The 43,850-nt window shown below is 65.1% G+C and carries 39 protein-coding genes and 3 tRNA genes (1 of these 42 running past the window's edge); 22 read left to right on the top strand and 20 right to left on the bottom strand.

Translation table 11 applies throughout. From position 1 onward, the window contains the following. Positions 1 to 191 precede the first annotated feature (191 nt). Positions 192 to 1,031 (bottom strand): Sir2 family NAD-dependent protein deacetylase, encoded by an 840-nt coding sequence (locus ACF07D_RS14270; RefSeq protein WP_391505344.1) that lies wholly within the window; start codon positions 1,029 to 1,031, stop codon positions 192 to 194. An 83-nt stretch (positions 1,032 to 1,114) separates the two neighbouring features. Here ACF07D_RS14270 and pyrE point away from each other — a divergent pair, with 83 nt between their 5' ends. Further along, positions 1,115 to 1,669, top strand: a complete 555-nt coding sequence (gene pyrE / locus ACF07D_RS14265; protein ID WP_391505343.1) for an orotate phosphoribosyltransferase — start codon at positions 1,115 to 1,117, stop codon at positions 1,667 to 1,669. A gap of 147 nt (positions 1,670 to 1,816) precedes the next feature. Then, positions 1,817 to 2,599 carry a sulfite exporter TauE/SafE family protein gene (locus ACF07D_RS14260; RefSeq protein ID WP_119281808.1) on the top strand — a complete coding sequence of 261 codons (783 nt, stop codon included), beginning with the start codon at positions 1,817 to 1,819 and terminating at the stop codon, positions 2,597 to 2,599. Positions 2,600 to 2,614: 15 nt separating this feature from the next. On the opposite strand, the gene ACF07D_RS14255 is transcribed toward ACF07D_RS14260, so the two are convergent. Continuing rightward, a complete protein-coding gene (locus ACF07D_RS14255; RefSeq protein ID WP_391505342.1) occupies positions 2,615 to 3,400 on the bottom strand; it encodes an HAD-IIA family hydrolase in 786 nt (261 codons plus the stop codon). 64 nt (positions 3,401 to 3,464) lie between these two features. On the opposite strand from ACF07D_RS14255, the gene ACF07D_RS14250 reads away from it, so the two are divergent. Beyond that, entirely contained in the window at positions 3,465 to 5,111 is a 1,647-nt protein-coding gene (locus ACF07D_RS14250) for a phosphoglucomutase, alpha-D-glucose phosphate-specific (RefSeq protein ID WP_391505341.1), read from the top strand. Between the two features lie 137 nt (positions 5,112 to 5,248). Then, a complete protein-coding gene (pheA, locus tag ACF07D_RS14245) occupies positions 5,249 to 6,211 on the top strand; it encodes a prephenate dehydratase (protein WP_119281810.1) in 963 nt (320 codons plus the stop codon). 232 nt (positions 6,212 to 6,443) lie between these two features. On the opposite strand, the gene ACF07D_RS14240 is transcribed toward pheA, so the two are convergent. Next, on the bottom strand, positions 6,444 to 6,713 hold the full coding sequence (locus tag ACF07D_RS14240; RefSeq protein WP_391505340.1) for a hypothetical protein: 270 nt from the start codon (positions 6,711 to 6,713) through the stop codon (positions 6,444 to 6,446). 35 nt (positions 6,714 to 6,748) lie between these two features. Beyond that, positions 6,749 to 7,345 (bottom strand): hypothetical protein, encoded by a 597-nt coding sequence (locus tag ACF07D_RS14235; RefSeq protein WP_391505339.1) that lies wholly within the window; start codon positions 7,343 to 7,345, stop codon positions 6,749 to 6,751. A 526-nt stretch (positions 7,346 to 7,871) separates the two neighbouring features. Between ACF07D_RS14235 and ACF07D_RS14230 the strand changes: the two genes are divergently transcribed. Next, entirely contained in the window at positions 7,872 to 8,261 is a 390-nt protein-coding gene (locus tag ACF07D_RS14230) for a PadR family transcriptional regulator (protein WP_119281811.1), read from the top strand. Then, positions 8,258 to 9,442, top strand: coding sequence for a hypothetical protein (locus ACF07D_RS14225; protein WP_391505338.1), 1,185 nt, complete (start codon positions 8,258 to 8,260; stop codon positions 9,440 to 9,442). Before ACF07D_RS14230 ends, ACF07D_RS14225 begins: the two co-directional genes overlap by 4 nt. 4 nt (positions 9,443 to 9,446) lie before the next feature. On the opposite strand, the gene ACF07D_RS14220 is transcribed toward ACF07D_RS14225, so the two are convergent. Beyond that, positions 9,447 to 10,460, bottom strand: a complete 1,014-nt coding sequence (locus ACF07D_RS14220; RefSeq protein WP_391505337.1) for a diacylglycerol/lipid kinase family protein — start codon at positions 10,458 to 10,460, stop codon at positions 9,447 to 9,449. 42 nt (positions 10,461 to 10,502) lie between these two features. On the opposite strand from ACF07D_RS14220, the gene serS reads away from it, so the two are divergent. The 8 genes from serS to ACF07D_RS14180 all read left to right on the top strand — a co-directional run bounded on the left by serS (position 10,503) and on the right by ACF07D_RS14180 (position 16,378). After that, on the top strand, positions 10,503 to 11,774 hold the full coding sequence (serS, locus tag ACF07D_RS14215) for a serine--tRNA ligase (protein WP_119281814.1): 1,272 nt from the start codon (positions 10,503 to 10,505) through the stop codon (positions 11,772 to 11,774). Positions 11,775 to 11,777: 3 nt separating this feature from the next. Then, the gene (locus ACF07D_RS14210; RefSeq protein ID WP_255808774.1) at positions 11,778 to 12,629 is read left to right on the top strand and encodes an HAD family hydrolase; all 852 of its coding nucleotides are present in this window, start codon (positions 11,778 to 11,780) and stop codon (positions 12,627 to 12,629) included. Between the two features lie 95 nt (positions 12,630 to 12,724). Next, positions 12,725 to 12,815, top strand: a tRNA-Ser gene (locus tag ACF07D_RS14205). Positions 12,816 to 12,975: 160 nt separating this feature from the next. Beyond that, entirely contained in the window at positions 12,976 to 14,256 is a 1,281-nt protein-coding gene (locus ACF07D_RS14200) for an LCP family protein (protein ID WP_119281816.1), read from the top strand. A 58-nt stretch (positions 14,257 to 14,314) separates the two neighbouring features. Next, positions 14,315 to 14,406: transfer RNA gene (locus tag ACF07D_RS14195), tRNA-Ser, on the top strand. 151 nt (positions 14,407 to 14,557) lie between these two features. After that, positions 14,558 to 15,610 (top strand): hypothetical protein, encoded by a 1,053-nt coding sequence (locus ACF07D_RS14190; protein ID WP_391505336.1) that lies wholly within the window; start codon positions 14,558 to 14,560, stop codon positions 15,608 to 15,610. Between the two features lie 82 nt (positions 15,611 to 15,692). Then, the gene (locus ACF07D_RS14185) at positions 15,693 to 16,088 is read left to right on the top strand and encodes a hypothetical protein (RefSeq protein ID WP_119281818.1); all 396 of its coding nucleotides are present in this window, start codon (positions 15,693 to 15,695) and stop codon (positions 16,086 to 16,088) included. A gap of 83 nt (positions 16,089 to 16,171) precedes the next feature. After that, entirely contained in the window at positions 16,172 to 16,378 is a 207-nt protein-coding gene (locus ACF07D_RS14180) for a hypothetical protein (protein ID WP_391505335.1), read from the top strand. Positions 16,379 to 16,405: 27 nt separating this feature from the next. Here ACF07D_RS14180 and ACF07D_RS14175 read toward each other — a convergent pair whose 3' ends face one another. Genes ACF07D_RS14175 through ACF07D_RS14165 form a run of 3 tightly spaced genes read right to left on the bottom strand, consistent with a single transcriptional unit; the run spans position 16,406 to position 20,691 of the window. Next, positions 16,406 to 16,948 carry an HPP family protein gene (locus ACF07D_RS14175; protein ID WP_119281820.1) on the bottom strand — a complete coding sequence of 181 codons (543 nt, stop codon included), beginning with the start codon at positions 16,946 to 16,948 and terminating at the stop codon, positions 16,406 to 16,408. Positions 16,949 to 16,957: 9 nt separating this feature from the next. Further along, on the bottom strand, positions 16,958 to 18,784 hold the full coding sequence (locus ACF07D_RS14170) for an ABC transporter ATP-binding protein (protein WP_391505334.1): 1,827 nt from the start codon (positions 18,782 to 18,784) through the stop codon (positions 16,958 to 16,960). Then, positions 18,781 to 20,691 carry an ABC transporter ATP-binding protein gene (locus ACF07D_RS14165; protein ID WP_391505333.1) on the bottom strand — a complete coding sequence of 637 codons (1,911 nt, stop codon included), beginning with the start codon at positions 20,689 to 20,691 and terminating at the stop codon, positions 18,781 to 18,783. Before ACF07D_RS14165 ends, ACF07D_RS14170 begins: the two co-directional genes overlap by 4 nt. Positions 20,692 to 21,329: 638 nt before the next feature. Here ACF07D_RS14165 and ACF07D_RS14160 point away from each other — a divergent pair. After that, a complete protein-coding gene (locus ACF07D_RS14160; protein WP_391505332.1) occupies positions 21,330 to 22,655 on the top strand; it encodes an acyltransferase in 1,326 nt (441 codons plus the stop codon). On the opposite strand, the gene ACF07D_RS14155 is transcribed toward ACF07D_RS14160, so the two are convergent. From ACF07D_RS14155 to ACF07D_RS14140, 4 genes are all read right to left on the bottom strand, one after another. Beyond that, positions 22,619 to 23,572, bottom strand: a complete 954-nt coding sequence (locus ACF07D_RS14155) for a 1,4-dihydroxy-2-naphthoate polyprenyltransferase (RefSeq protein ID WP_119281824.1) — start codon at positions 23,570 to 23,572, stop codon at positions 22,619 to 22,621. The two genes, ACF07D_RS14160 and ACF07D_RS14155, sit on opposite strands and share 37 nt — an antisense overlap. Beyond that, complete coding sequence (locus tag ACF07D_RS14150) at positions 23,569 to 24,813, bottom strand: AMP-binding protein (protein WP_391505331.1); 1,245 nt, start codon at positions 24,811 to 24,813, stop codon at positions 23,569 to 23,571. Before ACF07D_RS14150 ends, ACF07D_RS14155 begins: the two co-directional genes overlap by 4 nt. 63 nt (positions 24,814 to 24,876) lie before the next feature. After that, a complete protein-coding gene (locus ACF07D_RS14145) occupies positions 24,877 to 25,791 on the bottom strand; it encodes a 1,4-dihydroxy-2-naphthoyl-CoA synthase (protein ID WP_255808768.1) in 915 nt (304 codons plus the stop codon). A gap of 43 nt (positions 25,792 to 25,834) precedes the next feature. After that, a complete protein-coding gene (locus ACF07D_RS14140) occupies positions 25,835 to 26,632 on the bottom strand; it encodes a VIT family protein (RefSeq protein WP_391505330.1) in 798 nt (265 codons plus the stop codon). Positions 26,633 to 26,810: 178 nt separating this feature from the next. Between ACF07D_RS14140 and ACF07D_RS14135 the strand changes: the two genes are divergently transcribed. Beyond that, positions 26,811 to 27,824, top strand: a complete 1,014-nt coding sequence (locus ACF07D_RS14135; protein ID WP_391505329.1) for an o-succinylbenzoate synthase — start codon at positions 26,811 to 26,813, stop codon at positions 27,822 to 27,824. A 5-nt stretch (positions 27,825 to 27,829) separates the two neighbouring features. Here the strand turns inward: ACF07D_RS14135 and ACF07D_RS14130 are convergent, their stop codons facing one another. The 3 genes from ACF07D_RS14130 to ACF07D_RS14120 form a co-directional block, all read right to left on the bottom strand. After that, positions 27,830 to 29,569 carry an AMP-binding protein gene (locus tag ACF07D_RS14130; RefSeq protein WP_391505328.1) on the bottom strand — a complete coding sequence of 580 codons (1,740 nt, stop codon included), beginning with the start codon at positions 29,567 to 29,569 and terminating at the stop codon, positions 27,830 to 27,832. 96 nt (positions 29,570 to 29,665) lie between these two features. Continuing rightward, the gene (locus tag ACF07D_RS14125) at positions 29,666 to 32,740 is read right to left on the bottom strand and encodes a DUF2207 domain-containing protein (protein ID WP_391505327.1); all 3,075 of its coding nucleotides are present in this window, start codon (positions 32,738 to 32,740) and stop codon (positions 29,666 to 29,668) included. Between the two features lie 36 nt (positions 32,741 to 32,776). After that, positions 32,777 to 33,322, bottom strand: a complete 546-nt coding sequence (locus tag ACF07D_RS14120; protein WP_255809795.1) for an adenine phosphoribosyltransferase — start codon at positions 33,320 to 33,322, stop codon at positions 32,777 to 32,779. A gap of 137 nt (positions 33,323 to 33,459) precedes the next feature. On the opposite strand from ACF07D_RS14120, the gene ACF07D_RS14115 reads away from it, so the two are divergent. The 4 genes from ACF07D_RS14115 (at position 33,460) to ACF07D_RS14100 (ending at position 36,532) form a co-directional block, all read left to right on the top strand. Next, the gene (locus ACF07D_RS14115; protein WP_119281831.1) at positions 33,460 to 35,067 is read left to right on the top strand and encodes a fatty acyl-CoA synthetase; all 1,608 of its coding nucleotides are present in this window, start codon (positions 33,460 to 33,462) and stop codon (positions 35,065 to 35,067) included. 49 nt (positions 35,068 to 35,116) lie between these two features. Beyond that, positions 35,117 to 35,190, top strand: a tRNA-Arg gene (locus ACF07D_RS14110). 207 nt (positions 35,191 to 35,397) lie between these two features. Further along, complete coding sequence (locus ACF07D_RS14105; protein ID WP_255808709.1) at positions 35,398 to 36,228, top strand: type IV secretory system conjugative DNA transfer family protein; 831 nt, start codon at positions 35,398 to 35,400, stop codon at positions 36,226 to 36,228. 124 nt (positions 36,229 to 36,352) lie between these two features. Continuing rightward, positions 36,353 to 36,532, top strand: a complete 180-nt coding sequence (locus ACF07D_RS14100) for an HNH endonuclease (protein ID WP_391505326.1) — start codon at positions 36,353 to 36,355, stop codon at positions 36,530 to 36,532. Between the two features lie 973 nt (positions 36,533 to 37,505). Here ACF07D_RS14100 and ACF07D_RS14095 read toward each other — a convergent pair. From ACF07D_RS14095 to ACF07D_RS14075, 5 genes are read right to left on the bottom strand one after another with little or no spacing between them, the layout of a single operon-like run. Further along, positions 37,506 to 38,495, bottom strand: coding sequence for an N-acetylglucosamine kinase (locus ACF07D_RS14095; protein ID WP_255808707.1), 990 nt, complete (start codon positions 38,493 to 38,495; stop codon positions 37,506 to 37,508). After that, complete coding sequence (locus ACF07D_RS14090) at positions 38,492 to 39,409, bottom strand: carbohydrate ABC transporter permease (protein ID WP_255808705.1); 918 nt, start codon at positions 39,407 to 39,409, stop codon at positions 38,492 to 38,494. Before ACF07D_RS14090 ends, ACF07D_RS14095 begins: the two co-directional genes overlap by 4 nt. Beyond that, a complete protein-coding gene (locus ACF07D_RS14085) occupies positions 39,406 to 40,374 on the bottom strand; it encodes a carbohydrate ABC transporter permease (protein ID WP_255808704.1) in 969 nt (322 codons plus the stop codon). Before ACF07D_RS14085 ends, ACF07D_RS14090 begins: the two co-directional genes overlap by 4 nt. After that, positions 40,371 to 41,780, bottom strand: coding sequence for an N-acetylglucosamine/diacetylchitobiose ABC transporter substrate-binding protein (ngcE, locus tag ACF07D_RS14080; RefSeq protein ID WP_237463446.1), 1,410 nt, complete (start codon positions 41,778 to 41,780; stop codon positions 40,371 to 40,373). The genes ACF07D_RS14085 and ngcE overlap by 4 nt, the downstream gene beginning before the upstream one ends. A 37-nt stretch (positions 41,781 to 41,817) precedes the next feature. Next, positions 41,818 to 42,570: a sugar isomerase domain-containing protein gene (locus tag ACF07D_RS14075; RefSeq protein WP_185987646.1), complete on the bottom strand. Its 753-nt coding sequence runs from the start codon at positions 42,568 to 42,570 to the stop codon at positions 41,818 to 41,820. A gap of 169 nt (positions 42,571 to 42,739) precedes the next feature. Between ACF07D_RS14075 and ACF07D_RS14070 the strand changes: the two genes are divergently transcribed. Further along, positions 42,740 to 43,672, top strand: coding sequence for a MurR/RpiR family transcriptional regulator (locus ACF07D_RS14070; protein ID WP_185987647.1), 933 nt, complete (start codon positions 42,740 to 42,742; stop codon positions 43,670 to 43,672). Next, positions 43,669 to 43,850, top strand: partial view of a glycerophosphodiester phosphodiesterase gene (locus ACF07D_RS14065; protein WP_391505325.1) — the beginning only. The gene runs 565 nt beyond the window's last position; 182 of the gene's 747 nt are visible here — the first part of the coding sequence; its start codon is at positions 43,669 to 43,671; its stop codon lies off the right edge, out of view. The genes ACF07D_RS14070 and ACF07D_RS14065 overlap by 4 nt, the downstream gene beginning before the upstream one ends.

The raw sequence follows: 43,850 nt of genomic DNA, 5'->3' as shown, positions 1-43,850 counted from the left end.
GAATGATCGTCCACGGGAAACGTTGGGGTGGGCGACGCCTCGTGAGAAACTGAACGAGCTATTGGCTGGTGTTGCACTAACACCCTGAAACCGCCTCGTGTACATTCGCCGGAATCGTGTACATCGGCGCAGGTGCCGAAATGGGCCGGACAGGGCAGAACCTGCCCGGGCCGGGCTGCCCCAGCGTCCCGCTACGCCCCGAGCGCGTCGGCGAGTGCCGTCAGTGTCTCGGTCGTCCCGCCGTCGATTCGCACAGCAAGCGACGGGCGCCCGTCGACGGCTGTCGGCCCACGATTGATCACCGCGAGCGGGTTCCCGAGCCGTTCAGCCTTGTGCACGAGCCGCATCCCAGTGTTCACCGCGAGCGAGGAACCCGCGACGAGCAGACCCGTCGAACGCGAGACGAGCTCAGCTGCAGCATCAAACACCGCGACAGGCACGGTCTCGCCGAAGTAGACGACGTCGGGGCGCAAGGTTCCCCCGCAGCCTGGGCAGAGCGGCACCCGAACGGATTCAACCTCGGTAACCAGGGCGTCACCGTCTGGCGCGACCTCAGCGTTCGCGTTGCGTTCCGCATAGCCGGGGTTCAACGTGTCGAACCAGCCGAGCACCTCGCTCCGTGTCCACCGTTCTCCGCACTGGATGCAGCGCATGATCCCACCGCCGCCATGGAGCTCGACCACGTTTCGCGATCCGCCGCGCTTGTGCAGGCCGTCGACATTCTGCGTGATGACGCCGTCGATGCGTCCCGTGGCTTCGAGCCGCGCCAACGCGCGGTGCCCATCGTTCGGCTCGACAGTGTTCATTCGGTTCTGCCCGATCCGGGCGCCTGCCCAGAATCTGCGCCGATAGTGCGGGTCTTCCGTGAACTGCGCGATGTTCATCGGGTTGCGAGGCGGAGTGCCGGCCCCGCGATAGTCGGGAATGCCCGAGTCAGTGCTCATGCCTGCCCCCGTGAGTACCGCGACAGGGCCGCGCTCGAACAGTTCACTAAGTTCAGCAAGCTGCGCTTCAGGGATTCCCACGTTCACGCTTTCGAGCATAGAGCCCCAACACCCCCGCGTCACCGAACTCTCGCTGCCGGCGTAACGTCACCAAACACTAGAATCGAAGCATGACCACCGCACGCGAAAAGCTCATCGAACTCATCAAGTCGGAGGCCGTCTTCCACGGCGACTTCACGCTCACGAGCGGCAAGAAGGCCACCTACTACATCGATCTGCGTAAGCTGTCGCTCGATCACCGCGCTGCCCCGCTCATCGGCCAGGTCATGCTCGACCTCATCGCAGATATCGATGGCGTCGTCGCAGTCGGCGGCCTCACGATGGGCGCGGACCCGATTGCTTCGGCGATCATGCACCAGGGTGTCGCTCGCGGCGAGGTGTACGACTCGTTCGTTGTGCGCAAGGAGCCGAAGGATCACGGCCGCGGCCGCCAGGTCGAGGGCCCGGACCTCGAAGGCAAGCGCGTCATCGTTGTCGAAGATACGTCGACGACTGGCGGGTCACCGCTCGCCGCCATCGAAGCGCTCAAAAAGGTTGGCGCCGAGGTCGTCGCCGTCGCGGTTGTTGTGGATCGTCAGGCCCCCGCAAAGGCTCGCATTGAAGAAGCCGGCTACGAGTACCGCTTCGCGATCGGCCTCGAAGATCTGGGCCTCGCCCCACAGTAGCGGCCCTCGGCCCGGGTTTTCCCGGGCCTGACGCCGCACGTGTCCTGGACCAAAACGCCGCACGCCTCCGGGGTCACGAGACGGCTTCCGCGTTGTTCCGCGGCGAGCCTGTCAGGCCCCACTCCGACAAGCAAAGTAGCTCAGACCATGAACGCCTCAGTGCGACCAAGCCCGCTCCCCCTCATCGCCATCGGCATCCTCGGAGGGCTCCTCTCGGGTCTCTTCGGCATCGGCGGAGGCACAATCATCGTGCCCGCGCTCGCGCTCTGGCTGAGCATGCCGCAGAAGCTGTCTGCTGGCACGTCGGTCGCGGCGATCCTGCCGACGGCGATCGTTGGCGCGACGACGTATGCACTCCAGGGCAACGTCGACTGGATCGCCGCAGCGCTGCTCGCCGTCGGGATCGTCGTTGGCGCGCAGGTCGGCAGCCACCTGCTGTCCAAGCTGCCGGTCGGCGCGATCCAGTGGGGCTTCATCGCCTTCCTCGCTGTCGTGATCGTGAGCCTCTGGTTCGTCGTGCCGCAACGCGACGACGAGATCACGATGACCGCGCTCATGGGCGCCCTGCTCGTCGTGACGGGCTTCGTGACTGGAATCCTGTCTGGCCTGCTCGGAGTGGGCGGCGGGGTTGTCGTGGTACCGATCCTGATGTTCTTCTTCGGCGCGAGCGACCTCATCGCGAAGGGCACTTCGCTGCTCATGATGATCCCGGGCTCGCTCTCGGGCACGATCGGGAATTTCAAGCGCGGCAACGTTGATCTGCGCGCCGCCGCCTACATCGGCATCGCCGCGTCGGTCTGCGTGCCGTTCGGGTCGATGTTCGCAGGGTGGATCGACCCGTTCTGGGGCAACATCGCCTTCTCCGCGTACCTCGCGTTCATCGCGACGCAGATGCTCGTGCGCAAGATCAGGGGCAAGGCTGCCAAGTAGCGCCCCGCGCTGGCGCTAGTCGAGCAGCTCGGCGACCGAGCCGAGCACCTCGTTTGGCCGGAACGGGAACTTCTCGATCTCTGCCCTGTCTGAGATGCCAGTCATCACGAGCACAGTGTGCAGGCCTGCCTCGATACCCGCGACAATGTCTGTGTCCATCCGGTCGCCGATCATCCCGGTGTTGTGCGAGTGGGCGCCGATCTTGTTCATCGCCGAGCGGAACATCATCGGGTTTGGCTTGCCGACGACGTAGGGCTCCATGCCTGTCGCCTTCGTGATGAGGGCGTTGATCGCTCCGGTCGCGGGGAGCACGCCGTCTGGGCTCGGCCCAGTAGCGTCAGGGTTCGTCGAGATAAACCGGGCGCCCTTGTTGATGAGGCGGATCGCCTTCGTGATCGCGTCAAACGAGTAGTTGCGGGTCTCGCCAACGACGACGAAGTCGGGGTTGGTTTCAGTCATGACGTAGCCGGCGTCGTGCAGCGCGGTCAGGATCCCTGCCTCGCCGAGCACAAACGCCGAGCCACCAGGCTTCTGCTGCTTGAGAAAAGCGGCGGTGGCGAGCGCGCTCGTCCAGATCCGCTCCTCGGGAACCTTGATACCACTCGCGGCGAGTCGGGCAGAGAGGTCGCGCGCCGTGAAGATCGAGTTGTTTGTGAGCACTAGGTAGGGCTGCTCATTCGCAGTCCACTGCGCGATGAGCTCGGCGGCGCCCGGGATAGCCCGATTCTCGTGCACGAGCACACCGTCCATGTCAGTCAGCCAGCACTCAATGGACGGACGGTCTTGCTGCATCTCGCTCATGGTTCACAGACTACTCCGTGAAGGTGAACGCGACGTGGCTTTGTTGGCCTGGCACACTAGAGGCATGGATGTTCGTGCAGGCATGCTTCCGCGCCCCGAAGACCTCGTCGATATCGCTGCGCTCGTGCGCGCGTATACCGAGGTCGTACCCGACCCCGAAGTGCCGTCACAGCGAGTGGTGTTTGGCACCTCAGGCCATCGCGGCTCGGCTCTCACGGGCTCCTTCAACGAGGCCCATATTGCCGCCATCGCCGCCGCCATCGCAGAGTACAGGGAGGCGCAGGGCATCCGCGGCCCGCTCTTCATCGGGGCTGACACCCACGCCCTCTCCGCTCCCGCGGAGCGCACCGCGGTCTCCGTGCTCACCACGCTCGGCGTCCACGTACTGACAAACGCCGGGCAGGGCGACGAAGCATACGTGCCAACCCCTGCCTTGAGCCACGCAATCCTCATGCATAACCGGGGCCGGGCGGCAGACGATCCTGATCGCGCTGACGGCATCATCGTGACCCCGAGCCACAACCCGCCGGACGACGGCGGCATCAAGTACAACCCCCCGCACGGCGGGCCCGCAGACACCGACGCCACGAGCTGGATCGCCAAGCGCGCCAACGCCCTGCTCGAAAGCGGCGAGTGGTGGGCGCTCGCGGCCCCCCAACCGCCGAGCGCGCCAGTCGTGCCGGGCGCCTACGACTTCCTCGGCGCGTACGTCGAGGGGCTCGCAAACGTGATCGACATGCGGGCGATCAGCGAGTCAGGGATCCGCGTCGCGGCCCATCCCCTCGGCGGGGCGAGCGTCGCCTACTGGTCGGCGATCCGCGACCGCTACGAACTCGACCTCACGGTGCTCGGCGCAGGCGTGGATCCGCAGTTCGCGTTCCTCCACCTTGACTGGGACGGGAAGATCCGGATGGATCCGTCTTCCGCCCAGGTGATGTCGACAGTGGCCCCCTACCGCGACGAGTACGCGATCGTCACAGGCAACGACGCAGACGCGGATAGGCACGGGATCCTGACCCGCGACGGCGGGCTCATGAACCCGAACCACTTCCTTGCCGTCGCGATCGACTACCTGCTCGAACACCGCCCAGACTGGCCTGCCACGGCGGGCATCGGAAAGACACTCGTCTCGTCGGCAATGATCGACCGAGTCGTCGCCGCGCACGGGCGCCGGCTCGACGAGGTTCCCGTCGGGTTCAAGTGGTTCGTGCCAGGACTCTCAGAGGGCAGCGTCGTCTTCGGCGGCGAGGAGAGCGCCGGCGCGTCCTTCCAACGGTTCGACGGGACTCCGTGGAGCACGGACAAGGACGGGATCCTGCTCTGTCTCCTCGCCGCAGAGATCGAGGCAGTCACTGGGCAGTCACCGTCCGAACGCTACAGCGCCCTCGTTGAGCGGTTCGGAGAGCCAGCGTACGCGCGCATCGACGCTCCAGCGACTGGCGAGCAGAAGGCCCGGCTCGCGGCGCTTTCGGCGTCGGACGTTGCCGAGTCCGAGCTCGCCGGCGACCCGATCACGTCGATCGCAACGGAGGCGTCAAATGGTGCGGCCATCGGCGGTCTCAAGGTCTCGACCGAGCGCGCCTGGTTTGCCGCCCGCCCGTCGGGCACCGAGGACGTCATGAAGATCTACGCCGAATCGTTCGCGGGGCCGAACCATCTCATCGAGGTGCAGGCGGCGGCGCAGGCGCTCGTCGCGCGGGTGCTGAGCTAGGTTTCGCGCTGCCGGGCGCTGGCCCCGGTTCAGCGCAGAGTCGCTGCGGTGCGTGCGGCTGCGACTACTGCAACGCCGCATAAGCTCGCCGCTCGCATGCACCCGACCGCACGCCCGCTCGCGGTACGCTTGGGCTCATGTCACACTCCTCGGAACCCACGCGCAGCTACTCCTACCTGGGGCCCGCGGGGACGTTTACCGAGGCGGCCCTCAAACAGGTCGACGCGGCTCGGGGACAGACCTGGCGGCCCGTATCGAACCTTGGCGAGGCGTTGAACGATGTCGTGACGGGTGTCAGCGACGCGGCGATGATCGCGATCGAGAACTCCATCGACGGCGGGGTGACAGTTGCGCAGGACGCGCTGGCGACGATCCCTGGTCTGCGCATCATCGGCGAGTACCTCGTGCCTGTACGATTCGTGCTCGTCGCCCGGCCCGGCGTGAAGCTCGAAGACGTGACCGTGGTCGCGGGTCACCCCGTCGCGTACGGCCAGTGCCGTGCCTGGCTCGATGGCGCTCTGCCCCAGCACCGCCACCTCCCAGCGACCTCAAACGTGCAGGCGGCCGCCGATCTCTTCGACGATGCCAAGCAGGTTGACGCTGCAATCGCTCCCCCGGGAATCGAAGACCACTACGACGTCGAGGTACTCGCCGAAGGGATCGCAGAGAATCCAGACGCCGTCACCCGCTTCGTGCTTGTGAGTCGAGTCGGCCCCGTCAGCGAGCCGACCGGGGCCGACAAGACTTCGCTCATAGCCGAGCTCCCAGAGGACCGTTCGGGCGCGCTTCTCGACCTGCTCGAACAGTTCGCGACCCGCGGCGTGAACCTCACGCTGCTCGCGTCGCGCCCGATCGGCGATCGGATGGGCCGGTACCGGTTCGTCATCGACGCCGAGGGACATATCAAGGATGAGCGCGTGGCTGATGCCCTGCTCGGCGTGAAACGGTCGAGCCCGAACGTCGTGTTCCTCGGATCGTATCCGCGGGCCGACAGGGTCTCTGCAGAGATTCGACCTGTGCACGACGATAACCGCTTCCGCGACGCCCGCGACTGGCTGCGCGAGGTCATCGAGGGCGTGGACGAGGCGTCCGAGCGGTAGCGCCTATTCCGTTGCTTCGTTCCTTGCCCCCTTTCCCGCAAGATGAAGCGCTAGGCAGGCAAGCACACCCGGCACGTCAGCTGCCTCCTGCAGCTATACGTGTGCGGTGTGGCGGGCGAATCGCCGTGGGGAAGGGCTAGCCGAGTTCGCGTGCCCCTCCCCACGGAAATTTGACGCGTGCAGTTACGAAGCAGATCCAAAAGCTACTCCCATTTCCCTGGAGAGCCCTCCGTCACCACATAAGATAAGCGACCGCCAGGAGCCCCAGTGCGACCGCTGCTACAAGGGCGATGAAGAAGGCCGTCAGGTTGCTTCTTTTTTGGTTTTCTTGATCCTTGGGTTGAATGAGGGTCGAAAAGAACTCAGCGCTGAGCAGGAAAAGTATAAACGCTCCGATCCACGCAAACCAAGGGATACCTGGGTGAAAAGGGATTATTACTGCAGTCGCGACAACCGCGATCAGCACATTGAATACGTGATTCGCCTTCGTAAGTTTTCCCATGGACTCACGCGCCCTCCTTCTAGACAGGCCTCCCCCTAACAAGAGATTGCAGTAGTCAAGACGCCTCCCGCAGCATTACAGGCAGCGCCCGTTACAATGCCAGCAATCGGAGTTGCGACACCGCTGGCGCCAAGTGTTGCGGGAATGCATACAAGCCCGCCCCACGCGATATTAAACGCCCAGGCCACCCACTTTGGCATGCAGACCCGAGCCGAAATTGCCCCGTTAGGCCCTTGGCCGCCTTTCGGCTCAGCGAGAATGGTCTGCGTCTCCTCATCGAAACGGAACGTGATATTTTGGTTTCCTTTGTTGTCGAGTTCGATTGAAGCGATGACGGCGCCATTCTCATCCCTCCACAAAGCCACATCGTCAGTGATGTTTACAGAGTCGCCTTCAACTATGTTCAGCTTGAGGCCATCTCCTGCAGGGTAAGCGGACCGTTCATTGCCTACCTGATCGTATGAGACCTGGGTTTCGCCTGCCGGAGGCTCGGCTGCGCTAGCAACACCAGTGCCCAGAGACGTAAGTGCGAGTGCCGTCACAACAGTGGCGACCAGAGACCGTGTGAATTTAGTGCGCATACATAACCCTTTCTTGAAATTGACTGGGCTGCTGCTCTGATGAAATGCCACGGGCGTCCCTCGCCACTTGGCAGTCCGGAACAGGAGCACGTACCAGCACTCTAATTCACATTCGGCGATGAATATCTCTCAATTTAGTATCGCTTGTAGCAAGATGCGACACTGAGCGTCGCCTTGGTTTCAGTCGAGGCCCAGAAAATCAAGCGGGTTACCAACCAGCGCTTGAGCCGTCCGCAGCGGCAGGCTCGCCGACTGATCTGCTTCGGCGCACGAATATCTCGAGCGCACACCTTGAACCAACTGCGCAAGGCGTGCGCTCGCTACAACCATGTGCCGGAGTGGCGCAGCTTTGGGGCAAGGTCGGCCTGGTCGGCGAGCCAAGGAACAGGCGCGTAGCCGCAGAGTCAGGCCGACAGGCTGTCAGGCCGACAGACAGGCAGGCCGACAGACAGGCAGGCCGCCCGACAGCCGAACGACCCACAGAACGCACCCGTGCCATAGCGCCTAGTCTTCTTGACAGCACACTATTGCGTAATGCACACTAGTGCGTAACAGCGAACATATGAGGGGGGTCCGAGTGGACGGAACGCAGCTACTCAAGGGCGTACTCGACGCCGCTGTCCTCGCGGTAGTCGAGCGCGAAGACGGCTACGGCTACGACGTGGTGCGGCGCCTCCGAGAGGCTGGACTCGACGAGGTCGGCGACGCCTCGGTCTACGGCACGCTGCGGCGACTCTACGCAGCCGGGGCGCTATCGACATACGTCGTTCCCTCTGATGGCGGGCCCCACAGGAAGTACTACAGCATCACCCCGGGTGGGCGAGAACTGCTCGAAGAGCAGCGTGGCAGCTGGCACCAGTTCTCCGAGACTCTCAGCGCATTGATCTCACCGCAGCCGACGCACCAGCCCCCGCCTCACCCCCAGCCATCACTTCCCCAGACGAGCCCCGAAGGAGTCACCGAATGAACGCCAGCGTCTCACTCACCAACGCCCAGCGGGCCGAGGCGTTCACGACCGAGGTGCGGGCTCACCTGAGCGACCTCCCCGCAGACGAGCTCGACGAACTGCTCGACGGTCTCGGCGCAGACCTCACCGAACGCCTCAATGAAGGCGATGCCCTAGGGGATGCAGCCCAGTACGCCGAAGAGCTCCGGCAGGCTGCCGGGCTCCCGCCCCGCGGCCCCGAGAAGCCCGCGAAGGTCACAGTCGCCGAGAAGTTCACCAGCTTGAAGCAGCGGGCCGCAGACTGGTTCGACGCGACCCCAGGCAGGCAGGGCTTCCGCGGCCTGATGGCCTCACTGAGGCCTGTCTGGTGGGTACTCCGTGCTGTCGTCGGCGCCTGGGTTGCTCTCCTGCTCCTCCGGCACCCACTCGTGAACGGCTTCCCGATCTCGTTCTGGTCGCTTGTCTTCACCCTCGGCTTGATCATCGTGAGCGTGCAGTGGGGCCGGGGCCGATGGCTGCCGCAGCAGTGGATCGTGCGGGTGCGCGACATCGCCAACGTCGCAGCGGTGATCCTGACAGTGCCGTTCCTCGCAGCGGGGTGGGCCAACATCAGCACTCCGCACTACGACTACGTCGTCGAGGAAGCGAGCACTCAGGGCCTCGCACACAACGGCGGCCAGGTCACGAACATCTACGCGTATGACTGCGCGGGCAACCTCCTGGATTCGGTTCGGCTCTACGATCAAGACGGCAAGCCCATCACCACCATGGGCGAAGACGAGTCGACTGCGCCAGACAGCTGGGTTCAAGCTGAGGATCGCAGCTACGCGCACTCTTTCAACCCCGCCGCCCGCGATGCCGAGGCGTGGAACGTCTTCCCACTCAGCAACGCGCCCTACTCCGACGTCACGGGCGAGGCAGGCACCCCCGCGGCCGCGCAGCCCCAGAAGCGCGAACTTCCGCCACTGTCTCGCGACTGTGTCGACCCGGCGGCGAGCGCCGAGGGGTCGGCCCACGGCGCCGAGGAAGGCGACAACCCCGCGGCAGAGGGCGACATCACCGAGGGCGCAAAGCAGGGGGAGGAGTCAACACCAGCCGAGGGAGCGACCCGGCAACAGCAGCCAGCCGACGGCTCGACCCCGCCCGACGCCACGACGACCTCCGCAGTCACGCCAGCGAATCAGACCACGGCGAGGCAGTGAGATGCTATTCAGGCCGCTGCCACCCGGGAAGCACGCGGACGATGAGGGCACCCGGGTCCACCTGGCCTCGGACCTTGACCGCAAGGCCGAAGTCATCGCCGTCGAGCTGAACAGGCTCAGGGCCCTCCACGGCAAGCGCGTACTCGCGGGCGCGGACATAGGTCACATTCTTCGTGTCGTTGACGAGGTCGATGATCCGGCGCCCCGCCTTCGTTTTCCGAAGCACGCCATTCTCCCAACCGATCTTGTTCCAGATCCTGATCCACGAGAACGGACCGAGCGGCCGAAGCGCGACCACGTCGAGGAGTCCGTCGTCTAGGCTCGCGTCGGGAATGAGGAGCACGCCGCCAGGGAGCAAACCACAGTTGCCGATCATCACCGTGTAAACGGTCAGGCGCTTCGCCTCAGATCCATCCATCGAGTACTGGATCTCGAGCGGCTTATCTTTGACCATCGTCCGCACGCCCGCGTCGACGTAGGCGAGCCAACCGACTCGCTTCTTCAGCCTCGACCGGGTCGCTCGGATGGCGCGGGCGTCGAGGCCCATCCCGGCGAGCACGAGGAACGCGTGCTCCTCTTCTTCCGAGGCACCGCTCTCATCCGCGGGGCGCACGATCGTCATACTCCCGAGGTCGATTGTCCGGCCCGACCCGAAGAATGCTGCCTCCACCGCGGCCGAGAGGTCGCCGAGCGGCATGCCAATGTTGCGGGCGAGGAGGTTCCCGGTGCCCTGGGGCACGATGGCGAGCGGCACCTCCGTGTACCTCAGCCCCTCGGCGATCGCCCGGATCGTGCCGTCGCCGCCCGCCCCCAGCACGACGCTCGCGCCATCGGAGACGGCTCGCTTCGCCGCACCGAGGCCAGCATCGTCGGCTTCAGTCTCGTACCATCGCGTGCCCGACCAGCCGGCTTTCGACTCGGCCGCTTCGACGGCGCTCCGCAGCCCCGCGATGTCAGTTTTCAGCGGGTGGTACACGACCGCGGCGTGCGGCTGCGTACGACTGGGGACCATGGTCATGGATCAATCGTAGCCGCGAGCCCGGCGCGCTAGGCTAAGAGGGTGATCGATCCAGTACTTCTCCGCAACGATCCCGACGTCGTGAAGCGCTCACAGCGCGCCCGAGGCAACGATGAGTCGGTTGTAGACGAGGCGCTTGCGGCTGATGCTGCGCGCCGTGAGGCACGTGGCGAGTTCGAGCGACTGCGCTCGGAACAGAAGTCGGTCGGCGAAACCGTGAAGACCGCGGCGAAGGAAGACAAGCCTGCACTCATCGCCAAGGCACAGGAGTTTGCCGCGCAGGTAAAAGCGGCCGAGGCTCGTGCGAAAGACGCTGATCAGGAGTTCGAACGCATCGCATCGCGCATCGAGAACATCGTCATCGACGGTGTCCCCGAGGGCGGCGAAGACAACTTCGTCACGCTCCGCACTGTCGGCGAGGTCCCCGAATTCGATTTTGAACCACGCGACCACCTCGCCCTCGGCGAGCTGCTCGGCGCGATCGACATGGAGCGCGGAGCGAAGGTCTCGGGCGCACGGTTCTACTTCCTGCGCGGCGTCGGCGCTCGCCTCGAGATCGCACTCATGAACATGGCGCTCGACCTCGCAATGCGCAACGATTTCACGCCGCTCATCACCCCGACGCTTGTGAAGCCCGAGATCATGGGCGGAACCGGCTTCCTGGGCGAGCACGCCGACGAGGTGTACCACCTCAAGGATCAGGATCTGTACCTCACAGGCACAAGCGAGGTCGCGCTCGCCGGCTACCACTCCGACGAGATCCTCGACATCTCGCGTGGGCCCGTCCGCTACGCCGGCTGGTCGACGTGCTACCGGAGCGAGGCAGGCTCGCACGGCAAGGACACACGCGGCATCCTCCGCGTTCACCAGTTCAACAAGCTTGAGATGTTCGTCTACACCGACCCCGCGGACGCCGAGGCCGAGCACGACCGCCTTGTCGCATGGCAGGAAGAGATGCTGCAGGCGCTCGGCCTGAGCTACCGCGTGATCGATGTGGCGGCTGGCGACCTCGGCTCGAGCGCTGCGCGCAAGTTCGATATCGAGGCGTGGGTGCCGACGCAGGGCACCTTCCGCGAACTGACATCGACGTCGAACTGCACGACGTTCCAGTCGCGCAGGCTCCAGACGCGGTTTCGCACCGAAAGCGGTAAGACCGCCCCGGTTGCGACGCTGAACGGCACGCTCGCAACGACTCGCTGGATCGTCGCGATCCTCGAAACTCACCAGAACGCTGACGGCAGCGTGACGGTACCCGAGGCGCTCCGCCCGTACCTCGGTGGACTTGAAGTACTTAGCCCGGTAGAAGGAACGTAATCAATGCAGGATCGCCACATCATCGCCCTCGACCTCGACGGAACCGTGCTGCGTCACGGGTTTGAAGGCGCGGGTGACCATGCCGCTGGTGGGATCATCGATCCCGAGCTCGCTGAGGCGATCCGCACGCTACACGAGGCCGGCCAGGAGGTCATCGTCTCGACAGGCAGGTCGGTCGACGCGACGCTGCCGATCGTCGAACGCCTCGGCATTCGCCCCGAGTGGGTGGTGACGGCGAACGGGGCCGTCACGCTGAAGCGTGACCCCTTCGGCACCCGCGGGTACCGCCGCGAGTACGTGGAGGCGTTCAACCCGACCGATGCATTGCAGAAGATTCGCCCGCAGCTCGCCACCGCACACTTCGCTGTCGAGCTCGCAGACGGCACATTCCTCTACACGAAGGAGATCCCGTCAGGGACGCTCCCAGCAAACCAGCGCCGCGTCGCGTTTGAGGATCTCCTCGGCGTTCAGGCCGCCCGCGTCATCGTATTCTCCCCCGACTATCGCGTCGAGGAGTTCATGAGCGCAATCGAGTCGCTCGGTCTCACCCACGTCTCCTACGCTGTCGGCACGAGCTCCTGGCTCGACATCGCGCCTGACGGCGTGACAAAGGCGAGCGCCCTTGAGGTACTGCGGGAGAAGCTCGGCGTGAACGCAGCGAACGTCTTCGCAGCCGGCGACGGCCGCAACGACATCGAAATGCTCGAGTGGGCGGGCCGGCTTGGCGTTTCGGTCGCGATGGGTCAGGCCGTCGACGAAGTGAAGGCTGCAGCAACTGAGGTCACTGCATCCGCCGAAGCTGGCGGGCTGCTGCTCGCGCTGCGCAAGCGTTTCCCCGAGCTCCTCTCGGCCTAGCTCCGGGCCTGGCTGCATGGCCCGAACCCGAATTCTGTACCCCCTTTCACGCCGAGTGGAACGATTCCCCGCGAACATTTGGTAGGCTCTTCTGCGGAGGGTTGTCCGAGCGGCCGAAGGAACTTGTCTTGAAAACAAGCAGGCGGTAACCCCGTCTCAGGAGTTCAAATCTCCTACCCTCCGCCAGGTGAAAGCCCCCGATCAGGTACTTCGTACCGGGGTCGGGGGCTTTCTCATTGACAGGATTCTCCCGGCTCGCCTCAGGCTGCCCTCAGGGCTGTCGGGTAAATTAGGGAAATCTTGCGGGACTTTTCTGTGCCGCAGCGACTAGCAAGGGGAACACCGCATGGCGAGAAGGACGCAGGCAGAACAGCCGCGCCGATCAGTCGTACGCCACGGAAAGCTCTCCCGCTCCTCCTCAGTCAAGAACTTCAGCAGGTTTCTGCTCACCACTGTCCTCGTGATCGCTTTTTCGGGCGTCGCTACTGCCGCGTATGCGCTGTGGGGGTTCGTCAACAGCGCAAAGACAATTGACCTTGGCACCTCAAACGAGGCCATCGGAGCCGGGAAGCAGACAATCGACGGTGAGCTCACGATCCTGCTCGCGGGGTCTGATACGCGCGCTGGCCAGGGTTACGACGATGGCGAGGAGGGCGAGCTCAACGATGTCAACCTCCTGCTCCACATCTCCGCCGACCACAAGAACGCCACGGTTGTCAGTTTCCCGCGCGACCTGATGGTCCCCATCCCGAGCTGCCCGAGTGAGGACGGCGAGGAGGGCTATTACCCAGCGATGAGCGAGCAGCAGCTCAATACTGCGCTCGGCTACGGCGGGCTCCCCTGCGTCGCGCGCACGATCTCTGAGCTCACGGGTATGGATATCCCCTATGCGGCCATGATCACGTTCGACGGCGTTGTCGGCATCTCGGAGGCAGTCGGCGGCGTCGAAGTCTGCCTGACCGAGCCACTCGTCGACCCGAAGACTGACCTCGATCTACCTGCGGGCATGAACACGCTCGAGGGCTGGGAAGCCCTCCAGTTCCTCCGCACCCGCTACGGCGTTGGAGACGGCAGCGACATCTCGCGCATCAACAACCAGCAGGTCTTCATGTCCTCGCTCATGCGGAAGCTGAAGAGCGCCGAGACGCTGTCTGACCCGTTCAAGGTCTGGAACCTCGGAAAGGCAGCCGTTGACAACATGCTGCTCTCCGAAAGCATGAAGAGCATCCAGTTCATGCAAGCTGCCGCTGGAACTGTTCGCGACATCGATCTTGGCAACATCAACTTCGTGCAGTACCCGACCGTGGACCACCCGTACCAGTCGGGCCGCCTCCTGCCGAACACCGAGCTTGCAGCGGTGCTCATGGAGACACTGCAGAGCGGTGAGGCGTTCGATGTCACCGGCACCGGTGGCGCTGTCGCAACGCCAGACGACGCAACAACTGAGACCCCCGCGACGCCAGAGACGGAAGCGCCAGCCACCGAGGCTCCCGCAACGCCAGAGGGCGAGACCCCCGCGACCGACGGCGGCACCTCGAGCGGTGGCGACCGCGTGCAGTTGCCCCCCGAGATCACCGGCCTGAAGCCAGATGTCGAGAGTTGCTCGGTGGGTCGCACAAACTACTAGTCCAAGGATTTCCTGGCTCAGGATTTTCCCGTTAGACTAAGTGGCGTTGCCTGCTCATGGAGACGTGCCGGAGCGGCCGAACGGACTTCACTGCTAATGAAGGGTCGGGGTTAAACTCGACCGGGGGTTCAAATCCCCCCGTCTCCGCCATAGACAGGTAACACACGAAGGCCCCACTCCTCGGAGCGGGGCCTTCGTGTTTGTGCGGCACGTAACCGCAGCGAATGGTAACTCCCAGCGCGCATCCTCGACCTTCCCGACGCATTGGGGTAGCGTGTAGGCACTCACACCAGGGGGAGTGATGCGGAAGACGTTTGCAGGCGCCATCACCGTGGCCGTCGTCGGTCTCACGGCCGGCGGGGGCTTGCTCGCCGCGTCTCCGTCTCCCGCACACGCCGATCACCCCGGCACGGTCTGCTCGTATTGGGGCGGCGAGGCCGACTCGTTCCACGTTCGTGTGGATTGGCTCGCCGGCCGCAGCTTCAGGGTCGCGATCACCGACTTCACGCTCGTCTCCCAACCAAACCCGACTGGTGATGCCTTCGCGCCGCTACCGCTTGAGCCGAACCTGCGGGTCGGCACCAATACTGTCGAGCTTGGCGACGGGCTCGCGGTCTCAGATGTGTCAATCTCGCAGGCAGTAGCACTCGAGCCGGCGGGGACCGCGACGGATGAGCCGATCGCGAACTACCTCCGGCTCGAGCCCGCCCCGTGGGAGCGCGTCGACGTCGGAGAACACTCGATCACCTGGTTGCAAGACATCGATGCGCGCAGCGACGAGCGAGGCAGCCAGGTCACGCCACAGGCTGGCGGCAAGGCGGCAGAGCTCAAGGCGGCTTCCGCCGGCGTGCTCGATTTCACGCTCACCGTCCCCGACGCCGCCGCCGGCGAGGTCGTCCTGTTCAGCGGTCTCACTTCGAGCCACACCGACGCGACGTTCAACAGCGGGTCGGGGTCCTGGGTGCCGGGCGCGCCGCACGCGCTCACGGTCACCGGCTGCTCGGTTACTGTCGAGCCCGTGGAGCGAGACACCGGGGCGCAAGCCCCCACTGAGAGTGACGTTGCAGGCCCCGCGGAACCTCAGGGGCAGGCGGAGCGCGAGCACACCGAACCAGACGCACATGCGCCCTCGCGAGGCGACGCCGCGGCGACACCGGATGACAACCCAGATCAGGATCGGGCCACCCCAGAGCCCTCCCTGTCGCCTCCCCCGCAGGGCTCCAAACCTGAGGAGGCTGAGGATCCCCGGATCGCTCGGGCCGGCTCTCCCTCGGCGCTGCTGACGATCCTTATCGCGGGTGGGGCAGCGATTATCGGCATGACACTCATCGCCGGTTCACGGCAACGCTTGTAACAGGGGTTCTCTCAGGCATCGCCTGTGAATCCCACAGGGTACTTGGATAGCGTTGAGCATCCGCTACTCCGGGAGGCACGACATGAAGCACCCACTCGCCGCCGTCGCGGCAATCGTTTTCACAGGCTCGCTGCTTGCGGGCTGCTCCGGCACTGGGGAGCCTGCAGCACCGACGGACTCGGCGCCCTCCGCCGCAGAGATCGAGAAGTTCATCGCCGACGGCACCTTCCCCGAGGGCTTCCCGTCAGACGCCAAGGACGTTCGCGTCGCGCAGCAGGGCAAGCAGGTCGCGGCCTCTTGGAAGGGCAGCCCGATCGATGCCGATTGCGTGCCAAGCACCGACGGCCCTGGTCCGTACGCGAGCCTACTGCTGCTCATGGACGTCGGCATCCAGCAGACCGAAAAGTGCGGTGATTTCTGGCAGGCGACGCAGGCCGATGGATCACGTCTCTTCTGGAACTCAAGCCGCGAGGAATAGGCCGGCGGCACTCAGCTCTTACTGCGCAATCCTTCAGCTTCGCGTTCTACGGTGGCAACCCACGCAGAACCTAGGAGGCACAAATGAATGTCAAGCGCACTCACGACGCCGACAAGGCCGCGGCTGCCGCAGCCGAACACGAAGACTCACCGGACACCGTCGATGAGCCCGTGCTCGACGGCGCGACCGAGGCAGACGACTCCGACGCCGACCCGCGCAAAGGCATGACCGACCCGCAGCTCATCCGCGACACTGAGGCCGAGCGGGCGACCGTTCACCCGTACCTATAGCGCCACGCGCCGCGGGGCACACGGGCCTCAGCGAATGGCGGAACGGTGCGGGTAGGTCGCGCCGGTGATCCGGTGCCAGACGAGCGCAATCACGACGATTGACACCGCGCTCAGCAGCACGGGCGCCACAAGGTAGCTCCACCCCGCACCCGTGACGCACACGACAACCGCGTTCGCAACCGCGGGTGGATGAAGTACCCGCAGCACAAGCATCGCGACGACCGAGAGGGCGGCAGCGAGCGCCCCCGCGAGCGCGGAGGCGAGCTCGCCGTTCCACCACCCCGTGTGCGGGATCGCGCCGACGCCGAGCCCAACTGCCGCCGAGATCATATGCCCCCCGACGACAGCGATCGGCTGCGAAACGGGGGCCTCTGGCAACGCGAAAACAAGCAGGCAGCTCGGCGCGAAGCCGAGAAACAACAGCGTGAGATCCATCGACGTGCCGAGCGCCCCGAGCAGGGCGACAGCTGCGCCCGTACCGATGGCGGCGAACGCGATCCTGCGCCACGGGAGGCGGGGCTGCGTGCTCGTTATGAGCGCACGCAGCTCCTCGCCCCACCGTTTTTGCACGGTTCCACCTTACGCGAGCGAGTCTTCCCAGGCCGCATGGAGCCCGGCGAACCTGCCGCCCGCGGCGATGAGCTCCGCCGGGGAACCGTCCTCGACCACGCGGCCATGCTCCATCACCAGAACCCTGTCAGCGATCGCGACAGTGGAGAGCCTGTGCGCGATGATGATCGCTGTGCGATCCGCGAGCAAGCGCTGCAGCGCATCCTGCACGAGGCGTTCGCTCGGCAGATCGAGCGACGCTGTCGCCTCGTCGAGGATCAGCACAGCCGGGTCTGCGAGGAACGCGCGCGCAAACGAGACGAGCTGGCGCTGACCTGCCGAAACTCGACCACCGCGCTTATTCACGTCGGTGTCATAGCCGTCAGGCAAGGCCTCGATGAACTCGTCGGCGCCGACAGCAGCGGCCGCCGCGACGATCTCATCCCGCGTCGCGTCCGGTTTCCCGAGCGCGATGTTCTGCGCGATCGTGCCGCTGAACAGGTACGCCTCCTGCGTGACCATCACAATCGCCCGACGCATATCGACAGGGTCGAGCTTACGCAGGTCGACACCGTCAAGTGTCAGCCTGCCCTCGGTCGGGTCATAGAAGCGTGCCACGAGCTTCGCGAGCGTCGACTTGCCCGCACCCGTCGTTCCGACGAGTGCGATCGTCTGCCCTGCCGGGATCTCGAGATTGCAGTCTGCAAGCACGACCCGCGGGTCGTCTGCTCCGCCGTAGCGGAAGCTCACGCCGTCAAACTTCAGCTCGCCGCGAGCCTCAGACAAAGCGACAGGCTGCTCGGGATCCTTCACAGTCGGCTCCTCCTCAAGCACACCAGACACCTTTTCAAGTGCGGCGACAGCCGACTGGTATGAATTCAGGAACATCGCGACGTCTTCAAGCGGGCCAAAGAAGTTGCGAACGTGAAGCACGGCGGCGAGCAGTACGCCGACCGCGAGCGCGTTATCTGTGACACGGAACGCGCCCCAGAGCAGCACCACCGCGATCGTGATGTTGCCGAGCAGCACGAGCCCAGGGTCAAGGACACCGAAGAGGTTCACGACGCGCAGGTTCGCGCGGCGGTAGTCGTTAGACACCTTCGCGAACGCCTTGTCGTTGCGCTTCTCGCGGCGGAACGCCTGCACTGCGCGGATGCCAGTCATCGTCTCAACGAATTGCACGATAAGCCTGGCGCTCACGGTGCGGGTCGCCCGGAAGCCCTTCTGGGATTCGATAACGAACCACCACATGAGCAAGCCGAGCGGCAGGCCCATGCACACGAGCAGCACCCCTGAGCGCCAGTCGATGAGGAACAGCGCGATGAGCGTGAACGAGCCGAGCAGCACAGCATCGATGAGTTCTGAGAGGCTGCCATCGAGCAGCTCCTGGATCGACTCGAGGTCGCTCGTCTGGCGCGAAATGATGCGTCCCGACGTGTACCCCTCATGGAACTCGAGGCTCAACCGCTGCGTGTGCCTGAAGATGCGCGTGCGCAGCTCAAGCATCACCGCCTGGGTGAGCTTCGCGATGAGCACGACGTACCAGCCAACGAGCGCGGCACCGCCGCCCCCGATCACGAGGTAGGCAAGCGAGATCCCAATCGCGGGCACCCAGTCGCCCTGCTCGACAGCGCGCGGCAGCGCCTCGTCGATGCCAAACGCGATGAGCGATGGCCCGATCGCGCGGAACACTGCCGACGCGATGACGACCGCGGCGGTGAGAATGATGAGCCGCCGAAACGGCCCAAGAAGCGACGCGAGCAGCCTCAGCGATCGCTGTCTGATGGCGCGACTCTCCTCGCGCGTGTAGCTGTTGCGGTCTTCGCCGCGCGTTCCGCGGACGCTCTCGGGGCTCAACGTGCCACCTCCTCGGTGCCAGTCGTGTCTGAATCGTTTGTCGGTTTGGTGTCGTTCGTGCGGTCGAGTCCCGGGCTGTCGGCGTGCCGATCCGAGGTGGCCGCGGGCTCCTCCGACGCTGGCTCCTCACCCGCCTCAAGCGAGGTGATGAGGTAGCGGTAGTGCTCGCTCGTGCGAAGCAGTTCGCTGTGTGTGCCCACCGCGACGACGCGGCCGCGCTGCATCACCGCAACGCGGTCCGCCATCGAAACTGTCGACGGCCTATGAGCGACAATCAGCGCCGTGGTACTCGCGAGCACCCGCCTCAGCGCGGCCTCAACGAGCGCCTCGGTGTCAACGTCGAGCGCCGACAACGGGTCATCGAGCACGAGCACGTCGGGCGCCGCAGCAACCACGCGGGCGAGCGCGAGGCGCTGGCGCTGGCCGCCAGAGAGGCTCATGCCCTCCTCGCCCACCTCGGTGTCGAGGCCGTCAGGCAGATCGTAGGCGAACCCAGCCTGCGCGACCTCGAGCGCTTCTCGCAGCACTCGGTCGGCCTCGGGCCCGGCCGGGTCGAGATCGTCTCGACCGAGCAGCACGTTGTCGCGCACGCTTGCCGAGAAGAGGATCGGATCCTCAAACGCCACCCCAATGCGTCGCCTGAGCTCTTCGAGCCTGAGCTCGCGCACGTCGACGCCGTCGAGTTCGACCGAGCCAGCCGTCACGTCGTAGAGTCGCGTCGGCAGCGCTGTCAGTGTCGTCTTGCCCGAGCCCGTCGCCCCGACAAGCGCCATCGTCTCGCCCGGCCGCAGCACAAGGTCAAGGCCGTCGACAAGGTCTCGTTCGCTGTCGCGCGCGTCGGGGAACCTAAAGTGCACATCGCGGAACGCGAGCTCACCGCGAGGGTGCTCGACTGTGCGCGGGTGCTCCGGGTCGGTGATCGTGATCTCAGCATCGAACACCTCGAAGACACGGTCCGTCGCAGTACGCGCATCGATCATGAACGAGAACAGGAACCCGAGCGAGTTCATTGGCCAGCGCACCGCAGCGGCGAGCGCAAAGAAGCCGAAGAGCTCACCGACGGAGAGCTGCCCCATGCTCGCGAGCACGATACCCGTGAACAGGCAGGCGCCGAGGGCGAGGAACGGCACGAGGTCGTACCAGAACCAGATCAGCCCAACCTCGCGAGCCTTGCGCATCTCGGTTCCCCGCAGCGACTCAGCCCGCTCGCGGAACTGCTGAAGCGAATGCGCGCCGCGGCCAAAGGCCTTGAGCACTCGAATGCCGTGCACGCTCTCTTCGACAGCGGTCGCGAGGTCGCCAGACTGATCCTGACTCTGCCGCGAGAGCACGCCGTACTTCTGCTCGAAGCTGTACCCGACAATCCAGATTGGCAGCGAGCAGACGAAGAACACCGTGCCGAGCACCCAGTGCCAGCGGAACAGGAGCCCGATGCCGATGAGCATCGTGAGTACGTTCACAATCAGCATGATCATGCCGAATGTCAGCCAGCGGCGAATCATGCCGATGTCCTGCATCATTCGGCTGAGCAGCTGGCCCGACTGCCACCTGTCGTGGAACGCCACGGGCAGGCGTTGCAGACGCTCGTAAAAGGTCTGCCTGATCGTGAACTCGACCTCGGTCATGGGGCGGAGCACGAAGCGTCGGCGCAGGAAGATGAAGAGCGCCTCGGCGACGCCGAGCGCGAGCACGGCGATAACGCCCCACAGGATCGCGGCACGGTTGCCGGTGAGGAGTGGCCCGTCAACGACCTCCTGCAGAACGATCGGGATGGCGAGGCTCGCGACCGACCCGAGAAGTGCGACGAGCAGCCCCGCAAGTACCCACCACCTGGCGGGCTTAGCGAAGGGAATCAGCCTGGCGAGCGCCTTGGGCAGAGACAGTGAAGCAGTGGATGAAGAAGACATGGTCCCTAAAAACGAGAGAGGTGCGCTCGTGAAGCGCGGAATGCTGTGGAGTGAGAGTGGGCCAGAAACGGCCGAGGTCTAGTGTCCGGTCAGCGGGTTGCCTGGACGGAGAGACTTCGTGAACGTGATGATTTCAAACATTGTCTTCTCCTTTCCAGGTCGTAGGGATTCCAAGAAGACACCCTACCCACATCTCGCGAGACGACGCAAGCACCAATTGTTCGCCACGCCGGGTGCCCGTGCGCAGGCGGTCTGGCCCGGCGGACCCGCGCCCGCATTTCGCGAACTCGCCCCTTCCCTGCAGAACACCCCCATACCGACGGTTGGGAAGGGGGCATTCTGCGGGGAAAGTGCTCGTTCGCGCGGCGTGAGCGGGCCAGGGGCGGCGGGAGTGGAGCCAGGCGCGGCGTGGGTGGAGCCAAGGGGTGGAGACAGGGATGGGGCGGCCTGGGGGCCAGGCCAGGGGGCGGGGGCCAGGGCCAGGCCAGTGCAGCGCCGGGTGGCCTCGCGCAGGGGCCCGGCTTGCCCCAACTCAGGGTCGCCCCTAGTCCCCAGGTAGGGGCACCGATTCGCTCGCGCAGGTGACGCGCCACCCCACACCGTGACGGGACGCTAGGGGTCCGCCCGAAAGGAACCCCATGTCGCTCATCAGCATTCCCCCGGCCCCGACCGCCCCGTCCCCAGGCAGGGACCCCGAAGGCGACGGCACCGCACGCGACTCCGCGGTGGACCTCATCCGGGCCGCCTGTCTGCTCGCGGTCGTCGCTGTCCACGCGCTCATGGTCGGCGTCAGCGTGCAGGGTGGTGAGGTCGTGCTTGAGAACGCCCTCGAATCGTGGGGAGGTTTCACCGTGTTCTCGTGGTTTACCCAGATGATGCCACTGTTCTTCATCGCCGGCGGCTTCGCGTCGGCGGCCCACTATAGGCGGCTCCGCGCGCAGGGAGTCACACCGTCAGGGTACGTCACGGCGAGGCTCGGCAGGCTCCTCCCCGTCCCACTTCTTGCGGCAATGGCGACGACGTGTGTGCTTGCTGGGCTCTCGGCTGCTGGCGTGAGCCCCGAGATCGTTGCGGCTGCTGGCTGGCGGATCAGCCAGCCCCTCTGGTTCCTCGGAGTGTACGTGCTGTGCTCAGCGCTCGTTCCGGCGATGCTCGCCCTGCACGAGCGGGCGCCACGGCTCACGCTCGCGGCACTCGGAGTGTGCGTCATGCTCGTGGACCTCACGCGGCACACGACAGGCGTCGACGCGATCGGCTTCGTCAACCTCGGGTTCGTCTGGCTGTTTGTGCAACAGCTCGGTTTCCTCCTCGCAGACGGGGTGATCGTGGGGCCGCGCACCGCGGTGGCGGCGCTCGCGGGCGGGGCACTGTGGATCGCTATCGGGGCGTCTCCAATGAACCTGTTCGAGGCGCTCAACCCACCGACGGCAGCACTCGCCTTCCTCGGCGTCATTCAGCTCGCGGTGTTCACAGCTGTGCGACCGGCGCTCGCGCGCCTCGCGACCCTTCCAACGATCAGCTGGGGCGCTGCGGCGCTCAACGGGCGCGCGATGACGATCTATTCGTGGCACATGCCTGCAACAGTGCTGCTCGCGGGCGCGCTGCTCGTCACCGCGCACCTTGGCGGCGACGCTGAGGCGGCGCTTTCCCGCCCGCTCAGCGCCGACTGGTGGCTGTCGCGGCCGGTCTGGCTTGTAGCCGTAGCGATAGTCGTCGCCTGCTCAGTCGCCGCCGCGACACGTCTCGAGCGTCGCATACTCCCGGGACTCCGCTTCATCGCACGCCCCGCAGCAGCACGAACAACGCTCGCGGTGTTGAGCGGCGCTGGCGGTGTGCTCGTGATCCTCGCAGCGACCGGATCCCTCACAGCCTGGTTGTCAGGAGCCGCCCTACTTGCGGCGGCAATCGTGATCTGCCTCGAACGGCGTCAGAAGGCGAACGCGGTTCCGAGCAGCAGGCCGTAGCCGAGCGCGGCAAAGCTCGTGAGCTGCAGCACAATAATGAGCTCGCGCGCGGTTCGCGCAGTGAGCGTGATGATGATCGCAGGGATGGCTGCTGCGAGCACGAACCAGACGAGCAGCATGCCCGAGTAGGCCCATCCGTAGAGGAGCGGCACCCCGAATGGCAGGACCATGCACACGACGTAGAGCACGCGGGTCCAGCGCTCGCCTATTCTGACGGCGAGGGTGCGCTTACCAGCGGCCCGATCCGTCGGAATGTCACGCAGGTTGTTCACCACGAGTACCGCGACCGCGAAGAAGCCGACGCCTGCTCCCGCGACCCACATCTCCTGGTTCGAGATCTCAGTCTGTAGCCACACGGTACCGACTGTTGCGACGATGCCGAAGAACACGAACACGACGAGTTCGCCGAGGCCAGCGTAGCCATACGGCCGCTTGCCGCCGGTGTAGAACCATGCCGCGATAATCGCGACGACACCAACGGCGAGGAACCACCACCGGCCGCTGATCACGACTGCGGCGAGGCCCGCTGCCGCTGCGAGGCCGAAGAAGACGAGCGCGAGGGTGAGCACGTGCTTCGGGTTCACCCTGCCCGAGCCTGTGAGCCGCGCCGGGCCGACACGAAACGCGTCGGTGCCGCGCACCCCATCCGAGTAGTCGTTCGCGTAGTTCACGCCGATCTGCAGCAACAGCGCGACGGCGAGCGCGAGCAGGCTGAGCGTGAGCGAGAACGCCTGCAGCATGTGCGCGATTCCGGCGCCGACAGCGACCGGGGCGACCGCGAGGGGAAGCGTGCGAAGGCGAGCACCCGACACCCAGTCACGCCAGGTGACGTGCGCGGTTTCGCCAGCTTCGATGAGGCTATCGGCGGCAGCTCGCAGTGCAGGGTTGCCTGACCGTTTCGGGTTCTTCGTGCTCACTCTGTCTCCCCTTCGTCGGCCAAGCGAGGCGTCTCGGCCCGGTCGTCGCGCAACTGCGCAAAGCTTGCCCGCAGTGTCTGAAGCCACGCCTCGATCGCGGGAAGATCTGGCTTGCCTCCCGGCAGGCGCGGCAGGCGCTCGGTTTCGTTCGCCCACTCTGGCGCAGCTGCGGCCCCGAGCTTCGCCCGGATGCCCTCGCGCACCTCGTCGAACGGCGCGGCCGCAGGGTCAACTTCGACGACGAGAACTGGCCGCTCGCCCCACTCTGGATGGTCGGTAGCAAGCGCTACCGCGCTCCCCCAGCCCGGGAACTCCCGCGCAACCCGCTCGATCTCGTCGAGCGAGACGTTGACGCCGCCAGAAATCACGACCCTGTCGAGCCTTCCCGTGACAGTGAGCATTCCGCCAAGCAATTCACCAGCGTCGCCCGTGCGGTACCAACGGATCTCTTCTCCCGCGCGGTTCGGCTCGGTAATGAAGCGCTCGGCGGTCTGCGCCTCATCGCCGAGGTAACCGAGCGCGAGCGTTGGCCCCGCGAGCTGCACCTCACCGCCGCGAATGCGCACGAGCGTGTCGCCGATCTCAACACCGTCGTAGACGCAGCCGCCCGCGGTCTCTGTCATCCCGTAGGAACGACGAAGGCTCACGCCAAGCGCGTGCGCGCGCCTGCGAAGCTCCAGCGAGACTGCCTGGCCGCCAACGAGTACTGCGTCGAATCGCTGCAGCGCCTCGGCGGCCTCAGCGTCACCCTCGGCAAGGTCGAGCAGCCGCGCGAGCTGCACGGGCACGAGCGAAACGTAGCGGCGCTCGTGATCGAGCTGCTCGGCTGCCTCAAGTAGCTGGCGGGCGTCTGCGCCCTCTGGCGCGAACACGGGCTCGGTGCGCGCGACAGAGCTGCGCACGAGCATCTGCAGCCCGGAGATGAGCTGTGTGGGGAGCGCGACAAGCCACTGCCCCGGCCCGCCAAGCGCCTCGTGCGTCGCAACAGCGCTCTCGACGAGCGCCGACCGCGAGAGCGCAACGGCTTTAGGAACCCCGCTGGATCCTGACGTGCGCACGACGACTGCAAGGTCTTCAGGGAGCGGCAGTGCCCTGATCTCCTCGATGTCGCTCGCCCCGGGATCCTCCCCGTGCGCGAGCGGCAGGATTGGAGCCCCACCCGCAAGAGCGTCGTCGAGCGCGGCGATGAGCCAGGCTCGATCCTCAACTGGGATCGCGCGAAGAACGTGGTGTGCCGTCACCCCCCTAGGGTACCGCGCCAGGATGGGTGACGGGCGCGGCAGGCGCCGCCCCTCCCCCGCTGCCTAGAAATGGTAGGGGAACGGTGACCAGTCAGGATCGCGCTTCTCGAGGAACGAATCTCGCCCTTCGACTGCCTCGTCAGTGCCGTATGCGAGGCGTGTCGTCTCGCCAGCGAAGAGCTGCTGGCCGACGATCCCGTCGTCGACAGCGTTCATCGCGTACTTCAACATGCGGATCGCGGTCGGCGACTTGCCGAGGATCGTGCGGGCCCACTCGATGCCAGTCGTCTCGAGCTCTGCGTGCGGCACGACCTCGTTCACGGCGCCGATCTCGCGGGCGCGCTCGGCGTCGTACTCGCGTGCGAGGAAGAAGATCTCGCGCGCGTTCTTCTGGCCGACCTGCTTCGCGAAGTAGGCGCTGCCGTAGCCAGCGTCAAACGAACCAACGTCGGCGTCCGTCTGCTTGAACTTTGCGTGCTCGCGGCTCGCGATCGTGAGGTCGCAGACCACGTTAAGCGAGTGCCCGCCGCCGGCGGCCCAGCCTGGCACGAGCGCGATGACAACCTTCGGCATGAAGCGGATGAGGCGCTGCACTTCGAGGATGTGCAGTCGGCCAGCCCGCGCGAGAGCCTCGGGGCCGACAGCGGTCTCGGAGTCCGAGTACTTGTAGCCATCGCGGCCGCGGATGCGCTGGTCGCCGCCGGAACAGAAGGCCCAGCCGCCGTCTTTCTGGCTTGGGCCGTTGCCCGTGAGCAGCACGACGCCGACCTTCGGGTTGACGCGCACGCGGTCGAGGGCGTCAAACAGTTCGTCGACTGTGTGCGGACGAAACGCGTTGCGCACCTCAGGCCTGTCGAACGCGATGCGGGCGATGCGCCCGTCGAGGCTGAGGTGCGCGGTGATGTCTGTGTAGCCCTCGGCGCCGGGGGCAATCTCCCAGACGCTCGGGTCGAAGATGTCAGAAACCTGTGTGGTCATGCCCCCAGCCTATTCGGCCGGGGGCACTTCCGTGCTGCTGTGCCTAGCCGACGGCGACCCCGAAGATGAGGCCGATGAGGTAGGTCGCGATCATCGTCGCCCCGCCCATCAGCACGTTGCGGAGGATTGCCCGGGCCCGCGGCGCTTCCCCAAGCGCTGCTGAGATCCAACCGGTAAGCACGAGGCCGATGAGCACGGCGAAGCCTGCCGCGGGGATCCTGCCGGCGCCGAGCGGCAGCAGGATCATGATGAGCGGCAGCACCCCGCCGACAGTAAACGCAATGAACGAGGAGATCGCCGCGGCCCAGGGGCTCGTGTACTCGTCAGGGTCGATACCGAGCTCCACCTCAGCGTGTGCAGCGAGGGCGTCGTGCGCGCTGAGCTCCTTGGCGACCTCGGTCGCGAGCGCCGCGGACACACCGCGGCGGCGGTAGAAGCCGGCGAGACCGCGGAGCTCCTCCGCTGGCCGCAACGCGAGCGAGCGGCGCTTCTGGTCGATGAGTGCCTTCTCGGTGTCGCGCTGCGTGCTCACCGAGACGTACTCGCCGCCAGCCATGGAGAACGCGCCCGCGACAAGCGCGGCGACGCCAGCTGTCGCGACCGCCACCGTGTTTCCCGGCGTCGCCGCCGCGACACCGATGACGACGCCTGCGACTGAGACGATGCCGTCATTCGCTCCGAGCACCCCAGCGCGCAGCCAGTTGAGCTTCTGGCCGATGCGCGCCGAGCGCGGCTCATCGGCAGTCGGGTCTGCGTGCTCGGGCGCCGAGTCTGGGAGCTGGGCCGCCTGAGCGGGCGCCACTGAGTCGATGTTGCTGCGGCGAGTTGCTTCGAGTGTCATGGGTATCCCTCCCCCGTCGTGCGGGTTGTTCTGACTCCAGTGTGCCCCTGTTTCGCCACCCCCGCAAGCAAGGGAAGGCTAGCCTTTCCCCTGTTCAGAGTACATTTTTTAGGCTTACCTTAGTCAGATGATTCGCTGGTTTGGGTCGAGCAGCGAAGGGTGGTGAGACAATCGGAACATGGCTACCGCCCCAACGCTTTCAGAGCTCCTCGACACTGCTCGCGTGGTGTCGATCCCAACCCGCACCAGGTTTCGCGGCATCTCCGAGCGGGAGGCCGTGATCTTTACCGGGCCGCAAGGCGCGAGTGAGTTCTCACCCTTCCTTGAGTACGACGACGCTGAGAGCGCGCGCTGGCTCGCAGCGGCGATGGAGTTCGGCTGGGAGCGCCCGCCCCTGCCTCACCGCAAAGCGATCGCCGTGAACGCGACGGTGCCGGCGGTTCCCGCGGGGGCAGTGCCTGAGATTCTCGCCAGGTTTCCCGGCTGCCGCACCGCGAAGGTGAAGGTCGCTGAGCGCGGGCAGGCTCTCGCTGACGACGTGGCCCGCGTACAGGCGGTGCGCGAGGCGCTCGGGCCCGACGGGGCGGTTCGCGTCGACGCGAACGGCGGCTGGACCGTCGCCGAGGCGTTCGCCGCGCTCGCGCGCCTCGCCCCGTTTGGCCTGGAGTACGCTGAACAGCCGTGCGCGTCGGTCGCGGAGCTCGCGGAGCTGCGCACGCTGCTCGCCAGCGCTGGCATCGCGGTGCGGATCGCAGCCGATGAGAGCGTTCGAAAAGCTGAGGATCCCCTCGCGGTTGCCCGCGCCGGCGCCGCAGATCTCATCGTCGTGAAGGCGCAACCGCTCGGCGGTATTGCTGGGGCGCTGCGGATCATCAAGGAGGCCAGGCTTCCCGTGATCGTGTCGAGTGCCCTCGATACCTCGGTTGGCATTTCGATGGGGCTACACCTCGCGGCAGCACTCCCCAACCACCTGCTGGCCGGCGCGTGCGGTCTCGGCACCGTCGCGCTGCTCGAAGGCGACGTCGCGGTTGCGCCCCTCATTCCAGTAGACGGGAAGCTTCCGCTGACACGCCCGGCGCTCGACAGCGCGGCGCTCGACAGGTTCGCGGCGTCACCCGAGCGGACCCGCTGGTGGCGGGAGCGGATCGAGCGGTGCTACGAGGCACTCGACCCCGTCGGCCTGCCCAGCTGAGGCTGTCAGGCCTTCAGGTCAGGGAAGTCTTCCTCGCGCCACTCCGAGGTGACCCGCTCGCCTGCGGCATGGGCTGCCTCCTCGCGCTGGCGTAGCTCGACTCGGCGAATCTTGCCCGAGGTCGTCTTCGGCAGCTCGAAGAATTCAACGCGGCGCACACGCATGTACGCGGGAAGCGCACGCCTCGCGTGCAACAGGATCTCCCTCGCTGTCGCTTCAGATGCCTCAACGCCGGCAGCAAGCGATACGTACGCCTTCGTCACGTTCAGGCGGGTGTCGTCTGGGGCGCCTATCACTGCCGCCTCGGCGACGAAATCGTGTTCGAGCATGACGCTTTCAACCTCGAACGGCGAGACCTTGAAGTCGCTCGACTTGAAGATGTCGTCGGTGCGGCCAACGAAGGTCAGCGACCCGTGCTCGTCGCGCTGTGCGACGTCGCCCGTGTGGTAGAGCCCGCCTGCGAGCGCCTCGGCCGTCGCCTCCGCGTTGCCGAAGTAGCCACTCATGAGGTTGACGGGACGCGCGGCGCCCTGGCCGCCGTCTTCAGGGCCAAGTCGAAGGCAGACTTCGCCCTCGTCGCCCTCGTCTCCTGTCATCGGGTCGACGAGCACGATGTCTACGCCGGGAAGCGGTTTACCCATCGCGCCCGGCACGACGGGGTCGCCAGGCATGTTGCCGACAGTGGCTGTTGTCTCGGTCTGGCCGTAGCCATCGCGGAGCACGAGACCCCAGCTCTCTTCGATGCGCGAGATCACCTCGGGGTTCAGCGGCTCGCCCGCCGAGACAACCTCACGAAGCCCCGACGGCTTCTGCCCAAGGTCGCTCTGGATGAGCATGCGCCACACAGTCGGCGGCGCGCAGAAACTCGTCACTCCAACGCGATCAAGCTCGGCGATGATTCGCTCGGCCTTGAACTTGCCGTAGTTCGCGACATACACAGTCGCGCCAGCGTTCCACGGCCCGAAGAAACTCGACCAGGCGTGCTTCGCCCAGCCCGGTGCGCTGATGACCGAGTGAATGTCGCCGGGGCGCACGCCAAGCCACGCCATCGTGGTGAAATGCCCGAGCGGGTAGCTCGTGTGCGAGTGCACGGCGATCTTTGGCAGCTTCGTCGTGCCTGAGGTGAAGTACAGCAGCGCCGGATCCACGCCCTTCGTCTGCTTCACGATCGGCGCAAGCGACGCCGAGCGCGACTCCTCGAATCGCGCCCAGTCATACAGTGCAGCACGCTGATCCATCGTGCCCGAGTCGATCCGTACGCCAACGCCGCGGAAGCCGCCAGGAATCCCCGCGAACTTCACCGCGTCCTGCGGGCCGGCGAACACCCAGTTCACGTTGCCTCGCGCCACCCGGTCGACGAGCTCCTGCGGGCCGAGGACGACGGAGGTTGGCAGGATCACGACGCCAAGCTTCATCGCGGCGAGCATGATCTCCCACAGCTCGACGTGGTTGCCGAGCATCAGCATCGCGATGTCGCCGCGCTTCGCGCCGAGGCTGCGCAGCCAGTTCGCGACCTGGTCGGAACGCTGCTTCAGCTCGCGGAAGCTTCGCTTGACCTCCGAGCCGTCCTCCTCGGCGATCCAGAGCGCGGTCGTATCGTTGCCGTCGGCGATGCGATCGAACACGTCGTGGGCCCAGTTGAACGCGTCGCCAACGTCTGGCCAGCGAAACTCGGCCCGCGCCCGTGCGGGGTCCCCCTGGAGGTCGAGAAGCTGATCTCTTGCTGCAAAAAAGGAGTCACTCACCCTCCCAAGACTACGGGGATGCCGCGAATTCTCGAGCGAGCGCAACAATAGATTGACAATCGTAACCCAGGTGATGCGCTACTGCGCCTTGGCGGCTTACTTCGCCGGCGCCTTCCCAACGGCCGATCCGGCACGAACCACCGCGACCCACTGCGCGACGACCGCGCCCCACATCAAGAGCGAGCAGGCAACCATCGCAGGAACCACCGCCGAGTCGCCAGGCATCGGCCCGGTGACCCACCAGAACACGATGGATTGAGCGACGGCGAGCAGGGAAACTGCCGCGAACGAGACGAGCGCGATCGACGATCCTGCGGCCCTACCGCGGCGCACGGCCGCGACGAAGACGCCGACCGCAGCGGCGAGCGCGGCAACTGTCAGACCGACGAGCAGGGCGAGCGGTGCGCCATAGGAGACCCTGTAGCGCTCGGCAGCTCCATCGACGACGTTCGAGAACGTGTCGGCCGTAAAGTTCAGCGTTGCGCCGAGGTCACCCGTGAGGCCGAGCTCGTATTGGCCAAGTGTCGCATTCAGGGCCGCGTCGATCGCGAATGGCTCGCCAGGTTCTCCGTCGCCATCGCCAGGGAGCGGTGCGGGGCGAGACTCGACGGCAGCCGCATCGAGCGTGACGACAAGCTCCCCATCGGCGCTCGTCGCCTGAGACCCGACCACGAGCTCGACGCGGCCCGAGTCGTTGTAGATGTCGCGCTCGGCGACCCACGGCTCGAACCCCTGTCCGCTTTCGCCAGGCACACGGTCGGCATCGCCGTGACTGATCCAGCCGCCCGATCGCAGCTCTCCCGCAACCTCCGGGTCGATCGTGAGCTGGACGCGGAGCGGCCGAACGGGCTCGGATCCGTCGTAGGGATTCGCTTGGTTCGAGTAGAACGTGTCATCCCAGAACCAGTGCATTGCGGTCCACCGCACTTGCTGCGCGGTGTCACCGCCGTCTCGAACTTCGACGGCTGGGCTCGTGAGTGAGTAGCGCACCTCGACAGGCAGGTCTCCGGTGAGCACCTCGCCGAGCTTCGTCGTCACCTTGGTCGTCTGACTACCGCGCGTCTCGTAAAACGGCACCACAGCGCCGTCGACGCGCACGTCTTCCACCACGAGGCCAAGATCCTGACCCAACCGCTCTCGCGGCCACTCGCGCTCGAACTGCGGCACCGAGGCTCCGCCCGGCTCGAACCCGACGGTGAGCCGCTCAGTCACGTCGAGCCGCGCGCTGCCATCTGCACCGCGCGAAAGCTCAGCTTCGATCTCGAAGCCCTCGATCTGGGTCCAGATGACCCCGCTCGCCTCCGATGACGGCCACGTCAGGTACTCGGCCTCCCCGTAGGGCGCTGGCTGCGTGCTCACGAGCACGACAGCCCCTGCCGCGAGCGCTCCAGCCGCGACTGTGGCCAAGATCGCTGGCACGGAGAGGAAATGCTCGCCGCGCCACCCGGCTGATACGCTGCGGTCGCCAGTCTCGCGGGCGGCGAGACTGGCGACCGCGTTCCCGGCTCGGCGCGGCGGCTCGAACAGCGCGGCATACGGGAGCAGCGGATCATCGACAGGACCCCGCTCAGACAACCGGGTTCCCCGCGCAAAGACAGCGATGCCGCTCAACTGCTGCTTGGCCAGCGCGCCAGCTCTCGTGAGCGGGCGCGGACGCCAGACTGCCCACAGCGTGACGCCCGCGATCACGGTCGAGCCGAGCACGAACGCCGCCGGCCACCAGACGACGCTCAAGATGACCTGGTGCGACAGCTGCCGCAGAATGCCCCACTGCACAAGCGTTACCGCAAGCGGAGCGAGCAAGAATGTGTCACGCACGTAGCTGTCGGGCACCCAGCGGAGCTTCTCGGCCACCGGCGCGCCCGCGCGCGCCCACCGCGAACGCCACCCCACAACCGCGGGGAGATTACCGACCCTGCCAGCTCGGCGCCCGGCACGGGCAACGAATCGCAGCCACCTGTCGGTGGCGTCCGCCGTCCCGCGCACGGGGGCTGCGGCGAGCGCGGAGACGAGCTCCGCGTGCCGTGGCTTACCGAGCAGGTCCGCCGCAAGCAGCGGAGAGATCCCATGCGGGGCCGAGTCACGCGCGACGAACCACGGGTCCCCCGCAGAGTCCGCCCACACCACCCAGCGAGCCGCAAGCGCAAACAGCATGAGTCCGACAAGCACCGCGAGCGGCAGCACCGGGCCCCAAGTCTGCACCCAGAAGAGCCCCGTCGTTGGCGGCTCAGCGAACGTGCCCTCGGCGAAGGTGAACTCGACCCACACGTCTGAGTGCGGCGGGAGCGAATCGTCGTTCTCGAACGAATAGGTGACTGCGCCCCTGGCCGTCTCGCCTGGCGTGAGCCAGACGTTTCCGCTGACTAGCAGCCACCCGACGGAGGCGTGTGGCTGGCGCACGAGAGCCCTGTCGAGCTCACCCGGTAGCGTCACCGATACTGCTAGGCCCTTCGTGGCCTGCGGCCAGCTCGGGGCAAACAACGGCCACTGCCACGCGTCGACCGCGTCGCCGGTGGCCACGTCGGTCTGTTGCCGCGCAAGGTGGTGCAGCTCGTAGCTCAGCTCGATCTCGCGCTCACCCTCGAACGCCTCACCCTTCGGCGTGCGGAGCGTGATGTCAGTTGTTGTCGCGTGGCGTGTCACCGCCGTCAGCGCAGGCTCGCCATCGACAGTTGCCTCCCGTAGCGCGAACTCTGTGTCTTTCCCGTCGACCTCGGTGACGAGCGTTCTCAGCACGCTGCGCTCAGGCCCATTCACGAAGCTCGCGGTGAAGCGTTCAGTGACCACTGCCGAAAACGTGCCGTCAGGCTCACGCGCGACCTCATAGTCAATCGCCGCGTCGCGCGCGACCCACTTCACATCCGCAACCTTGGCCGAAGCGATAACTTCGTCGAAGTCCATCGGCTTGTTGATGACCGGGCCAACGAGGAGCACGATTCCGACGGCCGCAAGCACCGCCCAGAAGACGCGAATCGCGTTGCGCAAGACCGTACCGCCGCGCGCGCGGAGAAACGCCTCAAGCGTCCCGAGAACGCGGGCGAGCCATCGAAAGAGCGGCGTGTGCGCCGGCTGCGGGTCCGGGATCCTCCCCGACCGCAGCAGATCAGGATCGGAGCCAGCGAGATCGAGAAGTTCGGCGACGGCGCTTGACTGTTCCCGCTTTCGCTTCACGCGCCGACTCCGTCCCTGGTGCTGCCCGGAGCGCGCTTACTCGCCGCTCGCGAACACGGTGTGCAGGTTCGGGTCTGCGACCGCGAGGCGACCGCCGAGCCCGTTGATCTCAAACAGCACAGCGGTTCCGGCGACTGTGTAGCCGAGCAGCTCGACGAGCTCGCGAGCGGCCTCGAGCGTACCGCCAGTCGCCAAAACATCGTCAATCAACAGCACTCGGGTACCTGCGGGCAAGTCGTTGTGAGCTTCAACCTCGGCGACCCCGTACTCGAGCTCGTAGCCCACCGACGCTGCCGGGCGGGGCAGCTTGCCTGCCTTACGGATCGGGAGCAGCCCGGCACCCGTCGAGTACGCAGCTGCGCTCGCGAGCAGAAACCCGCGCGCCTCAAGCCCAGCGATCACGTCGAACGTGCCGAGAAACGGGGCGATGAGCGCATCGACTGTCGCTTTGAACGCCGGGCCGTCAGCGAGCAGCGGCATGATGTCGCGGAAGACGATGCCCGGCGCCGGGTGGTCCGGGATCCCGAGAATCAGCTTCTCCGCGCGCGCGAGCTCGGCGCTCGGCTCAGGGAAGTGCGGCATCGCAAGCTCGTTACTGTCAGTGTTCGTAGGCACGTACTTCATCGTACCTCCCGACGAGGGTGGTAGTCCCAGGCGAGCGTTGCTATCGTTGCCAGCACCCCGCCCGACCGGGCGAGTACTTTACGACGAAGTGAGGTATGACTTTGCTGTTTGACGAGGCACTCTCGGCCACGATCTCCTCCGCCCGAGCTGACACGCTTGGCGAGCACCTCAGGCGCTCCGCCGCCCGTCGCCCAAACAAGATCGCACTCATCGACGGCGACACGACGCTCACTTTCGCAGAGCTCGATCGGCTCGCGAACAGGTTCGCGAACGCGCTCACCGAGTGTGGCGCGCGTCGCGGCGACAGGATCGCGTTGCTCAGCCGCAACTGCTGGCAGTTCGCCGTCGCAGCGTACGGGGCGGTGCGGGCCGGCGCGATCCTCGTCCCGCTGAACTTCGTGCTGACCGCAGGCGAGATCGGGCCGCTCCTTGAGGTTGTTGAGCCCCAGATCCTTATCGCCCAGACGGAGCTCGTTGAGACCGCAGAACTGGCGGTAGCGAAATCGGGTACGGCCATTGCAACGCTCGTCGAGATCATCGCCGAAGCCGCCACCGCCGCTTCGCCAGGATGGATCCCATTCGACGAGATCCTCGCGACCTCGCGCGACGATGCGCCAGATCTGGCGCTCTCCGCCGACGACCCTATTCGCATCATGTTTACGAGCGGCACCGAGTCACGGCCGAAGGGCGCCGTGCACTCAAGTCGTTCGCTCGGATCCGAATACCTCAGCTCGGTTGTTGAAGGCGGCATGGACGGCGACGACGTCGATCTGCACGCGCTCCCGCTCTACCACTGTGCGCAGCTCGACTGCTTCCTTGGCCCCGACATCATGCTCGGGGCGACGAGCATCCTGCTCCCCGCGCCCGATCCGGCGACGATCCTGCGCAAGATCGCTGAACACCGGGTGACGAAGTTCTTCGCCCCTCCCACCGTCTGGATCTCGCTCCTGCGCTCACCAGAGTTTGACAGCGCCGACCTGTCGAGCCTCAAGAAGGGCTACTACGGTGCCGCAGCCATGCCCGTCGAGGTGCTGCTCGAACTGCAGCGCCGACTACCGGACCTGCAACTCTGGAACTTCTACGGCCAGACAGAGCTCGCGCCCGTCGCGACGATCCTGCCGCCGCACGAACAGCTCAGCCACGCAGGCTCTGCCGGACGCCCAGTGCTGCACGTCGAGACCCGCGTCGTCGACAAGGCCGGTCACCCGGTGCCCGTCGGCGAAGTCGGCGAGATCGTGCATCGCAGCCCCCAGCTTGCCCTCGGCTACTGGAACGCCCCCGAACAGACAGCCGAGGCGTTCCGCGGCGGCTGGTTCCACTCGGGCGACCTCGGAGTGTTCGACGAAGACGGCAGGCTGCGAATCGTTGACCGCAGCAAAGACATGATCAATACGGGCGGCGAGAACGTCGCAAGTCGCGAGGTCGAGGAAGCCCTCTACGAACACGCCGCAATCGCCGAGTGCGCCGTATTCGCGACACCGCACCCGAAGTGGGTCGAGACAGTCACAGCCGCAGTCGTGCTCACCGCGGGAGAAACTGCTACCGAGGAAGAGTTGCGGGCCCACACGCGCGAGCGGCTCGCCGCGTTCAAAGTGCCAACAGTCGTGCACGTCGTCGCGACGCTCCCGAAAAACCCGAGCGGCAAAATCCTCAAACGCGAGCTGAGAGAACGGTTTGCCGCAGATTCGCCCGTCTCGTTTTGAGTTCCACAGAATTCTCGTGTAACGTATTCCAAGTTGAGAGATCAACACTGCGCCCCTAGCTCAGCTGGATAGAGCATCTGACTACGGATCAGAAGGTCAGGGGTTCGAATCCCTTGGGGCGCACGTCTGAATCCCCCGTCGCGGAAGCGGCGGGGGATTTTTCGTTTTCAATCTCTGACTTAGGTCGAGCAGGGTCATCCGTCTCGCCCCCAATGAAGGCGACGGTGCTATCCAGAAGCTCTGCGACACGCCGAGTTTCATTCAGCGACCAGGTATCTCCAGTCATTCTGCGCGACACTCCTGCCGGCGAGAACCCCAGGGCACGCGACCATGATTGAGACGGTCATCAACATGTCTGCAGAGCAGCGCGCCTCCCAGTGGGCGGTCCTGCCGACGGTGCTCGCGTTTCTCGGTTCCCGAAGCGCCCGAGACTGGATGAAGGTCGGACCAGACGATGCCAACTTCAATTTCGCCGATTTCATCCTCCAGAAGGGCACCGTCTACCTCATCGGTGACAAAAAGACGTCAGCAAATTTCCTCCGGAACCTTGACGGCTTTCTCTCAGAAGTTGACTACGTGTCCAAAGCGATCGCCGCAGGCTCCCCCGGCGGCCGCCTTGACCCGCCGCTCACGTATCTACTCGATGAGGCAGGCAACTTCGACTACCAGGGCATGTACGAGCTCATCACCGCCGGCGGCGGCGTCGGCCGCATCGGAGTCGCGGTATTCCAGTCCAAATCGCAGCTGCAGCAGTACGGCGGACAAGAAGGAGCAGGCACCCTCTGGGACGCGGCGACAGCCAAGATTGTGCTCCCCGGCGGCGGTGACCCCCGCGCGCTCGAAGACATGTCAAAGCTCATCGGTGAGACTTGGGTCGAGCGGGAGGCGTATTCAATGGCTTTGAACGGTCCTGCCCACATGCAGCTCTCTGAAGAGAAGCGGGCGATCTTTGAGGGCCACGAGATCCGGACGCTTGAGAAGGGCATGGCATTCGTGTTCTACCGAAACCTGCCACCGTTCCTCCCGAAGACCAGGCCATTTCATGAGCATCCCCGGTTCGCGGAGTGTCAGAAAGATGCGAAGAATCTCGAACAGCATCTACGGGACACGTCAGAGTACGGGGACGCTATCGCGAAGATGCAGGCCGGGTACCGTGCGTGAGCTGAACCCTTGGGCGGTGCGCTCAGGCGGAAGGGAAGCGCACCGCCAGAGCTACGCCGGCTACATGCGATCACCAGCTTGGTACCGAAGACGGTAACAGTGGGCGGAAGAAGAAGCCGGCCTCTTGCCTGCCGGCGGCACAATCGTATGTCTGGGCTGCGGGAAGCCGTGGAAACTCAAACAGGACGACCTCCACCACATCACCTACGACCGGCTCGGCGCGGAAGAACACGAAGACCTCTGGCCCCTCTGCCGAGGCTGCCACACACTCATCCACGACCTTCTGACGTCGACGAAGACGTAGCGGAAGCTCTCTCGTGTGCAAGCGAAGCATGTCGCACTCGGGTACGTCCGAGATGAGCGAGAAGGAAAGCTATCTGTCCGGTTTCCTCGAGGCGCTTCATTTCTGGCCGATTACCTCTGATTCAGGAGCGCGCGTGAGGCGTTGTCGAGTCGCGCGGCGCGCACCGAGTGCGAGCGGGTCAGAGTCTTGTGCGCAGAACGCGCCTATGTGCGTTCCGGTCTTGGATGGCACCGAGAGTTACATGGAGCCGACGTCGTGGGCTGACTCGGCCAAGGCACGGCTTGCACAAAGCAATTATCGAGCCGAAGGCGACATGGCAGCAACAGGATCTCGACTTTCGGGCGTTACTGACACAGGCAAACGAAATGCCGTTGCAACACCGTCCTAAAGGCATCAGCAACAGGGGGCACTCTCAGTTGGCGTCTAGAAGGCAAACGCCGATGAGTTCAGAATGCCTTGCCGCCACCTGGCATATCGACGTCGGACGTTCCTTTAGGTGGAAACGTCCTGAGCCGTCGGACAGATGGAGAGGTTTGTTATACATGAAACTGAACGTTCAGCGTCGGCGCGCCCGGGTGCCTCAAGGCTCAGTGGCACCAACCGAGCTCGCGCATGTTGTCCGCGCCAGCGACGTCGGTGAATCTCCGAATACAGCTTCGTTGCGCGTAGTTCGATTCGTCATCGTTGACTTCTACCCCCTCACCCGGTGATGCGCCATCAGCTAGAGGACCAAGTCAAGAGCTTTGATGAGATCGAGTAGGCAGGTCTCGGAGCGCACTCGCCTCCGTCTGACAGAGCCCACATGACGCTTGCTGCCAGAGGTGGCGGGTTAGTTCTAAGGTCTAGCGTATGTCGCGACCTCTCCGAAGACCCCCGCGAGATGACGCATCAAGCTCTCAACGACTCGGAATCGAAGTCACTCGTGCAGTCGGCTGGTTACCAGAACGCAAGCCCACTTCAGCCTGGGCGGCGCTCATCTTCTCGCCTTCACCTGCGAAAACACAGCTCCAAGCGTTTCGCGAAGCTCTTTAGAACGCGGTACTCCTGCTTCGTGCAGTGCCAGCACTGCGGCTCCAACAATTCCATCCTCACATCGACGAAAATCGGCGTTAGAAAGCTCGACTGCGAGCGAGTTCGAAGGAGCTTTGACGCCAAGGTAGCCGTGAATGAGGATGGACCCACTGCAGGCAATAGGGAGGTCAGTGTCCGATGCGCGGGCGGCCCGAAGCGTCGCTGCCACGTGTTTCGCGCCGACGTCGACGATTTTTGCTGCCACCGAATCGGTACGCGAGTGCAAGAAAGCTAATTTGGCGAGGCGTGCGAGGCGCACAGGGGATTCTGAATAGCTGTGCCGTAGAAGCTGCAGCAGGTCCGGATGTCTACCCGAACCCCAGTGCGAGCTGTCTGTTCGGTCGATCCGTTTGAGGACATCCTGCGTGAGCGAGGTTTTTGGGCCGCGTCCGTCGATATCTGCCGCAACGGCCTGTGCGACGGCCTGGCCGAGCCAGAATCCACTGCCCAGGTCGCCAAGCAGCCATCCTGCTCCGTCAAATACTTCCGTGATTACTGTGCCTTCGACTCGGATAGCGACGCTCCCTGTGCCGACCACGAGGGCGAGGCCGGTCGGTTCGTCGGCGACTGCGAGATAGGCACCCACTGCATCGCCCACTAGCACCACTGGGGTCTCCGTGCGGATCCCCGCGCCAGTCAAGATCGACCGAACTCGGTCAGCGTCGTGTTGTCCGGCCGAGCACACGGCACCCCCCAGGATGCGTTCCCCCGGTGTTCCCGCGGCGTCGAGAGCCGCCGTCAGTGCTGCGACTACCGCCCCATCGGCGGCCTCCCTACCAACGGCTGTCGGGTTACCAGAGCCAGCGATGCCGAAACCGTGAAGTTTTCCTGTGTCATCTACGACTGCAGCGCGAGTGCGGGTGCCACCGGCATCGACGGCAATGAGCATCATTTGAGCGCTCCTTGTGAGACCGAGGCGAGAAGCCGCTTCTGGAAGATGACGTACACGATGAGCACAGGCAGGATAGTCATCACCGCGGCGGCGAACAGTGCCCCAAAGTCTACGTTGAACCCTGCTTGCACCGCGAAGACCTGTATGCCCTGTGTGAGCACTGACTTGCTGGGGTCGGTGATGAGGATCACGGGAAGCAAGTACTGGTTCCACAGGCCTACAAAATTCAGGAGGGCGATCGCCGACATACCTGGCCCTGCCATCGGCAGCATTACTGAGAAGAAGGTTCGCCACTGTGAGGCGCCGTCAATCGCAGCTGCCTCGGCGATCTCGTGCGGAAGACGTTCAAAGAACGCGGTGAGAAACAACACTGTGAATGGGAGCGCGTAGGCCGTATAGGTGACGATGAGCCCCGCGAGCGAGTTCATCAGCCCAAACTGCTGCACGACGAAAAACAGCGGCACGACCGCGAGGAACACGGGGAACGTGAGCCCGGCGAGAATCAGGTTCCGGATCGCGGTGCGCCCAGGGAACTCGAAGCGGGCGAGCGCGTATGCGCACATTGCGCCGAGCAACATCGTGAGCGCGAGCGCCCCGCCGACGACAACAAGCGTGTTCATGAAAAACTCGCCGATGCGTGCGTCAGCCCAAGCGGTCGCATAGTTGGTGAATGACCACGAGCTCGGTAAGGCAAACGGGGAGGCAAGAATCTCCCGGCTCGACTTGAACGAGCTCATGACTGTCCAGAGCAGCGGAACGGCGATCACCACCGTCCAAATGACGAGCACAGCCTGCGAGCCAATTCCGACGAGCCGCTCTGACGGTGCCGATGCGCGCTTCCTGCGCGCGCGGGGGCCGGCCGCGCGAGTCGGTGTGAGCGCCGCCCTGTTCGGTGTAGAAATGGATGAGGTCACCGTGCAGCCTTCTTTCGTGGCCTGTGTGTGAGTCCGACAAAAGCGAATGTGAGCAGAGTGAGTAGGATACCCATGGCGCACGCAAGCCCGAACCGGCCCTCCTGAAACGCTGTCGAGTAGATCTCCTGGGTGATGCCAAGGGTCGACCGTTTGGGCCCCCCGCTCGGGTTGAACGCCTGGAGAAAGACGAATGAGTCGAGGGCAGCGATGCCCGCGTACACGTACGAGGTTTTCACGTTCGCGGCAATACCAGGGAGCACGATCGACAGGGTGATGCGCATGCGGCCGGCGCCATCGAGCCGCGCTGCCTCAAACAGCTCGGTGTCGATGCCGCGAATCGCTGCGATGAATAGCACCATGTAGAAACCCGACGTGGCCCACACCATGGCGGCGATTGTCGCTGCCATCGCGGTCGATGCCTCCCCAAGCCACGCGAAGGATTGAAACTGTTCGAGCCCGATCCCGGTCAGGGCGCCGTTGAGGATGCCGTTGTTCGGGTCGTAGACCTGCGCAAAGATAATGCCGATGATGATCGACGGGATCACGGCAGGAAAGAAGGCGACCACCCGGTAGAACGCTGAGCCGCGCACGCCCCGCACACCGCCGCGGGAGGGACCGGCGATAGTGACCATGACCGCGAGCAGCAGACCAATCGCGAGCGACAGAACTGGAAGCGCCGCGAGAATAATGAGGCTGTTGCGGATCGCGATGAGAAACGACTCGTCGCGAAAGAGTTCGACGTAGTTGTTCAGCCCAACGAAGCCGAAACTGCCGCTGAAGCCACTCCAATCGGTGAACGAGTAGACGGCCGCCTGCAGCATCGGCCAGATCACGAAGACGAGGTAGAGCGCGAGGGGCACTCCGACGAATACGGCGAGCATAGAGACCCGGTCAAAGCCCCCGCGGGGCCCCCGGGCGCGAGCGCGACCGGGGGCCCCTGGTAGTGCGGTGACGGTCTCGGTCACTTGCCCACCTTGATCTTCACGATCGAGTCGTCTTCGCGAATCTTGTCCGAGAGCTTCTGCATCTCACTTGTGAGCGTGTCGACGTCGATACTGCCCGAGAGGAAGTCGTTCCAGATGCGGGTCTTGTCGTCGCCGAAGGGGTATGCGTCGGTGAAATCCCACGCGAACGCATTTTCGCCTGCGTTGTCGAGCAGGTCTCGGGCCGACACCAGCGATGTGGAGCCGAATCCGTCAGCTGGCACGGTGTCTTTCACGATAGTGAGCGACTTGTTGATGCGCGAGAATTCTGCGGCCGCATCAGGAGAGAGCATGACGCGGAGCGTCTCTTTTGCGCCCGCGGCATTCGCGGCATCAGACGGCACTACGAAGCGGTTGCCGCCCGCGAAACGCATCGCCTCATATGGCAGAGCTGATTGTGTGGTGATCGTCGGCGCCGGGGCTCCGACCATCTCGAAGCCATCGGCGATCTCGTCGCCCATCTCGCCCTCGATCCACGACCCGGTCGGGTACATCAGGGCCTCCTGTTTGAGGCTCCACTGCGCCTGAGCCGCCTTGAACTGCGTGCCCGCGCCGCCGGGAATGAAGTAGCCAGCATCGACGATCTCCTTGAGGGCGGTGAACGACTGCTGCACCTCTGGCTGGCTCCAGGAGTCGGCCTCGAGGTTTGCAAGGGAAGCGAGCACATCGCGGCCGCCCTCCTTCACTGCGCTGTCGATGGCGAGCGAGAGATAGTAGGCCGAACCCTCCTTGCCCCAGGTGAAGAGGTACTTCCCCTCTTTCTTTGCGGCGGCGCCAAGTTCCATGGCCTCATCCCAGGTCTTTGGCGCTTCCCAACCGTACTTGTCGAACATCGACTTCGAGTACCACATTGCATGAACGTTGAGCGAGTAGTTGACCGCCGCAAGCTTGCCATCGTACTTTGCGAGGTCGAGCACGCCGGGGTACAGCGTGTCGGCGATGGGCTCGCCATCCAGGTTCATCGCGTTCGTGACCGAGGTGAGGTCTTCGATGTCTGGGAGCATCGACGCGACGGGGATGGAACCTGAGCCGGCGGAGTGCAGCAGGTCTGGTGGTGTGCCAGCGACGAATCGGGGCTGCACTTGCTGGGCGATCTGCGTCGACGGGGTGACCTTCAGGTCAACCTCATGGAGCTCTTGCATGGTCGGGGTGACGGTGTCGAAGAACGCGACGTTGTTCGCGTTATCAAAGATCACCGCGTCGACGGTGCTGCCTGCCGCGACGCCGAACGGGTTCTTCGCATCGCCCGTGGTGTCGCTGCCCTGGCTCGGGCGCTCGGCTGGCCCTCCGGGCGTTGCCGCGCACGCGCCGAGGGAAAGCGCGAGCACGGTTGCTCCCGCTGCTGCCGTGAGCACGCGACGGGACATGGTGAAACGTGGTGTATACATGGTGATCCTTCAAGTCCGTTGAAATTAGGGCAGAGCGTTAGGCGATGCGACGGATGCGCTCGCCATAGTGGGTTTCGTGGCGGCGGTTGTGCTCGTCGCCTCCAGGGATGTTTGCGGAGAGGAACACGGGGGGTGCTTGCCCCGCCCGCCCGAGTCGTTCCGAGATGCCAACGGTGAGCAGCTGCGCGATAAACGCCGAAGTGATCGAGGAGACAGCGCCGACCGGCGTGGATCCGGAGAGCACAGCGTCGCCGTAGGGGGCGAGGTTGTCGATAACAATGTCGGCGATTTCGCTCAGGCGCTTTCCGCTCGGGTGGGTTGGGGTGACCCGTGAGGTGTGCTGGAGACTCGTGACCGCAATGACAGGGTGGCCTGCAGCCTTTGCGCGCAGCGCCATACCTACGATGGAACCGTTAACTCCGGAGTTCGAGGCGATAATGAAAGCATCTTGCGGCTCGCGAAGGATCGTGGAGAAGAGCTCATCGCCTATTTCGGGATCACGCTCCAGCGGCGGGAACCCAGTGAGAGCGCTGACGTCACGATTACCGCGGATTACGACGTCTCGAAGCGCGACCTTGTTCGTCGGGATCAGGCCACCGGCGCGACCTGCAATCTCCATCGCGAAAGCCTCGGAATGGCCGGTGCCAAATGCGTGGATCACCCCGTCAGCCGCGACGGTTTCACTGAGAAGTGCGATGGCGGCGTCAAAGCCGCCTTCCTCGGCGGTGCATGTCAGCTGAGCGAGTCGGCGCGCGACTTCATCGTGAAACTCCACGATGCGTTCTGTCATCAGGTTCTCCTTTGATGCGTCTGATCCACGACTAGTGAATCTCTAATACACTTAACCGGGTGAGTGTGAATGATTATTACACGTTGTGTGAACTCTGGGTGAATTGAATGTCAAAGCCGCCTACTTCGCCGCACGAAATCTCGCATTCGCGTCTACGATCGGAGCCAAGATGAACACACACCCCACCCCAGCAGCAGGGGCCGAAGCCACGCGCGGTGCGCTCATCACCGATCGCATTCAGCTCGCGCTGCCGCGCCTCTCGCAGGCGCATCAGCACATCGCGCACTACATTCTCGGCAACATCGAGCAGGTGACCCACCTGTCGGCCGCGCAACTCGCCACAGCTGCGGGCGTCTCGCAGCCCTCCGTGACGAGGTTCTGCCAGGCGCTCGGGCTCGCGAGCTACCAGGCGCTGCTGCTCGGCCTCGCAGAAGAGGTCGGGCACGGCAACGCGACCCTCAATCGTCCGCTTGTCGGCGGGCTCAGCCCAGACGACAGCCTGGAGCAGGTCGCTAACACCCTCACCAGGCTCGACATTGACGCGATGGAACTCGTCGCCCGCCAGCTCGACTTCGCGGCAATTGAGGCCGCGGCCCAGATGATCGCCGGCGCCAGACACACCGACGTCTACGGCGTCGGTGCGAGCGGCCTCATCGCGCAGGAGCTCGAGCTGCGGCTCTTCCGCCTCGGCGTGCCCATCCGGGCCTGGGTCGAAACACACGCCGCAGCCACGTCGGCTGCCCTGCGCAGCTCCTCCGACGCGATCGTCGCGATCTCGGCCTCGGGGCGCACGCGCGAAACCTACGAGGCGCTGCTCACCGGCAAAGAGCGCGGGGCGAAGACCATCGCCCTGACGAGCGACCCGGCCTCACCAGTGGCGCTTGTCGCAGACGTGCACCTCACCACGATGGGCACCGGAACAACGTACCGCACCGCCTCGTTCGCCGCGCGGCACGGGCAACTTCTGCTCGTCGATATTCTCTACACCCGCATCGCCCAGCTCGACCACGATCGGGCCCTAGAAGCCGTTGCAGCGACCGCGCACATTGTCACCAACCACCGGGTGCGCGACGCTCGCCCCGCACAGAAAGACGCAGAATGACAGAGATCTGGGCCCACGCACGAGGCGAGGGCGCCCCAATTGCAAACCTACTCTCCTCCTACGAACAGGCGGTGCTCGAAGCCCCCGACGGCCTCGAACTCGACGTGCACCGCACCCGCGACGGCCACCTCGTCTGCGCGCATGACCCCGTGCTCTACGACGAGGCCGGCAAGGCCTG

Source organism: Leucobacter sp. NPDC015123 (assembly GCF_043080205.1).
Lineage (GTDB): Bacteria > Actinomycetota > Actinomycetes > Actinomycetales > Microbacteriaceae > Leucobacter > Leucobacter aridicollis_A.
This window is presented reverse-complemented; position numbering and strand designations above follow the sequence as displayed.

Bases quoted from the DNA above. Each gene is read 5' to 3' on its own strand.
- pyrE (WP_391505343.1), top strand. From the start codon at position 1,115: ATGACCACCGCACGCGAAAAGCTCATCGAACTCATCAAGTCGGAGGCC.
- ACF07D_RS14260 (WP_119281808.1), top strand. From the start codon at position 1,817: ATGAACGCCTCAGTGCGACCAAGCCCGCTCCCCCTCATCGCCATCGGC.
- ACF07D_RS14255 (WP_391505342.1), bottom strand. From the start codon at position 3,400: ATGAGCGAGATGCAGCAAGACCGTCCGTCCATTGAGTGCTGGCTGACT.
- ACF07D_RS14250 (WP_391505341.1), top strand. From the start codon at position 3,465: ATGGATGTTCGTGCAGGCATGCTTCCGCGCCCCGAAGACCTCGTCGAT.
- pheA (WP_119281810.1), top strand. From the start codon at position 5,249: ATGTCACACTCCTCGGAACCCACGCGCAGCTACTCCTACCTGGGGCCC.
- ACF07D_RS14240 (WP_391505340.1), bottom strand. From the start codon at position 6,713: ATGGGAAAACTTACGAAGGCGAATCACGTATTCAATGTGCTGATCGCG.
- ACF07D_RS14225 (WP_391505338.1), top strand. From the start codon at position 8,258: ATGAACGCCAGCGTCTCACTCACCAACGCCCAGCGGGCCGAGGCGTTC.
- ACF07D_RS14220 (WP_391505337.1), bottom strand. From the start codon at position 10,460: ATGACCATGGTCCCCAGTCGTACGCAGCCGCACGCCGCGGTCGTGTAC.
- ACF07D_RS14210 (WP_255808774.1), top strand. From the start codon at position 11,778: ATGCAGGATCGCCACATCATCGCCCTCGACCTCGACGGAACCGTGCTG.
- ACF07D_RS14200 (WP_119281816.1), top strand. From the start codon at position 12,976: ATGGCGAGAAGGACGCAGGCAGAACAGCCGCGCCGATCAGTCGTACGC.
- ACF07D_RS14190 (WP_391505336.1), top strand. From the start codon at position 14,558: ATGCGGAAGACGTTTGCAGGCGCCATCACCGTGGCCGTCGTCGGTCTC.
- ACF07D_RS14185 (WP_119281818.1), top strand. From the start codon at position 15,693: ATGAAGCACCCACTCGCCGCCGTCGCGGCAATCGTTTTCACAGGCTCG.
- ACF07D_RS14180 (WP_391505335.1), top strand. From the start codon at position 16,172: ATGAATGTCAAGCGCACTCACGACGCCGACAAGGCCGCGGCTGCCGCA.
- ACF07D_RS14165 (WP_391505333.1), bottom strand. From the start codon at position 20,691: ATGTCTTCTTCATCCACTGCTTCACTGTCTCTGCCCAAGGCGCTCGCC.
- ACF07D_RS14160 (WP_391505332.1), top strand. From the start codon at position 21,330: ATGTCGCTCATCAGCATTCCCCCGGCCCCGACCGCCCCGTCCCCAGGC.
- ACF07D_RS14145 (WP_255808768.1), bottom strand. From the start codon at position 25,791: ATGACCACACAGGTTTCTGACATCTTCGACCCGAGCGTCTGGGAGATT.
- ACF07D_RS14140 (WP_391505330.1), bottom strand. From the start codon at position 26,632: ATGACACTCGAAGCAACTCGCCGCAGCAACATCGACTCAGTGGCGCCC.
- ACF07D_RS14135 (WP_391505329.1), top strand. From the start codon at position 26,811: ATGGCTACCGCCCCAACGCTTTCAGAGCTCCTCGACACTGCTCGCGTG.
- ACF07D_RS14120 (WP_255809795.1), bottom strand. From the start codon at position 33,322: ATGCCGCACTTCCCTGAGCCGAGCGCCGAGCTCGCGCGCGCGGAGAAG.
- ACF07D_RS14115 (WP_119281831.1), top strand. From the start codon at position 33,460: ATGACTTTGCTGTTTGACGAGGCACTCTCGGCCACGATCTCCTCCGCC.
- ACF07D_RS14105 (WP_255808709.1), top strand. From the start codon at position 35,398: ATGATTGAGACGGTCATCAACATGTCTGCAGAGCAGCGCGCCTCCCAG.
- ACF07D_RS14095 (WP_255808707.1), bottom strand. From the start codon at position 38,495: ATGATGCTCATTGCCGTCGATGCCGGTGGCACCCGCACTCGCGCTGCA.
- ngcE (WP_237463446.1), bottom strand. From the start codon at position 41,780: ATGTATACACCACGTTTCACCATGTCCCGTCGCGTGCTCACGGCAGCA.
- ACF07D_RS14075 (WP_185987646.1), bottom strand. From the start codon at position 42,570: ATGACAGAACGCATCGTGGAGTTTCACGATGAAGTCGCGCGCCGACTC.
- ACF07D_RS14070 (WP_185987647.1), top strand. From the start codon at position 42,740: ATGAACACACACCCCACCCCAGCAGCAGGGGCCGAAGCCACGCGCGGT.